We start from the raw sequence: 57671 nt of genomic DNA, 5'->3' as shown, positions 1-57671 counted from the left end.
GATGTGACGTGTGAATGTGTTGCTAGGTTCTTCCCCAATACATTCACTACAGACAAAGAGCTTTTAAATATAAAAAAACACTTATTACAATTACAATCCTTGGGGTTAATAATGAAAAACACATTTAAGCTATCGCTAGCTGCAGTATTGGTTTCTACTGCAATGGCTGCAAACGCGGGTATCAGCATCGTAGATAACGAGCAAGGCAACTTCTCTATCGGTGGTGACGTTGAATTTGACTTCAACTTTGAAGACCGTGAGTCAAACCCAAGTGGTGACAGTGAGTTTAACCAAACTGGTCGTATTCTTCTTGAGTTTGCTGGTGAGCGTATCACAAATACTGGTCACGTATTCCAAGTAAACGTTCAACCTCTAATGGAAAGCAGCGGCAACGTAGCTCTGGATGACGCTTGGTTCGCATTTGGTGCACAAGATGGCTGGAACCTACGTATGGGTCGCTTCGAAGCGTTCGACATGTTCCCTGTAGGTCAAGATACGTTCCTAGAGTATTCTGGTGATACTGCGAATGACTTGTATGTCGATGGCTCTGCATATGTTTACCAAATGAAAGAAGGTCGTGGTCGTGGCTCTGATGGTCAAATTATGTACAGCCAAACTTTCGACAATCTATATGTTGAGCTTGGTACAATGATTGGTGACCGCTCAGGTTTGTTTGCTGCGGACAATGATGGTAAGCGTTTCTACCATGGTGAAGAAATCACAGAAGTTAAAGATTCTCTGTTAGTTCGTCCAGTTGTTGGTTACCAAGCTGGTAACTTTGGTATCGCTGCATCTGTTGAAGCCAACCTAGTTAAAAATGCTCTTGTAACTGAAAATGGCGTGGACGTGTCTGACCGTATTGGTTATGGTCTAACAACTAACTACACGACAGCTGATTGGAACTTGATTGCTAACTTTGCATACATGGATGCTGTCGATGAAAACAACCTGTCTGTTGGTGTGAACGCACTATACAAAGGCTTCGGTCTAGGTTATATCTGGGCTAAAAACGACTACGAAAACAAAGAAATTGCAGGTTGGGCAAATGGTGATGTAGAAGTTGGTACTGCATATGCTTCTTATGAATTTGCTGATGTTCTACAAGTAGAAGACTTCTCTATCTATCTAGGTGCTTACTACACTGATGTGAAGAATAACCTAGACCAACAATCATCAATGCTAGATTTCACGGAAGATGCTGACAAAGGTGTTCGTGTACGCTTTAAGTACTTCTTCTAAGCGCTTAGTCGTATAGAACAACACTGCCAAATACTAAAACGGAGCGAGTACGCTCCGTTTTTTCGTTTCAACCAGATATCAGAAGGTGAAAGCAAGGTTTGCAGATGCGCCAAGCTGATTACTTCCCGCATAGTTACCCGCAATATCCAGACTTACGACATCGAATGGGCTGAGACCAATACCTGCTGTGATAGCACTGTCCGCATTGTCTTGCATGTCGACCTCATATCCAGCGCGCAGTTGTGCCCAGCCCCAAGCATTGCCCTCAACACCGAAACGAACATATTGAGTCTCATCGTTTAGGCTTGCAAAACGTTCTTGTTTGGTAAGCTCAATATCAACCGCCACGGTCACATAATCACCATTATAAGCTGAACCAATAGTCGCCATCGGGTTAAGCTTGTAGGTGTCAATTTTTGTGCCTTCATAGGTCTGTACGTCAATTTCTTGCTGGATAATATCGCGTACTGTTAGACCAAGACGCCAGTTGTTGTAATGCCACGCGGCACCAAGATCGAAGTTGAACGCGCTCTTTTCCACCATGCTGTCTTCGGCGTTATCTGCGTCGAAATCTTGCACACTAGCGATCAGGGCATAGGTACGTAGCTTCTGAAATTTGGGAGTGATGCCGAAAGACACGTCTTGGTCGGCAATCACGAAGTTTTTACCCAAAGCGAGGCCCAGCTCAGCGCTAGCAAATGCTTGCATTTGAACTTTCGACATTTCATAGCGGTCTTTGATGTCTGCTGGGTCGTCACCTTGATTAGGCTCTATCAATGGTGCTGCTATGGCTTCAGCATAACCCCTTGCATATAGATTACTGGAGACAATACTTGAAGGAATTGCAATTGCGAAACCAACATTAGCACTAGCAGTTGTTGGTTTGTTCCCCTCAAGTTGGTCAAGCAACCGGTTGATCTCTATTAGCTTTGCCTGTTCGCCAGATGGATTTTGCTCATACTCATCAATCAATGATTGCAGATCGTCCAACGTAGTGATGCTCTCATCCGTATCACGAGCGCTCGCACCAAATGTTGGTAGCAACAGACCTACATCATCGTTGTCTTTGTATGTAGCGGTTAATGCTGGGTTGTATAAGCCTGCAGTTAAGTAGTCAGCTGACGCGACACCGGTGTTACCCATGGCGGCACCACGTGCTTCGACCATATTGTTTGCTGCATTCGATATAATTGGAGTGGTTGCTGCCAAGACGATGGCGGCCACTTTAGTCATTTTATTCATTATTATGTCCTGCGATTCATTCGCATTGAGTACTCATTATCCGATGAGTCTTATGATTACGCGCCTTCATTGCGAAGGTCACGCCACTGCATTCACGTGAGTTATTCACGTAAGAGCATATGATAATTGATATTTATATAAAGTAAATGAGCTATCATTTTGTTTTATAGGATAAAAAAAGGCTCACCTCTGTGAGGTGAGCCTTTGAAAGAGAAAAATTCTATTGGTGTTTAGAAGATAAGGTGCGCAACACCCGCAATCACAGGCAGTGTGATCAGTGTACGTAGAATGAAGATAACAAACAGTTCTACGATGTTTACTGGAATACGGCTACCAAGGAGTAGTGCACCGACTTCTGACATATAGATAAGCTGTGTTACCGACATCGCCGCGATGACAAAGCGAGTCATCTCATTGTCGATTGAAGCTGCTAGGATTGATGGGATAAACATATCTGCAAAGCCCACTACCATGGTTTTAGAAGCAGCAACGGCTTCAGGTACACCTAGTAACTCTAGGTAAGGGATAAACGGTGTACCTAGGATTTCAAATACTGAAGTGTATTCAGCGATAACGAGAGCGACAGTACCCAAGCCCATAACCACTGGCAGCACGCCGAACACCATATCAACTGCGTTTTTAACGCCTTCGCCAAATACTGACTTAGCAGACGTCACAGTACCAGCACGTTGCAGAGCGAGGTCTAGACCCCAAGAGAACGTTGTATGGCCCTTTGGTGTCACTTCGGCATCTTCTGATGGTTTAGTTCCATCGATGAAGGTGTCTTTCTTGTTACGTAGTGGTGGTAAGCGAGGAATAATGATCGCCGCTACGATACCTGCCAAACAAATCGCACCATAGAAAGGTAGGAACAAGTGCTCGAGCTCAACTTGAGCGATAACCACTAAGCTAAACGTGATAGATACTGCTGAGAACGTGGTACCAATTACTGCGGCCTCACGCATGGTATAGAACTTGTTTTCGTACTGCTTACTGGTTAGCAGAATACCAACACTGCCATCACCTAACCAAGAAGCCATACAGTCGATAGCACCACGACCTGGAAGGTTAAACACTGGGCGCATGATCTTACTTAGCAGAGCACCAAATAGCTCAAGTAGACCAAAGTTCAGTAGCAGCGGCAGCAAAAGACCTGCGAAGATGAACACAGCGAACAGGGTAGGCAGTAGACCTTCTAAAACAAGACCGCCGGTGTTTTCTTCCCAGATAGCCTCAGGACCAACCTGGAAGTAGGTCATCAGCACTGCGATGCCACCAATTACGCGCACAGCCAGCCACATTGGTGTTGGGTTGAATAGACCGTTCAGAAATTCGTTGTCTGTGATGAAAGCAGGCTTAAAAATGCGAGTTAAAATAGACGCCGCTGCCATAACAGCAATGATTGCCGTGACCAAAGGTACAATGAAATCGCCAACAGCGGCTTGCAAAGCTTTAGCAAGAACTGCGACAGGAATCGTTAAGCCGCCATCGTAGCTGATAGGCGCCATAAACAGGAATAGACCGATTAAAGACGGGATGAAGAACATCCAGAAGTTGCCTTTTTTGCCGCTTTTCGGCACAGATTGAGCACTATTTTGCATTTTTCTCTCGTGTTACAACTAGTTAATAATGGCGACGTCCTGCGCCTATTTATTCACTAAACATCCATATTCGTGCATTGGGCGCAAGATTACTCCTTTTTTTGAATGCTGGCAATACTATTCATCATTAAAGGGTAATTATTCACTATATGGTTCTATCGTAACCAATAATACGCAATAGAATGTATGGTGAGTGTTTGTGTGAACATGGCTACATTATAGTGGGGATTGATGCTTTCAGCAGTTTAGAGAACACGCTAAACTGTAGTGAATGAATAAGTTATTGAGAATAATAATAATGCCTAGGAAGAAGCTCCCCATTCCACTTATACTTTTGATCCCTCTGTGTTTACTTGCCGTGGTTATTGTCGCAGGTATCTATCGATTTTCTCTGTCTGATGAAGAGATCCTTGCTAAATTTCCCTCTCAGCAAAATGTGCAAGCCGATCCCGTTGTCGAAGCCATTATAGGTCTAAAGGTTGCGAATCCATGGACTATTCAAGTTCCCGAGACAAGTGCTTTCACACTACTTACCGATATCGATGCGGATAAACAAGTCGCGGCGGGAAGCTATGATGACGGTATGGAGCGAGGTAATGTTTATCTTCTTTATCGCTATCAACAGTCTATTTATGACGACAAGGCGTTATCGGCGGTCGTTATTCCTTTTGCCGTTAGCAATCAAGGTTCTGGCGTTTTTTATTATCTTGGGCTTTTCAAATGGGACAGCGCACGCCAACGCGTGATCCTGTCGGATGCCAAGTTTGCTGGAGACCGAATAGAGATTTCAGCGCTGACAAGAGCCGATGACCGCATGACGCTCTCGTTTAAGAAGCACGGACAGGCGCAGTCAATGAGTGAAGTTCCCGAAGAAAATGACACGTTAGTTTGCGTAGCCAAAGCGTTTAAATGGGTGGATTGTTAGTCATCTTTTTGCACCGAGCGTGATCTCAGCGATAGCTTTCAGAAATAAATGGTTGCGAAATGCACACTTGAGAATGTGACATTAATTACATAACATGGGTTTTTTGATGTTGTTATTTTTAGACAAATGGAGCTTGCGATGATTAATAAGCGCTTTTTTAAAACAAAAGATGAAGTAGAAGTCACCTTTGAGTTAGATGCGACCAATGTGGAGAGTGTGGTTTTAATGGCTGACTTTTTAGACTGGCAGCCAACCCCAATGAAGAAGGTCGCCAAGACCAAATCATTCAAATACAAAACTCGACTACCAAAAGATGCGGAGTTCCAATTCCGTTACCTAGTGAACGAAAGCGAGTGGGTCAACGATGCCCAAGCAGATCAATACGTGCCAAATGGTTTTGGTGCCGATAACTGTATTGTTAAGACTGCACAAGTTTGATTTGACTTAAGTCACTGAGACAAGACTCAACACCACAAGTTAAAAAAAGCCGCTCACTTTTGATAGTGAGCGGCTTTTTTATTCTTCACGATTTGAAGCGAGTCGACGTTGACTCGCTTCTCGGTCGTTATCGAGACTTGCTTGCAACTTCCGGCTGTTCAACCTCAGTCAACATGCCTTTAAGAAGACTCACACAGCCCATTATCAGAATGATAGTAAAAGGCAGCGCGGCAATAATCGTAATGGATTGCAGTGCTTGAATGGAGTCTGTGCCACCAATCCATAGCATTACCATTGCAATAACGGCAGAAATTACCGCCCAAACGACTTTCTGTTTGATTGGTAGCTCGAGTTTACCACCCGCAGTCATGCTATCGACAACGATAGAGCCAGAGTCCAGTGTGGTTACAAAGAACACGATGATCAGAGCAACCGCAATCAGCGAAAGAATATTACCGATAGGGTAGGCATCAAGCATGTAGAACAAACTCAATGAGACATCGGTGATGCCTTGTTCCATACCAAGCAAGCCAACTTTGTCGATGATCTGTTGGATAGCGATGCCACCGAAGAATGACATCCATGCGGTTGTCACTATGGTTGGAATGACGAGAACACAGACAAGGAACTCACGAATGGTACGACCCTTTGAAATACGTGCTACGAACATACCGAAGAATGGCGCGTACGCTACCCACCAAGCCCAGTAGAATACCGTCCAGCCATGCAGCCAGGTGGTGTCTTCACGACCTGATGTCTGACTTAGCGGAATGATGTTTTTCACATAGCCTACGACCGATGTAGTGACGGAATCGAGCACGGTAGTGAAGTTTAAAATACCCATGAAGCCAAGGAAGACAAAGGCAATGATCATGTTCAGGTTACTGAGCACCTTAACGCCACCGTCCATGCCGCGAACGACAGAAACAATAGCTAATCCCATAATGGTCAAGATGATAGCAATCTGCAGCAATAAGCTGTTCTCTAGGCCAAACACGTGGCTGATACCACTTGCTGCTTGTGAGCCACCAAGACCAAGTGATGTTGCAAGACCAAACAAGATAACGAGAACCGCCATCACGTCGATAACGTCACCAACTCTTCCCCAAACTCTATCACCCAATAGTGGGTAGAATACAGAGCGCATTGAAAGTGGTAGACCTTTGTTATAAACAAAGTAAGCCAGCGATAGCGCTGTCATGCCATAGATAGCCCACGCGTGCAGTCCCCAGTGGAATACCGTTGCACCTAGTGCTGCTTCACGGCCCTCTGGGGTAAAAGGTTCTGCATTGAGAGGTGTTCCAAACCAGTTAGTAAAGAATGCAGTTGGCTCTGCAACACCCCAGAAGATAAGGCCAATACCCATGCCCGCGGCAAACAGCATTGAGATCCAGGATAAGGTTGAATAATCCGTCGTGGCGTTATCGCCACCTAAACGAATTTTGCCCAGTGGCGATAGGGCGATAAGTAGTGCGAAGATCAGAAGGATGTTCGCGCCCCACATAAAGACGAAATCGAATTTCGATAGCGCAGCGGCTTTTACCGCGTCGATGGCAGCTTTGGCGTCTGCTGGGGAAAGTACGAGAAGAGTGACGATAAAGAGGATAGATAAGCCCGCTGAAGCGGTGAAAACTGTATTGTGGACATCCATGCCCCACTTAGTGATGTTGTCTTGGCCGACTTGATAGTCAGTTGAATCGATACTGTATTTTTGAGATTTAAAACTCATAATTATGAGGTTTACATATTCGTTCACACGAATATAAAGACCAACTCCATGTTTAATGAATTACTGATTAGAATTCGAAAATCCTTTGTTTAAAGTAATCTTAATCAAAGGGTTATGATGAAATTATCCGTTTTACATCTAATCCTGAATCGGCGATTTTAACATAAAAAGGGCCCTTTGTGGGCGAGATGATGGATGGAAGCTGAAACAGAATGCATCCATATGCACTTAGTTCTGCATTAAAATACGGCGCTGTTATTGGTGAGTTTTCCCAAATATATCGTTTTACGAGAATTCAAATACTTAAGGAAAAAGCGCCAATTTAGAACAATATCTAGGCCGTTTAATTGACGACGAACGTCGCTTTTTTACACTCTCATCACATGTTTTACCTTACTTTTCCCGGCATTTGAGTGCATTTGAAATAGGAAACGATTACTCTAATGGCTCTGTTTAGGACATGCATCGGAACCATTGTGCAATCGAATCAACCAGCAGACGGATTAACAACGGCTAAGAATCCGTCTCGAAAACTCAAAAGAAGCATCGCTTTTGGTCTGCCCTTTATGGCAGCCTTTGCTTTTCTTCACAGCTTACCTGACTCAAACATGCAGGGTACTATTGAGCTCAATCTCAATGACTCACCCGTGGTAGCTGTACTCGCTGAAGAACCAGCGAAAGCCGAACTCCCTCCTAAGTTTGCTTATCTTGTGAAATCTGGTGATAGCCTAAGCCAGATCTTTGATCAGCTGGGTTTTCCATACAGTGACATGATGTCAGTGATGGAAACCGACTTGAACTTCCTTGTTCTTGATACGCTAAGACCCGGTGATCGTCTGCGCTTTTGGCAGGATGAAGCGACAGGTGCACTAAGTAAACTCGAAGTTAGTCGTAATGTCGCTGAAAAAGCGGTTTATGCGCGTCTAGACGATGGAAGCTATGAGTTCGAAGATATCTCTATCCCGGGTGACTGGGAGAGTGTCGCTATGGTGGGCAGTATTAACGGTAGTTTTTCTGCGTCAGCGAACAAGCTTGGACTGAGCCCTCGCGAAATCGATCAGGTAGTCACACTGCTAAAAGACAAACTTAGTTTTACCCGTGACCTTCGAGCAGGTGATCGCTTTGAGGTAGTGAAGAACAGCCAATTTGTTGAAGGAACGCCAACGGGTAACTCTGAGATCCAAGCGATCAAGATCTTTAACCGTGGCGCCATGTACTCGGCTTACTTGCATTCGAACGGTCAGTACTATGACGCGAAAGGGGACAGCTTGCAGCGCGCCTTTATGCGTTATCCCGTGAAGAACCATCGCATTACTTCGGGCTTTAATCCAAATCGCCGTCACCCAGTGACGGGGCGAGTTTCACCGCATAACGGTACCGACTTTGGCGTTCGTACTGGTACTAATGTCTACACCACTGGTGATGGCGTTGTGGCTATGGTGCGTAACCACCCGTATGCGGGTAAATACATCGTTATCGACCACGGCGGTCCATACAAAACGCGTTATCTTCACCTGAGTAAAATCTTGGTGAAGAAAGGGCAGAAAGTGACTCGAGGAACTCGAATCGGTTTGTCTGGTGCAACGGGTCGCGTGACGGGTCCACACCTTCATTACGAGTTGATTTCTCGTGGAAGACCAGTAAATGCTATGCGAGCTAACATTCCTATGGCAGACTCTGTCCCGAAAAACGAGCTCAAGCAGTTTATTGCGCGTCGTGATGAACTCGATGCCATGCTTGAGAAACAAGAGACCAAATTGGCTAGCCTATAATTGGCCAAATAACCATGGTGTAATGAATGCAACAATTAGAATTTCAGCTGCTGGTCATGCAGCTATGTGAGTTGAAAACACTTCCAGATGCGCTGAACAAGCTGAAAAGCTCTGAAAACCCAGAAATCAAAGAGGCAGCAGAGAGCCTAACAGGTCAATTTGCTTTGGCTACGGTTGACGGTGAAGAGCGTATCTATCACGTGTTTAACGATGTTGATGATAACGGTGAAGAGCAAGAGTACGCTGAGCACATCATGAACGAAGGTGATGATGTGATTAAGTTTGTCGCGTGGTTCTTCGATGTTATGTTCGAAATCAAACCAAGCGATACTTACAAAACAGCAGGTAAGACTTACCGTCAGCCTAAACGTTCTTAATCGACATGCTGTCAGAGCATTAAATCTGTTAGTTCGAAAGACAAGCGGCGTTCATTTTTGAGCGCCGTTTGTGATTTTATGGTCAGGCTCTAGGCAATTTGGTGTGGATGTGCAATGCTTTTTGTATGCCCCCTTCAACGAGGTTGCCATGGAAAGTAAAGAGACCGCGCAGACCAGTACTTCACAGTACGTCGTTTCTCAGCGTTTTGGTTTTGGTCCTAGAGTTGGCGATGCCAAACAGGAACCCGCGCTCAATGATCAGCTAAAAGCGACCCCCTACATTCACAAAGCCATTACTGAGTTACCGTCAACCACAGAAATGTTGGCGCATCTTGGTGATTTAAACCGCCGCAGAAAAGAAGCGACAACACCAGAAGAGAAAAAACTTTTCACCAAATCGAGCAATGCTTTCTTCCAAGAAAACTTCCAAACCATAGTTCACGCTAGAAATCTGCAAACCTTAACCACACCGCTTGGATTCCAAGAAAGGTTGATTCAGTTTTGGAGTAACCACTTCGCCATTTCAGCAGACAACAGACGTGTTCGCCCCATAGCTGCTGGTATCGAAAATGAGGTGATTCGCGAACTGTGGAGTATCGATTTCCCCTCTATGCTGCTTGCGGTTTGTCAGCATCCAACCATGCTGATGTATCTCGATAATTACCGCTCTATCGGGCCCAACTCAAAAGCGGGTCAAAAGCGCAATAAAGGCCTTAACGAGAACTTGGCGCGGGAGATTCTTGAACTTCATACCTTGGGCGTCGATGGCGGCTACTCACAAAACGATGTGATTGAACTTGCCCAAGGTTTAACTGGCTGGACAGTGAGTTTTAAAACAGATCGACCGGGGTATCAATTTGTTGATGCTATGCATGAGCCTGGTGCTATCAACGTACTGGGTAAGGTCTATGAGGAAGAGGGAGAGGAGCAAGCGATGTCTTGCCTTCGTGATCTAGCCAATCATGAAAACACTGCGAAGCATTTATGCAGCAAGTTGGTTCAACACTTCTATGGCTCAGGTCATCCTTCGCTGGTGGATGAGCTTACTAAAGTGTGGTTAGAGAATGAAGGGATGCTGATTCCTGTTTACATCACTTTAATTAACTCAACGCTCAAAAATAGCAGTCAACAGCTGAGATTTCGGACGCCTCAAGAGTGGTATTTTGCGGTACTTCGTAGTGCTGACTTTGAGCCCAATGCTCGCCAGATGCAGCAAATGCTACGTCAGCTTGGACAGCCGCCTTTCATGCCGGGATCGCCTGCAGGGTGGTCCGATAAAGACTCTGATTACAACTCCTCATCAGCACTTACCCAGCGTTGGCAAGTTGCGAACCAAATCGCCAAGCTAGTAGTGAGACAGTTGGAGCGCAGCAAACAAAATGTCGATGACAAACTGATTCAAATGACCCAGCGTCTTTACGGTAGTGAGGTGGATGAGCACGTTCTTACCGCCATGGATAAAGCGCAGGATCCCACGTCGAAATTGGTGGTGCTGTGGATGAGTCCACAGTTCCAATACAGGTGAGTACTATGGCAACGAGACGAGACTTTATCAAAGGCATGGGGGCAGCATCTTTAGTCACCATGTTGCCCAACTTGTCATTGGCTTCTACTCAGAGCCCGAATGTGTTGGTGTGGATAACACTGCGCGGCGCAATGGATGGACTAAACGTGGTGGTGCCCAGTTTCGATGAGGATTACTACAACCTCAGACCTAACATCGCAATAAGTAAGGATCAGCTCCAGCCATTAAGTGACGGCTTTGGATTGCATCCAGCTCTCAAGAATGTCTATCAATGGTACCAACAAAAGCAAGCTGGCTTTGTGCACGCCTGTGCAACGGGTTATCGGGAGCGTTCTCACTTTGATGGTCAAAAGGTGCTTGAGAACGGCACTACCGACCCATTTGGTCCGATTGGTTGGATGAACCGATTCTTAGCGACACAACACTCACAACAAGCGATAGCAATAGATTCGGGCATGCCTCTGATAGTGCAAGGGGATGTTAAGGTCAGCAGTTGGTTCCCCCATAAACTCAAAGCAGAAGAGGAACAAAGCCTATTGCTGGCTGAGTTATTCCAAAATGACGAGACCCTATCAGCAAACTTCGAAGAGAGCATGAAGCTTGAATCGATGACCAGCGGAGGCAGTCAGAATAAGCAGTTTAACAATTTGATGCGTCAAGCGGGTAAGTTTATCAGCTCACCACAGGGACCCAATATCGCGGTACTAGAACTGGGCGGATGGGACACCCATTCAGGACAAGGAACGACAAATGGTCGCCTTGCTTCTCAGTTGACTAAGTTAGACAAAGGGCTTGATGCACTCAAACAAGCCTTAGGCGATAAATGGCAATCAACCGTGGTGATCGCAGCTAGTGAATTTGGTCGGACTGCAGCAGAAAACGGCACCAAAGGGACTGATCATGGTACAGGCAATGCCATGTTTATTATGGGTGGGGCACTCAAGGGCTCAGATGTCGTTACCGACTGGCCTGGACTCGCTGAAAGTGAACGATATGAAGGTCGTGACTTGCAACCGACGACCGACATGCGCTCAGTGCTCAAAACCGTGCTTAGCCAACATATGGGGGCTGACGAACAAACCCTACAGCAAGTGTTCCCTGATGCACCTCAACCAGCGGACTTAGGTAAGTTGCTTGGATAATGCGTTAATCTGAATTGCTGGCTCCTCTGTACCACATAACTTTGCGAGCCCAGTAACACTGCTTGTCGATAAGCGTGTTACTTGGGCAAATTCATGTATAATTCCAAGCAACACTTCCCTAGGAGCGCACGCCTACATGAACAACTAACTCAATTTCGAACGTTTTATACAAGTAACTTTTGAAATCGCAGAGTTAGTGGGCGTTGGCTCGTTCTATATTCCTGTCTACCTATCAGGACATTGCTATTTATCGCGACATTGTCGTATGTGATGCCATGCGTCTCATGCTCTGCCAAGGAGGATGTATGACTGCAATTCATGCTATTTCATTATCAAAACAATTTTCTGACGGTCACGATCTGTTTCACGACCTCTCTTTTATCATCCCTGTTGGCGTGAATGCCTTGGTTGGGAAAAATGGCTGCGGCAAAAGCCACTTAGCGTTAATGCTGGCGAAACAATCCCAACCCTCAAGTGGAAGCGTTGAGTGGGGAAACCACATCAAGTCAATTGGTGTTTACCGTCAAGAAGAGTCACAAGATGAACTGGATTGCTCTATCGCTGCTTACCTAGGTGTTGAGAACAAGCTCAAAGCTCTTAAGCAGATTTCACGAGGTTCAACCGACAATCAGTGGTTTGATCTTATTGCCGATTCAGATTGGCAGCTCGAGCAAACATTGACGGAGCTATTGGAGTCACTGCGGCTGCCTACTGACCTAAGTACCAAACTGCGCCATTTAAGTGGAGGACAACGGGCAATCATCAGGCTCTATCGTTTGCTTAACCAAGAGCACGATGGATGGATCCTCGATGAGCCAACCAATCACTTGGATACCGAGCACATAAGTTGGTTAGTGGAAACGCTAAGGCAGCGACAGGTACCTATCCTAGTGATCAGCCATAACATTTCCTTTCTCGAGCAAACTGACCGTATTTTCGAGCTTAGTCGCTTGGGAATTACCTGTTTCGGTGGTGGTTATCAGGGATATATAACCCAAAAAGAGGAGAAGCTTGCGGCGATCAACAAGATGGCAAAAACGTTAGAGAAAGCCCGCAAAGTCAAAGTAGAGAAAGCGCACCGTCGAGATCTTACGATGCAAAGGCTAGCGAGTCGGGGCGAGAAGCAGCGGGCGTCTGGTAGCCAGCCGAAGATATTGATGGATGGCAAGAAACAAGGCGCACAACTCGCCAATTCGGCGGTAAAAGCGCAGAATGAGCGACAAATGGCTGAGCTCGACCAAAAAATACAGGATGTAAAATCGCAACTTGAGCAACTCAAGCCACAAAAATGGTATACCAGCGAGGTTCAGTCGACAGGGAGAGTTAAGGTTCACTTTGAAGGCTTTTATCATGAGCGAATAGAGTCAGAGCCTATTACTGCTCAGATATTTTCTGGTGAGCATGTTTGGCTCAAAGGCGCTAACGGCTCTGGAAAGTCCACCTTGCTGAAGCTACTTTTGAAAGCAGAGCATCACTCAAGTGTCGATGAACGTTTAACAGTTAATGGAGTTTGCTTTTATCTCGACCAGTATTTCTCTTTCTTGGAATCTGATGTCTCCATATTGGACGCAGTGTGTACGCACTGTGAATCCCTAAACATTCCACAGGCACGAACGCTACTTGCTGGTATAGGTTTTCGGCGTGAGTCGGTGCACCAAAAGGTATTGGATCTCAGTGGTGGAGAAAAAATGAAGCTCGCAATGCTTATTGCCTCTCATCAAACCCAAGCCTCAATCTTGTTGTTGGATGAGCCAGATAACCATCTTGATTTGGAAGCTAAACAGCAACTTGTTAAAGCCATCAATGGCTATACAGGGGCTGTCATAGTTGTCAGTCATGATGTTGGGTTTATTAGGCATTTGACGATTCACAAAACAATAGAGCTAGGTTAGCGAGCCAGCACTATACTCATTTCATCTTTTGACGATCGCGGATAGGAGAAGTGATGAAGTTAATAAGATTATGGTTTGGACTCGCTATTGTAATCAGCAGTAGCGTTTTAGCGTCAACCCCGGCTACCGATGATGGGCTAGTCCGAGTTAAAAGTACGCACGATGTGTCGATGACAGCAGATAAACTGATTGGTCTGCTGGAAAGTAAAGGCATGACCATTTTTACCCGCGTTAAGCATTCAGATTCGGCGAAAAAAGTGGGAGTAGAGTTAAGACCTACTGAGCTCATCATCTTTGGTAATCCTAAGGTAGGATCCCCATTGATGGCTTGTAGCCAAAGTGTCGCTATCGACCTTCCGCAAAAGGCGCTGATCATGGAAGACGATCAAGGAGAGGTGTGGCTTGTTTATAACAGCCCAAGCTATCTTGCTGCGCGACATCACATAGAAGGGTGTGACAAAGTGCTTAGCAAAATCGAGGGAGCACTCGCCAATTTTGCTAAAGGTGCAACGCAGTAACGTACCTCTAGAAAATACACGCTTAAAGCAACGCTAAAAAGGGAGCACTTTGTGGTGCTCCCTTTCTGTTATTCGCCTGCCACCAAATGCTTCTTGGTACGGATGCTAGCGATAAACATGTAGATAGCAGTTGCCATCATGGTTGCTAGTAAGTATGCCATAAGCCCTTGCGTGCCATTCATAAACCAGTCAGCAATCATTGGGCCTGCCACTGAACCAATACTGTAGCAAAACAGCATCACCTGCGTAGCGGAGACAATGAAGCTCTCGTCCAGTTTGTCGCAGCCAAGATTAATGGCGATTGGGTAGAGCGCAAAGGTTGCCATGCCTATCAAGAATAGACTGATTGCCAACACACTTAAGTCGTCGCTTAGGATCACCAGCCCCACACCAAACACACCGAGTAGACAGAAAAGACCCATCAACGGCGTACGTCCTGCTACTTTAATCAATGCTGGAACCATGGTTTGCACTGCCATACCACCAAGAATAACCAGTGCCATCAGCGCGCTTAGGTTCGTTTGTGACACCTCACGGTGCGTCAACTCGACTGGCATCAAACCGTAGATTGAACCCAGCGTTAGACCCGAAACGATACAACCAATGATCGCTGCATGGTTAAGCTTTGCAACCTGCTTAAGCGACAAGGTTGTGGAATGCGCACTTTGCGGCTGCTGAGTTGGAACAAACATCAGTACCATAATCGCTGCGCTCAGCATTGAGAGTATCACGACGAACGGTATACTGCCTTCGATACCAATAAAACCAATGCCAAGTTGACCAAGTGCCGAACCGCCATAAAGCGAGCCCATATAGAGCCCCAAGCGTTTTGCGCGGCTTGACTCATCACCGACTAATAGCCAGGACTCGACGATGACAAAGACACCTGCAACCGCAATACCAGCAATAAAGCGAGCAACCAACCATACTCCTGCCACTGGGACTAGAGGTAGAGTGATGATGGTCGCGATAAACAGCGCCAAACAAGCAATAAATGCGACGCGGTGACCGACATGTTTTACCGCAGGTTCAATGACTACCGCACCAACTAGCAGACCCGCATAAAACACACTCGCCAACCAACTTGCGTTGCTCGCGTCTATGCCATACTGATTCAACATCAAAGGGATCAGACTCATGAGATAGCCCGATGCCACGGCATAAAGTGATAGCGCAATAACAGGAACTTTGAAACCAGTTTTTACTGCGAAATCAGTTGTGTTTTCCACTAGCGGAGCCTCCAAATTTAGTCGTGGGAAATCAAGAAAAAGAAAGATTTGATGAAGTTTTCGCCGCGACTATGAGGCTTTAAGAGGGGTGAGTAAAACGAAAAAAAATGATCTTCACGATAAAAGAAATTTATCGATGTTCTTAGAAAGGGGGACAGCGAGTAAGGGGATTAACTGACTGAAACTGAATTATACTGTTTTTGGTGATTAAGTTCATCGGACTGGACAACTTTGTTTCTACCAGAGGCTTTTGCTTGGTAGAGCGCTGAGTCTGATTCGAGAATAAAATCGTGAAGCTCGATTGACTCAGTGGCAGGTTGGAAGCAAGCACCTGCACTGATGGTGACCGATGTATTGTGTTCGGAGAGAGCGAGTCTTTCGGTTTGTTGGCGGACCTGCTCTACTACTTCGATAAACTGCTTTTTAGAGTCGAAAATTCCAATCAGAACGAACTCCTCCCCTCCAAAGCGGCCTGCAAAGACAGTACTAGAGGCGTGCATCTTGATAAGATTGGCTACTTTGACAAGAACCTCATCACCAAATAAGTGGCCATAGGTGTCATTGAATTGCTTGAAATGGTCAACATCAAATAGAGCAACACCGATGGACTGCTGACGGATAAGTGCCGTGTATTTAAGACCGACAAAGCGCTTTTCGTATTCGCGTCTTCGATAAAGTCCCGTTAGATTGTCGAACTTTGCGTGTCGCGTCAGCTGCTTTTCTGCCTGTGTAAGCTTAGCGATAAGTTGGGTGTGCTCGAAGTGTTCATATAGCCTCGAGGTCGCGATGTCTGACTGATGAGTATTGAAAAACACAAAGTGAAACATGCCAAAGATAAAGACCAGCCCAATAAGATACCAACCCTCACTAAACGCATAGACCGTTGGCAAGCTAAACACAGCAATAAAATAGCCGATGTAACTGGTCTTGCTGTAAGAGAGATAAGAGTAGCCATGAAACGCAACGGACGCAGCAACAAGCAGTGAAGCAATGGTGACTTGAAAGTTGTTTTGCGAGAAAGCAAGCCATATCCCAATACTCCAAACAAAGCCGTTCAGTATTGGTGAGGCTGCAAAAATAAGATCAAAACGACGGCTGGTAGCCGTTAGAGAGTCGAGCTTTTTAATGGCCGATTGAATAGAAAGATGACGAAGCCATATGACACAACACATGCAAGCATACCAAGCGAAAAGCTCACTGCTCAGGTCTGTAGTTAAGAACAGAAGTACAGCGAACAGCGCGCCCATGATGGCATGGTTTTTTACCGCATGACGAAACAGCGCTGCCGTTCGAAGATAGCGTTCTTTGTATACACGTAGTTGGATTGAGTCCATGGGCCATTAGCTTCCTGTGCTTTATCACTTTTGATAGCACTGTGCTAATAAAGTTATCACTTATATTGGAACGCGCATATTATATTTGCTGCAAGATGTGAAGGCTTTCGGCATATCATGTGCTTACGCGCACGGTTTTATAGAATAGTGGGGAAAAATCCTACTTATAGAGTTGGCAAGCTAGGTTGGAGTTTGTAGCTCAACATCGATTTAATGGACTCAACTTAGTAAAGCTCGCCGCGACTTGGCGGCAAGATTCATGATCACGATGCTTGGATGCAATAGAAGGCGTTATATCTTGAAGAAGTTAGTCGCGAACTTATAGTTCTCCCAACGGTGCTTCACATTGGAGTACTCAAAAATCTCACCATCATCAAGGTACACTACCTGCTCTACATTGACGAGCGGCTCACCTTCAGCGATCCCAAACTGCTCGGCGTAAAACGCACTCGCTTTAACGACTGAAATTTCCATCGTCGAACTGTGTATTTTTAGACCAAGTTTATCGGTAATAAAGCTGTAGATGGAGTCCTCGGCATGCTCTCTTTTTAAACCTAAGATGATACTGATCGGCATATAGGTTTCTTCCAGTGAGGATGCGATGCCGTCAATGATGCGCAGCCTGGTGGTGTTATAGAGCATATCTTCTACGTCGCAGTTAAGACGCTTGGCAACATGTTCGTCGGCGGGTACGACCTGAAACTCGAGCACCTTAGTTTCTACGGATTGACCGTTAGCAATAACATTAGCTTTGGTCCCATGCAGGTGAGCATAGCCAGCATTACCTAATGGTCTTTTTACAAAAGAGCCAGAGCCACGTTTGCGCACGACCAAGCCTTCCGTTACCAAGATATCCAGTGCTTTTTTGATGGTCAGTTCACTACAACCGAACTCTTCAGCAAACTCGCTGCCGCCAGGGAGCTTTTCGGTGGTGCTGTATTCCCCAGACAGAATGCGCTGCTTGATTGCTTGATAGATATCAGAGTATTTCGCTTTGGTGGTCGCCATGCTTTGGAGTTTGCTCATAAGTAAATGATTTTGGTCATAGTATGACAAAACCGAGATGAGTAAAAACAATAGCGTGCTTTTGTTGATAATTGTTTGCAATTTGTACGGTGATTCACAGCTTAGGTATAAGCCATAACAAAGAAGCGGCGTGAAAGGGCTCTTTCTTGCGCTATGACAATAAAATCGCAACTGACTATGAAAACGATATTGATTCCCATTTAAGACTGGGTGATAATGAGTTTGTCTAATATAACCATAAAATATATAAGGAAATGGGAATGAGTCAGTCCTTTGGTTTCGTCAAGCGTTTGGCGTTAACAGCAGTCGCAAGCCTAGCGTTGGTTGCTCAAGCAGGCGCTGTTACTATTCAGCACTTTAAAGGAACGAGTGAATTTGACGGTACGCCGAAGCGTGTTGTTGTTCTGGGTAATGGTAGTTTGGATGTGCTGGACCGTATCGGTGTCAAACCTGTAGGTGCTCCTCATTCACTTCTCCCCGAATATCTAGCTGATTACAAACAAACGACGGGGAATACTGGCTCTGTTGGTGAACCCGATTTTGAAGCCATTTTTACGTTGAAGCCAGATGTCATTATCGCTGAAAACCGCATGCTTCGTGTTTATGATGACCTAAACCAGATCGCTCCAACGGTGATGTTCTATGTCGACAACGGTCAATATTGGCAAGATGCACAAAAGAACTGGCGTATGCTAGGTAAGTTGTTCGATAAAAAAGATGAAGTGGAAGCGCTAATCGCTGAAACTCAGCAGCAACTTGACGATGCTTCATCAAAAGTAGCAGAAGAGAAATTGAACGCCTTGATGTTGATGAATAACGGTAGCAATGTTGCCATGTTCAATAAGGGAAGCCGTTTTTCTATCGTTTTTGATGACTTTGGTTTTGCTGAATCGAGCAGTAAAAATGTCGCTCCAATTGAAGGCGCTCACGGAAACCTCATTTCATTCGAGTATGTTGCAGATGCTCAGCCGGAAGTCATTTTTATTCTGGATCGCGAGCAAGCCATAGGTCGAAGTGCTGGTAAGGCACAAGAGCTGTTCAACAACCCATTAGTTAACTCCACGCCTGCTGCGAAAAACAACAAGGTTGTCTACATCGATCCAAACGCTTGGTATATCTCTGGCGGCGGTGTGACTGCTACGCAAACCATGATCAGCGATATCGATAAAGCGCTGAACTAATCAGATAAGTTAATGAAAGTCTCTGCTGGCATCTGGCGGAGGCTTTTCCTGTTTAGAATTCCTTTTAAGCCCATCTTTGTAATGACCATTCAAAAATACATTCTGGCAAGTGCGCTGCTCATTGGATTGGCAGTCTGCTCTCTTATTCTTGGCGCGGCTTCTGTTTCACTCGTGGATCTATTTCGTGGTGATGAGCATGCCTATTCCATCTATGTTGTCAGTCGTGTACCTAGACTGCTTGCCATTATCCTCGCAGGTGCCGGTTTAAGTGTTGCGGGTCTGATTATGCAGCAGATCGTGCAAAACCGATTTGCGTCTCCATCGACCACGGGCACTATCGACTGTGCGCTATTAGGCTATGTGGTTGGGCTTATTTTCCTTGGCGGAGCAAGCCAATGGTTACATCTCGGAGCCATCTTTTTCTTTGCCGTTGCGGGTACACTGATTTTTGTACGCTTTTTACAAAGACTGCAATTTAAGAATGCGGTGCTAGTTCCGCTCATAGGCATCATGTATGGCAACGTAGTTTCCGCGTTGACCACATTTATTGCTTACAAGTATGACTTAGTTCAGACCATGTCCTCGTGGACGGTGGCGAATTTCGCCAGCGTGTTGCAGGGCAATTACGAGATTCTCTATCTCGCCGTTCCGGCCTGTCTTTTGGCGTATTTTTACGCGCGCCAATTTAGTGCTGCGAGTGTGGGTGAAAGCTTTGCAAAGAACATCGGTTTGGATTACCAAAAGATTGTGTTCATTGGCGTTATCTTGGTGGCAGTAAGTTCGTCTACCGTGGTGATGATCGTCGGTGTTATCCCATTCCTTGGTCTCATCGTTCCTAATATTGTGTCGTTGTTTATGGGCGACAACATGAAGCGGATATTGCCTTGGACAGCCTACTGGGGTGTTATCTTGGTGCTTGCTTGCGACATCCTAGGTCGTCTCATTATTTTCCCTTACGAAATGCCTATCTCGATGATCATCAGTATTTTTGGTGGTGCGGTGTTTATTTATCTGGTGTTAAGGGAGAAGCGCAATGCGTGATTCGTTAAAAGTCTCTTTGCTCATAGCAGGTTGTTTGGCCATTATTGCGTGGTTTATCGGTCAAGGACTGACGGCGGATAATTATCAGTTTTTCCTATCGCGCCGTATTCCAAAAGTGTTGGCGATTGTGCTAGCCGCAGTAGCAATCTCGGCTTCTTCTTTGGTGTTTCAAACCATCACTAACAACCGTATTTTGACGCCTTCTATATTGGGCTTTGATAGCTTGTACCTTATGGTGCAAGTACTTATGGTGGTTATTCTTGGCAGCACCAGTTTTTGGGTCATACACGCAATGAGTAACTTTTTGCTTTCGACTTGTGTGATGATTGGCTTCTCACTGCTGCTGTTTCATTTCTACTTTAAACGCAAAGACAGCAATGTGTTTACTTTGCTGCTGATTGGTATTGTTTGCGGAAGTCTATTTAGCAGCGTGACAGGGTTCTTGACCATGCTGGTGGATCCGAATGAGTTTGCCAGTATTCAAAACTCCATGTTCGCGAGTTTCAATAATGTGAATGCCAAGCTGGTGTATTGGAGCCTTATCCCGCTATTGCTCTGCTTAGCTATCTTGTTCTATTACGCCCCTAAGCTTGACGTGCTTTGGTTGGGTACGGATAACGCGACCAGTTTGGGTGTGAATACTCAGCAGCTAACCCAACGGGTGATGATTCTGATCACCATTATGATCGCTATCTCGACTGCGTTGGTTGGTCCTGTTCTTTTCTTTGGACTCATAACAGTGAGCTTAACCCGTGAAATGTTTAGCCATTACCAGCATCGATTCCTAATCATAGCGAGCAGTTTATTAGCGGTATTTTTACTCGTAACGGGTCAGTGGTTTGTCGAAAAAGTCCTGGCATTTGAAACGACGATCAGCGTCATTATCAATCTCGTTGGTGGGTCCTACTTCCTGCTCTTATTACTAAGAAACAGAATTAATTAAGAGGTATAACAGTGATTAAGTTAACAGGTCTAAGTAAAAAATACGGCAAAACCTTCGTGGTTCAAGATGCCGATGCGCTGTTTCCGAAGGGAGAGGTCACGTCGATCATTGGTCCTAATGGTGCGGGTAAAAGTACACTACTGTCGATGGCAAGTCGCTTGACCGAGAGTGACGCTGGTGAAGTGGTCATTGGTGATAAGCTGCTTGCACAGTGGGATACCAAGGAGCTTGCCAAGCATCTGGCTGTCCTTCGCCAATCGAACAACATTAACATGCGATTTACTATCCGCGAGCTGGTCTCTTTTGGTCGTTTCCCTCACTCTGGTGGGCGTTTGACCTCGGAAGATAACGAGATCATTGACCAAGCACTCGGGCATTTAGGAATCGAAGAGATTCAACACAAATACCTTGATCAACTGAGTGGTGGTCAGCGACAAATGGCGTTTATTGCGATGGTCGTTGCTCAGGATACCGATTACGTGTTTCTTGATGAGCCATTAAACAATCTCGATATCAAACACTCAGTGGAAATCATGCACACGCTCCGTCGTTTGGCGCATGACTTCAACAAAGCGGTGGTGATTGTTATCCATGACATTAATTTTGCCTCATGCTACTCGGACAACATCGTCGCGATGAAGAAGGGTAAGGTCATCAAATCTGGTAGTGTCGAGGAAGTTGTTCAGCAAGAGACAATGGAAGCCATCTACGAGATCCCATTCGATATTCGCGAAGTGGATGGGCGTCGCGTGTGTCTCTATTTCAATAGCTAACTCCCTTTTTCAGTGTCTTTTGAAGGAGCCGACGTGGCTCCTTTTTTATTTGGCATGTCAATGTCCTTATTTTGATGTTTTCTGTATTTATGTTGTTAATGGGTAAGTAAGTTCTTACTCCATAATGCGTCCCATGTTAGAGATTAATGAGGACACAATATGAAAACGAAACCGTCGTTATGGCTGATGGTGGTCATGCTGATGTTTCCACAGATAGTGGAAACCATTTATAGCCCAGTATTGGGTTCAATCGCACAATCATTTGCTGTTAGTTACGCACAAGCTGCACAAACTCTATCAATATACTTTTCGGCTTTCGCAGTTGGCGTTGTTGTTTGGGGAGTATTAGCAGATAAGTGGGGGCGACGCCCGACAATGCTATTGGGTTTGTTTATCTATGGCGGAGCAGCACTTGTTGCTATGAAAGCCGATAACTTCACCACTGTGATGTTAGCGAGGACTGTCAGTGCATTCGGTATTGCGGTCGGCTCTGTGGTAACTCAAACCATGCTGCGTGATGTTTTTCGTGGCGAAGAGCTAGCAAAAGTATTTAGCCTAATGGGGATGGGTATTTCCATCAGTCCCGTACTTGGAATGTTGTTGGGTGGTCACCTATCGCAAGCAGGTGGGTATCAGTACGTGTTCCTTGCCTTGTTTGTGATGGCTCTAGGACTCTTCGTTTATAACCTAGTTAAGCTGCCAGAAACACAGCAACAAAAACAGCCGCTACAACTCTGTAGTTTGAGTGGTCGTATGATTAAGGATGTAAAAATTTGGCAATCTGCCATTTTGGTTGCACTGTATAACGTGGCTCTATTTTCCTACTACCAGCTAGGTGCATTTCGCTTTGCAGAGCTTGGTTTTAACGCTCAGCAGTTTGGTTATAGTGGCATTGTTTTAGGCTTAGGTACGCTTGTGGGAAGCCACGTAAACAAAGCGATGCTATCGAGAAGCTTTTCTCAGCGAACGTTATTAGGTGTGGCAACCCTGCTTCTTGCTGTGGGCTCGATTGGCGTATTTGCTATGCTCGACTCAATCTGGTTTGTTGCGCCTATGATGTTCGTCGTCATGTCATTCGGAATTGCGATTCCAAACGTGCTTAGTGTTGCGTTGACCGATTACAAACAGCAAGCGGGCAGTGCCGGTGCCGTGTTTGGTTTGATGTACTACCTAATGATTGGTGGAGGTTTAGGCTTAGCAGGAATAATACAAGATCTAGGTACTGTTCTGCTCGGCTGTAGTGTACTGGCGATGGTTGTCACAATGAGCGGTAAAAAGCACTAAGGCAAAGGTAAGGCGACTAAGAAGCTCTCTGCGTGGCGGAGAGCTTTTTTACTTTTAGTCCTCGGTTTGTAAATAGTGGTATTTCGTCCATAACTCGATAATATTATTGATCGAATTAGACTAAAACGAGCGAGGTAATTCGTGGCTATCATTGATGAAACCACTCGGTTTGATGCTGACAGTATTGAGAATCCGGTTGTGGGTATTGCTGCTACCGTCGGGACTCATGACTCTGGTATGCACCATCATCGAAAGCATCAATTACTATTCGCTGCCTCAGGTTGTATGTCGATATCTCTTGATGGTGCAAAGTGTATATTGCCACCAACACGTGCTGCTTGGATCCCAGCAGGGGTTGAACATTATGCGAAAATGAGCCATGTGGTGGCGTATCGTTCCCTCTACTTTGATTCTGAGCTTTGTGTTGATGTTCCTGATATGGTCACCGTGTTCTCTGTTAACCCTCTACTTAGAGCGCTTATTGAACGCATGGCGTTTTGGGAGTGGGAAAAACCACAAAGCGAGCAAGTGAACATGACGGCGTTGTTTTTCGAAGAACTGAGTGCTGCACCCAAAGAGAACATGGCACTGCCGCTGCCGAGTGACAGACGGTTGCAGCGATGGTTAGATGGAGTGGTAGGAGAGCACTATCTGCCACAGCCGCTTAGCCAGGTTGCCACTAAGGTCGGTGCTAGCGCTAAGACAGTCACGCGTATCTTTACTAAAGAAACGGGAATGCCTTATCAATCTTGGCGTCAGCAATGGCGATTATTGATGGCGGTTCAACATCTTTCAGAAGGGAAGAGTGTGGCAGATACCGCCAGTGAGCTCGACTTCTCTAGTGACAGTGCGTTTGTCTCTTTTTTTCGGCAGCAAACGGGTGAAACACCGGGCAAATACACGGGACAAGGACAGTAAAGTTGGAATGCATTGTTGAGATGATAAACTATTGAGATGCACTCATTTGTTCAAAATCAGTATGTCCAATACAGACTCTAAGCCGTTCACCGAGCAGCACCTTCAAAACACACTAGAAAAAATAGTGTCTCATCCGCTGTTCTATTCGTCCCCCAAGCTAGTTGCGTTCTTGCGGTATATTGTGGAGAAGGCAGAGGCTGGATTAGGTGACGAGCTGACACAGTATGGTATTGCCACCGAATTGTTTGGAAAGCCCACTAGTTTCGATCCATCTAGTGATCCTATGGTGCGAATGCTTGCAACCAAGTTAAGAAAATCTCTCGCGGTCTTCTTTGAGGATAACCTTAACTGCGAGGTGAAGATAGACCTGCCAAAGCGAAGCTACACGCCAATATTGTCTTTAAATGGCAGCTACTTACCAGAGCCAACACTACCTGATACTCATTACCCAACCATCGCGGTTTTACCTTTCTCTCTTACAAGCCAAGACGAATTATGCGTGGATCTGACAAACTCACTGCAAGAAGAGTTGAACCACGCTTTGAGTCGCTTTGATCAATTGGCGGTACTCTCTCCGCTTCGGATTCAAGAAGTATCAGAAGGATCAATATCGCTTAGCGAACTGCGTCGTTTGCTCGGGGCTAGGTACGTGATTTCAGGCTCGGTGAGACGAAATAGCATGTCTACTCGCATAACCATTGCGTTGAGTGAGACCGATCAGGGGATCCAAATATGGAGCGAACGTTTTGAGTTGATGGGTGAACTTGGTTCGCTTGGGGAACAAGAGCGCATAGTACAAAAGATGGCAACCAAGATTGGTTCCTCATATGGCGTTATCTCGATGCATGAGTTTCAAGCCATAAAGCACCACAACAAGACGGTGTTGAATGACTATCAAGCCAGGCTTTTTTATCTTGAGTATCTCACGAAAATGAGCCAAGAAAGTTTGCAGGACATGATTGCGCTATACGAGGAATTGACCTTAGAGCGCTATGCCAATGATGCACGAATGTTGGCGACGTTGGCACAGTTATATTGTGACGCTTTGTTGTTTGGCATTATGGACCAACAGCAAGTGATTGAGCGTTGTGAAAAGCTGGTAGCAAAAGCTCTGGATTTCTCCCCACATGATAGTGAAGTGATTTTGGCTCAAGCTTGGTGGGCGCTACTGACGAACAACGAACAAAAAGTAAAGAGTTGCGCAGAGCGTATTATTCAACTTAACCCAAATTCACACTACACCATAGGTGCTGCAGGTTGGCTGGTTTGTCTGTCGGGTAATTTTGACTACGGCATTCGAATTCTGACTGATCTGTTGGGTAAAGATGAGTACTTCCCAAACTGGCTCAAACTGAGCCAAGCGCTGAATGCGATTCGACAGCAGGATATGGATGCGGCTTTGCAAAGCATCGAGTTGTTTTACGTGGAAGGCAATGTACTGCAAACCATTCTATTGGCGTTAATTTATCAAGTGACAGGGCACTACGCGTTTGCTGAGCAGCATTGGAGTGAGGCGAATGGCATGGTATCAGAGCTTCCGAGGATCTCTGAACAATTATTGAAAGTGATGATTCTGGATGAATCACTGTGCGAAACACTTGAGAAAGCACGGCAAATACTCGTGCGATAGTGACGGGAACTGTATTAACAACGTATTGAATAGTCTCGTTTTTTATTTTAACGTAAGCTGCTTAATTTACGTATTTTACTAAAGTAAAGTGTACCCCTTGTTACTGTTGAGCCATGAATTGTTACGTTAGTATTGCCATATCAACCAAGTAGAGAGGCAATATCATGTCTAACATCAAAAAGTGGCCTGCAATCGACCCAGAAAAAGTAGCAAAGTATAAGCACATTTGGGAAAACGTATCTGCAGCAGATAACCTAGATCCAGAAGTCGCGGCTTATCTAGCTCGCGTTAAAGAGCAAGGTGGCGGTAAAGGCATCGAACAGATGAGCTTTATCAACAAAGACTACCTAGGTTTCTACCAAGCGCCATTCTCTCAAGATCTAGATAACACTGATGTTGTTATCTACGGTATGGGCATTGAGAAGTGTTCTCCTACTGGTTCTTCACACAAATTCGCACCACAACGCCTTCGCCACCTAAGTAAAATGGGTATGGGTACGGTTGGTGACAATGGTGAGATCCCATTCGAATGGTGTCGTGTTTCAGATTACGGTAACTGGGACAGCCTAGGCCAGTTTGAGCTGAAAGCAGAAGTTGAGCAGCTCACTGAGCTTCTTCACCACATGGTTGTTGAAAAAGATTGTACGCCACTTATCTTCGGTGGTGACCACACAATCCCGTACCCAACAATGCGTGCACTAGGTGAGAAGTACGGTCCACTTCGCGTTATCCACTTCGATGCGCACTACGACCTATCAACGCGTGCTGACTTTGATTACCCATACACATCAGGTCACTGGCTACCAAAACTGTACTCTGAAGGTCTAGCGGATCCAGAGCGCACGGTTCAGATTGGTATGCGTGGTCGTCAAACGGCGCTGGTGAAAGGTAACCACATCGCATTTGGTACCACTGGCTTCACGACTAACGAAGTTTACGAGCAAGGCGTGGATGCAGTAGCAGACAAGATCATTGAACTTTGTGGCGATGGTGGTCCGGTTTACTTCACGTTTGACCTAGATGCACTTGATACTGCGTTCTGTCGTTCAAACTCGAGCCCAGATCCATTCGGTCTGACTCACCTTCAGGTTTACGACATCATCCGTAAAGTGAAGGCTTCAGGTAAAGTACGCCTTGTGGGTGCTGATATTGCAGAATACACGCCAGACACAGATCCAACAGATAAAGACGGCATCATCGCAGCTGGCTTTGGTTGGGAACTACTTTGCTGGCTAGCAGAAGAGCGTAAGAAAGAAAACGGCGGCGAAAACCGTCACACAGTATGGCACCAAGCATTTGGTTCTGTATCGCTTTAATTACGTTTACTGATAACGTTTGATTTAAAGCCCCAATCGCTATGCGGTTGGGGCTTTTGTTTTTGCTAGTAGCGGTAGGATAGGGTGACAAAGTGGACCCGGTTTGAATCATACTGCCCGTTGGGTCTGAAGAATTGGTAGTCGCTTGAGGTGATTTCCCCTTGTCCTAGATTTTGATATTGATAGGCAACGCCAACTTTTGAACCTGAGCTCAACTGCTTTTCTGCACCTAAACCAATGCGCCATTGCTCATCAAGTGGGACGAGCGTATCTCGTTGGTGTGCCTCGACAGGGCTCGAGTCATAGCTTACGCCTGAATAGTAGAGCCAAGCGTCTCGAGTATATCGGATGGCAACGCCGGTACTGAATGTATCTTGATAGCCGTCATCATAATTACTCCACGACTGCCAACCGACGTTCGCTTGCAATGTGACGTTCTCGCTCAACGCTTTACTGATCCCCAAATCGAGGCTCGCGGGCCAGTTGATGGCGGCGTCACCGATCAAGTTGTGGTCGGTACTCACGCTGTGCTGGGTGCTATGAATGTAATTAACTCCGAGATTAATGGTATCGGTGGCTTGATAAAAAGCCGATAGACCAAAGGTGGGGCTAATACTATCCCCTTTGATATCACCGCCCTTGGTGACCATCTGAAGTGAGGCGTACTGTGCAATCACACTTGCGCCAAGTGCAAGACGCTCAGTCACTTGATGACTTGCAGCGGCCGTTAGATTGACGACAGAGATCTTATTACTTTCGAGAAGATTCAGTGGGTTTGCCGATACACCATTGGAGTAATCGACGCCCAATCCACCGGGTGAATGAAGCGATAAACCAACGACGCTATCTTCGTTTAGTCGAAGCGCATAGGAAAGGCTCGGAACCCACAACGCGCCACGGCTTTCAGTCGAGAGCTCACTATGCTGACGAGCAAACTCACTTTGTACGTTAACGTACTGGATCCCCACAACAGCACTACTGGTGTCAATTCCCGACAGCGCCGCTGGGTTGGTGATGGTGGCGGAGGCATCGCTATGGTTGGTCACGCCTGCAACACCTGCGCTGCCAACACTCTCTACTGTGGCTATTTGCGACGTCGCAAGACCCGCAGAGTGCGCGTTGAAAGAAAGTAGCCCTAGAGCAGCAAAGGCGGATAGTGGAACGGTCTTAATCATCATTGTTGAGTTGTGTTTGAATTGGTGAAAAAAAGGAGCAACCAATTGCGGTTACTCCATTGGCAGGGCTATGGAAGAACCCTAAGTCAGGTTATTGAATACGCTGAACTTGTGGCAGCATATATTGATTGTCGAGGATGGCTTGTGTTGGCTCGTAGAGTCTCATATGGAGGTAGAACTCTTCTTTAGGCGCGGGCAACCAGTTACAGTCTTCATCCTTTGGTTTGTCGCTCTGTATGCACACGGTAAGTGATCCGTCAGAGTTGTATTTCAGCTCTTCAGAATGGTTGGTAGAAATGGAGTAGCGGTCGATGCTGTTCTCTACCATAAACAGGTTTTTTGCATCGTACATCGTCAGTGACCAAAACGCGTCTGCAGGGGGATTGGCCGGCATCGTCATTCGATAGGCGTGGTTTCCGGAGAGCTTTTGACCCTTAGCATCAGTATATCGATTAGGGTATAGCGCTCTCTCAGGCACGTTGAGCCCAGCGGCGCGCAGATTGATGCTGGCTCGGCTCAGGTAGTCATGACCATAGCGTCCACCTTCATACATCATTGACCAACCGTTGTTTGTCGTACCGACACTTCGACCAGCGTATTGAATCACTTGTTTTGAGGTTTCAATCGCTCTTAATAGGCCACGTTTTTGTGCCTCGGATAGCTTGGTTGCATCAAATGGAGTGTCATTACCAATGCCTATGTAAGAGAACTGATCAACTACGGCTTTGTCTTCAGAGACAGGGTTTTTTCTAAGTTCTTTATCAATCAAGGCATACCAATCTAAGCCTTGAGGCAGTGTCATTGGTGGGATTCGATTACTCGATTTGGTCAGCGTGACTGGCTGGTGCGGCTTGCCAAATTCAGTGAGAGGATAGCTAATAAACCCATCGTGTACTTTGAGTGCGCTTTGTAGATCGGACTCACCAGAAACACCAGTGCGCTGGATTAGCCAAACCATAGGCGTGCGCGACTCGATCACACCATCGATACCCTCAGGTACTTGTCCACTCCAACCTCTGTTGACCAGAAGATACTTTGAGCCGTCAGTGCCGGCGTTTTCGCGATACAAATCGGTAATAGAATCTGAGTAAGCATCAAGCAACTGCACGATGAAGTAACGATCATCTGTTTTTGGGATCTCTATAACCATCGGGCCTGCGATATCAAGGTCGTAGTGTGCTTGTGAGTACAGGGTGTCGTTGTTCACAGTTGGCACTATCTGATCTTGTGGGCCCGATAAAACGCGTGTCTTGCCCATTTTGTTGAGAGGAGCCATTGCGTTATCCATGGGTGCGTCCACGGAGGTGGTTGTTTCTCTCACGGCGGCGACTGTTAGCGGCCCTGCACCATAAATGAACGCCTGAACCCCTAGGTTGTAGGCAAGCTCTTCTTCGGGGTCGATTGGCGCGTCCGCCCAAGCGATGTGAGGCACGGATGCCATGGCAAGCATCAGTGTGAATGTGTTGAGAGTGTTTCGTTTCATATCTATCCCATCGTTCTCTGGCTCACTGTTTTGTCACAGCATCGCGCCAAGGTCTGAAGAGAGTAACGTGAAGCGAAATTGGTTTGTGTGATAGTGATTATTTGGATTTCAAATTAAGGGTTACCCGAAAAAGGACTATTGGAAAACGTAATAGTCGCTATCGCCCTTTTTCTATCGAGGTTTCATTAACATCAACCGCATCCTACAGCGGAGACACTTAATGAAAAACACAACAAAGTTTGCGAAAAATGCGATTACTGCCTCTTTGGTGGTTGGCGCTTCGTTAGCGAGCGCATCTGTGCTGGCTAAAAGCCCTAATATTGTTGCCATCATGGTTGATGATGTTGCACCTATGGATCTGTCTGCTTATCACCGTGGCTTAGGCGCGATTAAAACGCCTCATATCGATAGCATTGCCCAGCGCGGCGTGATGATCAGCGATTACTATGCCCAAAGCAGTTCTACCGCCGGACGATCCGCTTTTATCACCGGTCAGTATCCGATTCGAACCGGTTTGACTGGCGTTGGGCAACCGGGCTCAAAGTTGGGGATTAAAAAAGAGAGTCCGACCCTTGCGGAGCTACTTAAGCAAAAAGGCTACGCGACGGTTCACGTTGGTAAATCCCATCTTGGTGACAATAACAGTCACCTCCCTACTGTACACGGCTTCGACGAATACTATGGTTTTCTCTATCACCTCAATGTGATGGAAATGCCAGAACAACCAGAATTCCCGAAAGATCCTAATTTCACCGGCGTTCCGCGTAATGTACTTCACTCTGTAGCGACGGATAAGTTTGATAAGTCCGAAGACCCTAGATTTGGCGTGGTAGGCAAACAGAAGATCACCGACAAGGGAACGCTTGGCAAAGAGCGAATGAAGACCATCGATGAAGAGTTTTTGAACTTTGCAACCGAGTGGATTGATGAGCACGAAGCCCAGAGCGACGACCAGCCATATTTCATGTGGTACAACCCTTCGAGAATGCACACCATTACTCATGTGAGAAAGGAGTATGAGGGAGTTAGTCAGACGTCGACCTATTACGATGCATTGAAAGAACTCGATGATCAGGTTGGAGTCTTGATTGAAAAGCTTCGCCAGACCGGTGAGCTCGATAACACCATCATCATGTTTACCTCTGACAACGGCGTGAACCTAGATCACTGGCCAGATGGAGGCGCAGCGTCATTCCGAGGTCAAAAAGGTACAACTTGGGATGGCGGGTTCCGGGTTCCAATGCTGGTGAGTTGGCCTGAAAAGCTACCTCAAGGCACTTATGTCGACGGCATGATGTCAGCGGAAGACTGGTTGCCAACGCTCATGGCCGCAGCAGGGGATACCACCATCAAGCAAGAGCTCCTTAAGGGCAAAGAAATCGAAGGCACTAAGCGTGTTGCTCATCTGGACGGTTATAACCAGCTAGACATGCTCGCGAACAATGGGGAGAGCAAACGTCGAGAGTTCTTTTTCTATAACGAAACGGACCTCAACGCAATTCGTGTTGATCAATGGAAGGTTCACCTTCGCACTAAAACAACGTGGACCGAGCCTGCAAAACAGTGGCCATTCGGCGTACTCGTCAACATCAAGGCCGATCCGTATGAGCGCTCGCCAGACACTACAGGTTGGTATCACTGGATGAAGCAAAAGTCTTGGGTGTTGCCAGAGTTCTATCAAGCGATTGGCAAGTATCAAAAATCGCTTCAAGACTACCCACCAGTTCAGAAAGGAACGGGAGTCGGTATGGGTAACAACACTATCGAATAACTGATCCACCGCATGCAGGCTATCGCAGGCTGCATGTGGATTTAGGTTTATCTCACTTTCTCTTTTAAAGGTTCTTTTATGTTCAAGAAAACGCTATTAGCAAGCGTGCTTGTTGTGTCGAGCTCATTGTTTGTCTTGCCTGCCATCGCAGCCGTTCCAACACAGCCGATGACAGCTGAGCAGGCGATGCAAAATGAAAGCTATGTATTGGGCGTTAACGCCTACGTGTGGGGCTCGACTCTAGTCCGAATGGAGCAGATTGCTCGTCAGTATACAGACATGACACAGCCAATATCTGATACCAGCTATCGAGCACCTCTCAACGAGTTCGGCCATGCGAGACGTTTGAGTACGCCTCATGATTTGGATATGCCGTCTGCAAACCGCGATACCCTCTATTCAAGTGCAGTATTGGATTTGAGTCAGGGGCCAATGGTGCTATCGGTTCCTGAGGTGAATGACCGCTATTACGTGATCAACATGTTCGATATGTGGCACAACTTGTTCCAATATGTGGGCACTCGCGAAACCGGACAATTGGCCAAGCAACTCCTACTGGTACCGCCCGGTTGGGAGCCTAACGTTGACGTTCCACGAGAGCTTCAAGTTGTGGAAGCGCCAACAAGTAAAGTTTGGCTTTGGGGACGCACGCAGGTCTTTGAAGGCAGTGATGATGTGTTTGCTCATCGCATTCAGGATCAGTACACCCTGACTCCGCTGCAAGAGTATCTTGATGGCGAAAAAGTCGCAGTCACACCTCTACCGCCACGCGCAGGAGAAGAAGGCGACCCACTTCGATTTTATGAAGAACTCGGCGCGTACCTGAAAGACAACCCTGTCGACGAAAGACAGCAAGCGATGCTAGGTCAACTGGCGAAGATAGGTATTACAGAGCAAGGCTTTGATCGCAGTAACCTGAGTGTGGCAACCATCGAAGCGATGATCAAAGCGGTTCAAGACGGACAGTCAATCGTTATGGCTCAGCAGAAAAACCCTGCGGCGCTTGAGATTAAAGATGGCTGGGTTTATGCCTTTAATCTAGACGGTTTTGGTGATGACAACGCCATGCGTTCTCTGATTGCTCACCCTTATTTAGGTGGACAAGGAGCGAAAGAAGCTATCTACCCGATGGCAGCAATGGATGCGAAAGGTCAGCCACTCTCTGGCAAAAATAATTACGTGATGAAGTTTGATCAAGAACCTCCTGTTGGCGCGTTCTGGTCGGTCACTGTTTATGATGCCAAAACCAAGATGCTGGTGGAGAACCCAATCAACCGCTACAGCATTAACAACTCAATGCCACTCAAGCGCGGTGACGATGGCTCATTTGAGATTCATCTGTCTAATCAGGCGCTTTCTGATAACCAGAACTGGTTGCCAATACCTGAAGGTGAGTTTTACCTCCTGACTCGTTTGTATGTCCCTTCTCAAGAGGTATTACGAATGGAGTGGACGGTGCCTGGACTTGAGAAAATCCAATAGAAAGACGCGGGGTAGATTGAGTATGCAAAGACTCCAAATCTTGCTGCTTTGTGCGTGCAGTTCTCAACTTGTTTGGGCAGAAGACACCGAAGACGTGCAGGATATGTCTGATCCTTTGGCTGTGTACACACAGGTTGGTATGGGGGTGACAGATAAAGGCCTTAATCTCAAAGTCGGTCGCTCATATGACACTGGGAATCCTAGCACTGCAGCGATGAACATTTTTGAGGTTAAAGGTTTCTTGGGAAAAGAGATCGGCTGGAATGATGGGAGGGATAATAGTATCGATAGCTTTCGATTTAGAAACTTTCATGCCAACTACAAGAATGGCAGGGGTCGTCAAATAGATGTCCAGTATGACGTGAAAAATGAGATAGGGAATGCATCTTATAGTTTCATTCAGGCAATACCAAAGATAGGCCCTGTTAGCTTGTTCCCCTTGTTGGGAGCAGGTTTGAACTTTCGCAATGCGGTAGATGACACGGGTGAGCACGTCGGTGGCTATGAGGTCCCGGGGACGTTTGCTGTTGTTGGTTCATACGGACAAGTGAGTTTTACGGATAAGCTTTGGTTTAACTATAACCCAATGTGGTTCACGACACTTTCTGGCAGTGATGAGTACACAAGGGAGGGCATCGAAGGAGGGAGCTCGCTGCTGACCCATGAAGTCGCACTGTCTTATCAGGCTTCTCCACGGCTAAGTGTTCGTTTTTTTTCTAACTGGTCACAAAACACAGACTTCAAGGATGGGTCACATCGTTTAGAGTTCAACTACCAAATATAAGGCATTAAAAAATGCAATTGCCCTTTAGTTTGTTTATTAAACCCGTTGGCAGCCGCTGTAATCTAGATTGCAGTTATTGCTACTACCTTAATCAGGACAAGCCAAACAAAATGGATGTTGAGGCGATGAGAACTGTGGTCTCAGAGCACATATCAGCGCAGCCCTCCCATACGCCGGTAGTCGATTTTATCTGGCATGGGGGAGAGCCGATGATGAGGGGCTTGAGCTTCTATGAAACCGTGGTTGCAGAGCAAAGTCGATACCCAACGAGTAAGCGGATTGTGAATACGTTGCAGACCAATGGCACCCTGATCACTGAAAAATGGGCGCGTTTTTTTGCCAAACACAATTTCATGCTGGGTGTGAGTATTGATGGGCCGGAACTGCTGCACAATATTGGGCGAATAGACAAACGAGGGGGCTCTAGTTTCGAACAGACATTGCAAGGAATGGCGCTACTTCGCCAGCACAAGGTTGAGTTCAACACCTTGACTGTAATAAGCAATCGAACCTTTCACAGAGGCAAGGAGATCTATCAGTTTCTGACGAAAAATGGCAGTGACTATCTGCAGTTTCAGCCTTGTGTTGACCATGATCTTGCTCGCCGCTCAGATTATGATTGGTCATTGAGTGGCGAGCAATGGGGGCGTTTTCTGTGTGATGTCTTTGATGAGTGGTGTGACGGGGATATCGGGCAAGTGAATGTTCAGTTTTTTGAAAACTGTTTGGCCATTCTTATGGATTACCCGAGTCAAATGTGTCATCACGCCCCAACTTGTGGCCAGCAACTGATGGCCGAGGCTGATGGGGAGGTATTTAGCTGCGACCACTATGGGTATGAGCAATACTCATTGGGACAGTGTAAGGACGCTGCTCAAAACGACTATCGCCCGCTACGGGAAATGGTCAACAGCACAGAGCAGCGTCAATTTGGGGAGAGCAAATGGGAAAGCTTGTGCAGACAGTGTCACGAGTGCGATTTCTTGCCCCTCTGTCATGGTGGCTGCCCTAAAAATCGAACTTTGTTGAATCAAGATTCAGAGCCGATGAACCTGCTCTGCTCAGGCTATAAAACGTTTTTTGCCTATGCATTGCCGCGAATGTTGAGAATGGTTGATGCGATGAAAAACGGATACTCACCAAAGTATTACCAACTGTTTTGATTTAGACTTCGGTTATGATTAGAGCTAGATGAGTCGTTATGGATAAAGATTACAACCTGCTTCGCCTTTTAATCGTCCTGTTTCAAACCCGGCAAACGGTCGCGGCAGCACGTAAGCTGAACATTAGCCAGCCGACTGTCAGCACGATGCTTAGAAAGCTCAGGCATCAGTTCAATGACGATCTTTTTGTTCGTAACAAGAACAAGTTAGAGCCAACGCCGAAATGCCAACAATTGATGGAACGCCTTCCCGCTTTAGTTGAGGAAATGGAGGCGTTGTATCAAGATGACAAAGGCTGGCATATATCTCAGATGAAAGGGGATATGACCTTAGTGTTCCCGGCTACTTTAATGGCTCCGATTGCCTCGAAGCTGATCACTGCGCTCTGTGAGCACGCTCCGAACCTCACGATCAACTGTGAACCTTGGAATGCTGGCACGCTGTCAATGCTAGAACAAGACCCAAGCTACTGGGGAGTGGGCTATCTGCCACTAGAAACCAACAAAAACGTGATGCAAAAGGCGCTGCCTGATGACAAGTTTGTATTGGTTAAGCGTAAAGATCATCCCATTCAATCTGAAGCGCTAGAGGAAGTACTCCAGTACCCACTGTGTTTGAGTATTATCCCTGGTTATATCGAAGCTTCTAAAGTGGAAATGCTCATCAAGAAGTACAAACTCGATAAGTCGATCAGTGTACGCTCTGCAGACCTTGCGTTGTTGTTTGAGTTTATTAAAAGCAGCGACGCGTTAGGTGTGGTGTCAAAACGCATCGAAGGCATGCTGGATTCGGAGATAGTGACACAAGCGTTGCCGCCAGAGCTCAAAAGTGACACATTCCGCAGAGAAACTGCTCTGTTCTTTCATGCATCTAATCGTCATGCGGACTTTACACTCTGGCTGCACAAAGAACTCGCTAAACTGATGTCATGATTTTTTGTGTTGGCTGGCAGTGATCGATTGAGTGGATATTTTTGTCTAGACGATAAAAAACCTGATTAGTCCCAAGCCTTCACTTTTGCTTCAATAGCGCCCGAAAGATTGCTGTTAATCTTATTTTCCAATTAAGGGTTTAAAATGTTTGCTATTGATGATGTTGTAGTTGCAACTAAAGGTATCGATCTAGGTAAAATGGTCGTGACTGGTTTGAGCAGTGGCGGCTTCTACGTTCGTGTAGAAGTAGACGGCATGTCTCTAACTTACCCAGCAAAAGACCTACAAAAAGCGTAATCTTTACTGCTTAGTTCTTCTTTTTAAATGGCGACCCAATGGTCGCCATTTTCATTTAATTTTTAATACTATCAGTATACTGCACTCTCTTGGTGCATTGCCCCTCTTTAAACCGTGCCTGCATCGTAGGTGTGCAATCTTCGAATGTACTACAAGCGCTAATACTATTGAGTCTCAGCACTATTTCACCCTATTCGCGTCGACTGGAATGAATGTTGCACTTCAATCATAGACATAAAGAGAGCGAGTCTTTAGCCAGGGAGGGGAGAGATGATACTTATCTTACGTGCAACATCGTTGAACAGCGTCAATCTATTGCTGACATTCGCTTTGATTTCATCGGTAGCACTACTTGCTTTTGAGGCCAATCAACTTGGTATGGTGCTGCTATTCATAACGGCAGCATTATCAACACTTTTACTGTTTTCCTTAAGCCGAGAAGTTCGTGTACTTAATGAGTATATGGTGCAGATGAAGGGTGGCGAAGAGCCGACACTTCCAAGCTCAATAGCGTTACTTTATTCAAGTTTTCATGCCATTGATGACGTTGTTCAAATGATGTCTAGAAAGCTAAGAAAGGCAGAAGCTATGCGCTCAGAGATGGCATTTTGCGCGCAGGAGCTTGCCAGTAATGCCGTGGATGCCGCCAGGGACAGTGACAAACAAGCGGACTCGACGTTGTCATCAGCGTCGGCAGCCACCGAAATCTCGCAAAGTATTGAGGATGTGTCGAGTCGTATTGAGCAAACACTGAAGGCGATTGAGCAAGGCAATGCTTTGTGTGGACAAGGAAATCAAGCGTTAGTGAGCGTTCAAGCAAGCGTTGAGAAAGTTGAAGAGCAAGTTGGATTTACCGCGAGTAGCATAGTGACGCTAGAGAGCCACTTATCCACCGTATCTGAAATGTCACAGTTCATCCGTGATATTGCTGAGCAAACTAACCTCCTCGCTCTGAACGCTGCAATAGAAGCGGCGAGAGCAGGCGAGCATGGTCGCGGATTTAGCGTTGTGGCGGAAGAAGTTGGGCGGTTGGCCAAGCGAAGTCATGAATCTGCGAATGCGATTACCTCTCATGTTGACCAGGTGACCAGTAGCATGAGTGATGTGACCGCAATGGTTGAGAAAGTGAGAGAGGGTAATAGCCGTTGCACCAATCAAACGCTGGTGGCACAAGAGACGTTAGAGAAGATGAAAATCTCTATGGCATCGATCACTGACCAGGTCGCAGGAGTATCGGCTGCCTCAGAACAACAAGCGATCGCGATTCAGGAGATCTCCAGCAACATGGAGCAGGTTGCCGTTACCGCAAAGCATAATGCGGAAACAGCGGCAGACAATGCCCAAGTTGCCGAACATCTCGAAAAGCTAACTGCGTAAGGAGTCAATGAATATGGATACGATACTGACAAACCTGCCTATTATCGCGGGTGTTTCTTTAGTCCTGCTTATTCTTGGGTCGATAGTTTGGAAGCGAGCGAGTACTTACAATAGTATTCAAATTTCCAGACAGGGTGGTTTACAGCATCTCACGACGCTTCGACAGTTGCTCGCGACCATTCAGCAACACCGAGGCATCACCAACGGAGTGCTTTGTGGGGACGATAAACTTCAATCCCGCTTGCCATCGCTTCAAAGCGACATCAATCGTCACCTGCAAACGTTAGCCACGCTCGATGAGCCGATTCGGGGTACGAGCAGCTGGCGTCATGTCGAAGATAAATGGCCTGCAGTTCAATCTCATTATAGGCAGTGGTCAGCGGAACAAAATCTCGCTACTCACAATCAGTTACTCGCAGCGGTTCTGGAGTCTGTAGAGGAGTGTGCGCAGCATTATCGGTTAGCTGAGTTGCCCCAAAAAGACGGGGAGTCCATAGCGGCGCTTTGGAAGGACCTACTGAAAGTGGCCGAATGTGTCGGTCAGGCTCGTGCGTTGGGGACGGGTGTGGCTGCGAAGTCAAAATGTTCGAGTGTCGAGAGAATTCGTTTGAAGTATCTACATGAGTCGATTCATAACTTTGTGTCTGCGCAAAAACACTCCGACTATCCGACGGTGAAAAAACTTCTTAGCACGATAGAAAACAAGGTACTCATCATGATCCCAAGCGTCGCTGCATTAGAGTATTTTGATGATGCGACGGCAGCGTTGGATGAGGTATTTAGTGTTTTTGATGAGCGAGTGAGTAAACTTAGTGAGAATCTTTAGACTGGATTGTCCAGCGACTTCGACCTCTGAGGCGTAAAAACCTCAGAGGCAATGAATGTTAGCAGAGGTTTATAGTTGTTCCTCTATCGGCAATATACCGCTAAACCAGGCGCCCATTCTGCGCCAGATACTTGCTTCTGGTTCAGATGTCAGTGTTTCTCCGGTGGTATGATCAAACCAAACCAGATCGCCATCTTCCATCTTCATTTCATAAGCGGTTTTTGGGATTTCATCAATAAGGTTACGATAAACCTTCTGAGCGTACTCTGGTTGTTCAATCACCACGCCCATTTCTGTGTTGAGATGTGCAGAGCGCGGGTCGAGGTTCATCGAACCAACAAAAACTTTTTGCTTATCAATGATCATCGCTTTGGTGTGCAAACTGGAGCGGCTACTGCCTGTTAAACTCCAGTTTTTCTTAATCTCTGCATTGGATTTAACCTCCCAAAGCTGAACGCCTCCCTCGACTAAGTCTTCGCGATATTTTGCGTACCAACCATGTACGGCGAATACATCATTTGATGCTAGAGAGTTGGTGATGATAATCACTTCGAGTCCTTGTTGTACTGCAGCGACGAGCTCCTTTGTTCCTTGTTCTGTGGGTACAAAATAAGGAGATATAAACACTAACGAGGTTTCAGAATCCTCGAGAACAGAGTTGAGGCTATCAATAAGGGTACTTTGCTTGCTATCGGGTTTGTCGGGAAGATCATAAAGCAGCTCACCGATACCCCAGTAGAGCTTTACCGTTCCATTGATGAGCTCGTTGTACAACGGCAACTTGGCAAAATCGTAAGTGCCTCCAGAAAACTTAGCTTCCAAATCGAGCTCTTGTACCCATTTATCGACATCGGCATCAGTGTAGTGTTCTTCGATAGGTGTTATCCATTCGATGGGAATGCTGTAGTCACTGTTCCAATAGAGATCGAATTGACGATTAACCTGACGGACAGACTTACCGACCATGAGTAAATCAAGATCGGCAAACTCGACGTTGGATTCGATGGAATAGTATTCATTCCCTACGTTACGTCCGCCGATAATGGAGACAATGCCATCTACCGTAAGCGACTTATTGTGCATGCGGTGATTGAGGCGTTCAAAGTCACTCAACATCGAAATGCTACGAGCAGAGCGCAGGTGATGCGGATTAAACATGCGTACTTCGATGTTTGGATGACTGCTGAACCTCACCAAATCTTGGTCATCGTACTTTTGCATATCATCGAGAAGTAAACGTACTCTGACGCCCCGTTCTGCAGCTTCAAATAAACGCCAACCAATGAGGTTACCCGCTTCATCATCACGGAAAATATAGTATTGAACATCAATGCTCGACTGAGCAGTTTCGATGATAGCGAGCCTAGCGAGCAGCGCATCGTGCCCTTTGTCTAATGGATAAAACCCGGTTTCTTCGGTAAGAGAATGCGAGGAGACCTCACGTTTGAATAGTTCATCAAGTCGAGTCGGCTCGGCATTGATGATGGTGTAAGAGCTCTCTTTTTCGTATCGGCTCGGATCAATGCTGGACGAGACGCAGCCACTTAACGCGATGATAAGAGATAAAACGAAGAATTTTTTGATAGACAAAATATTGGGCATAGTTAAAGTGCTGGTATTTAATAGAGTTCTAAAAATGCAGCGAGAGTGTAACGACTCAAGCGCTAATTTGCACTGAATCGTTCGCCTTTTTACTGACATATTTCATAGCAAATAAGTATAGCCTAATCGAAAGCGACAAGGTTGCATAACAATTACTTATAACGGATTAAGCCAGATTTAGTGAGCTGGATATTAGGAGTATAGATGGCCGGGTTGGGAAGTAATAAATACACGCTCTTTGGTGTGATGGCGATATTAATGTGGAGCTGCGTTATGGCGCTAACACGAGATATCGCAGAACTTTTTGGACCCATTGGCGGCGCGGCTTTGATGTACAGCGTGAGTACGCTTGCACTTGCTTTGGTCATGGGCGTTCCAAGGTTAAGTGACTTTAATACACGTTACTTGCTATTTGGTGGTGCTTTGTTTGTCGCCTATGAAATTTTATTGGCATTAGCGCTGGGAATGGCGAATGACCGTCAGCAGGCGATGGAAATGGCAGTCATTAATTACTTGTGGCCGGCTCTTACTGTGTTGTTTGCTGTTCTTACTAGCGGTCGCAAAGTGAATATTCTTGTCTATCCGAGCGTGGTACTCGCCTTTATTGGGGTAGTGTGGTGTATCTCGGGTGACTCGACGTTGTCGATAGAAAGCATTAAAAGCAACATCGCAACGAATCCGATTACCTACAGTATGGCGTTTTCGGCGGCCTTTATTTGGGCGCTTTACTGCAACATAACCCCGTCTATGAGCGGTGGCAAGAATGCGATTGTGGTGTTTTTCGCCATGACAGCCATAACGCTCTGGGTTCATTATGCGTTTAGCAATGAGCGTGAAATGGCATTCAACCTATCGTCGGTATTTACCTTGCTGCTGGCTGGGATAGTGATGGGTGCGGGCTATGCGCTTTGGAATCAGGCGATCATCGGCGGTAACATGGTTTTGATTGCGACTTTCTCGTACTTTACGCCTGTGTTTTCCACCTTGTTTTCTTCGTTTTATTTATCTGTCGCGTTGACTCAATCTTTTTGGCAGGGCGTTGCGCTGGTGACTTTGGGATCGTTAATGTGCGCATGGGCAACGAGAGAGAAACCTGAGCGCGAAGAGGCGTCGGTTCTATAAGCACAGCAATCTTATCTGGTTCTACTATCGTAAGAGGGGTAAGACGATAAAAAAATAGGACAGGGGTAAATGGAGTGTGTTCAGCAGAGACACCATGGTTGGTTGAGGTATTGTCAGCACCGATTTTTTGTTAAAGCAATTGGGTTGGCCGTTCTAGGTGTTGGAATAAGTTTTTACAGCGTTACCTCATTTGCAGCACCAAGCGGAAAGCCTTGGCTCGTCAGCTATAACCAAGATGCGGTGACGCTTTATAAGCGCGAACACAAAGATGGTCTAATTGAGATTCGCGTTCATGCGGATATGACAACGACCTTTGCCGCGTTTCTGCGACTCTTTGAGGATACAAAAAACGTTCCTCGATGGCTTCATAATGTAGATCAAACCAAGGTGTTGGCCCAGCTCTCTGCCAATGAAAATGTGGTCTACACGACCTTCGCCGCCCCTTGGCCTGCCAAAAATCGTGATATGGTCACCTATTCGCGCTATTACCAATCTGGTCGTCGATTTGTACTAGAGATCAGCGATGCCACTGAGTATTTAGCTCAGCAACCTGATTACATACGAATTACCCAAGTGCGAGCGCGTTGGGAGCTTACTAAGTTATCTGATGGAGACGTCTTTGTGGTGTATACGGCGTTTGCCGATGTGGGCGGGGCTTTGCCAGATTGGCTGGCAAATCAGCTGACTGTAGAAGGCGCCATTGAGACCTTCAGAGGATTGAAGAGAGAGATTGCTGGATACCAACATCTCTCTCATCCGAATGTTAGAGACTAAAGCCTACTAAGCGTCAGTCTCAATCAAGCATTAAGAATTACGTGCGTAGTTGACATCGTCAGCTTGAGATAGAGACTTACACGCATCGATCAACATAAACGCTGGCACTTTAATAAAGTATGCCGAAATCAAAATCATCATCACTGGATCCGCATAAACGCTCAGGTGCGACCATGGTGACTGTTCTAGTCCCCAAGCGGTGATGAAGCCCGCCATTACTGCAAAACTTAATAGTGTATCCATCTGCCACTGTTTCGTTTCAGCTTCGATCAGGTTTGCACACAGTACTTTGTTTTGCTTAGAGATATACCACCAAGCGTACGAACAGCCTAATACGTTAAACAAACCAAAAATGGTGGCGACGGTAGTATCCACCGGACGACCACCGGTGAACATCGAGCTTATCGCTGAGTATAGAGACGCCAAGACGATCACTAATATAACGAAACCTTTGATGGCAATAACAACCGACTCTACGGTTTGGCGACCATATTTAGCCGCTTGACTCTTTGGTTTCTTCAATTGGTGTGCTGCCGCCAGCGACAATAAAGTTAACAGCAAGCTTACTAATGAGTAAACACCGTCAAAGGCGATGACGAGCGAGCCCATAAGCACACCCACGACAAGTCCTGCGACAGCAAAGCCAGTTGCGATAATGGCTGAAACTCTCAGTACGGAAGACTCGTTGTGTTGCTTTTGCGAAAACATGGGATTTACCTTTTGTTTGAATTGAGTCTATTGTTTCGCCGCAGTGATTAACTTTCAAACTTTAACTGTCGATGGAAGAGCTGTATTGGAGTGAAGGAAGTGCTCTTGTTTAAATATATCAATGAGTTAAATAGCTATTTTTGCTGTCAAAAATCATGACACTCACTGATGTGGTTATTTAAAATATGTGATATTGACCATCAGGCCGAGTATTTAAAGTGCAGTGCGACTTGGCGATAGAACTAGAAAGTGAAGAGGTAATCGCTGATTTGATCAGCAAGCCAAGTCATGGCAGGGTGTTCAGACATCCCTGAAGGGGCAATCATACTGAAGTCTTCTTGAGTTAGACCATAGGTGTGCTTGATCACCGATAGTGTCTGTTCGCGTAGTAGCTGACGAATCAGTGGTTCTGGCAATACCCCCCAGGCACCTTCGGAAATGATGGTCTTGAGCATAAATTCAAAACTCGAGAAGCCGATGTATTTCAATGAGAAAGGCAATAACTCCGGGTTATCACGTAGGTTTAGATAGGCAAGAGACACTTGCATTTCATCCCGAAGTACTTCGTCAGAGACCCGAGGTAAGGTCGATAGTTTGTGGTCGGCGCGACATACCGACATCATTCGAATCTTACCAAGTGGTTGGTAGGTGAGCCTTGGGTCACCTTGTCTCTCAAAATCGACACCAAAGGCAAAGTCGACTTGTTTCTTTTCGACAATATCAGCGAGATCGCCAGAAGAAGCGAGAACAATATTGAGTGAAATAGCAGGGTAACGTTGGTTAAGCTCTATGGTGAGATCCTGCCAAACTTTATCAGGTAGGCTGTCATCGTGAGCAATGCGAAGCTCGGTTGCAAATTCGCCTGACACTTGTGCGCACGTTTGTCGAATTCGTGCCGCAGTGACCAGTAGGTTGTCGCAGTCTTTGAAGATGGCCTTCCCTGTTTCTGACAAAGTGACATTGTTGCCAGTACGAACAAATAGTTCAGTATCGAGATCTTTCTCAAGTGCTTTGATCGCCATGCTGAGCTTAGTACGGTTACAGTTCAGCATTCGCGCTGCTTCAGACACAGAGCCTGAGTTAACAACGGCACAAAAGGCTTCAATTTGGGAAAGATTAATCGACATTGCCACTCAAACACCCGAAAACAAAGGAATAAAAATCATAGCACGAGTCCCAAAGAATACGAAGATAACACTAGGAATTGCTTGGCGTTCTGGTTTAATCTATGCGTAGTCATTAAGGATTAAAATGTAGTGCTTATATTGTGTTCAGCACTTGCAAATGAATGGAGTAAACTATGTCTAACGAGTGGGATGAGTACGCTGCGACATGGGAGAAAGACAAAGCAACGGCTACCTTTGCACAGTCTTGTTTTGAAGAACTCACCGCGCAGACCTCATTAACGCGCAAAACTGTGTTGGACTTTGGCTGTGGTACAGGCCTTTTAAGTCAGTTGATGTCACCTGCAACAAAAGAAATTGTCGCGCTTGACGGCTCTGAGGCCATGATCGAAGAGCTTGATAAAAAGGGACTGGAAAACGTTGAACCAGTCGTCGACTTATTGACTCGCGGCTTGGTCGCTCAGCATCCAGCATTTCGTAATCAGTTTGATTTGGTTGTAGCGTCGTCGGTGTGTGGGTTCCTTGATAACCTTCAAGAGACTGTAAACATTATCTATACCCTTCTTGATGAGTATGGCTTGTTTATTCACTGGGATTGGGCGGTGGATAGCGATGACCTGGGATATGGTTTAACTGAGCAGCGTGCAAAAGAGATTTTACTCAATGCTGGCTTCGAGAAAGTTGAAGTGACCGTACCGTTTGAAATTGACGCTTGCAAAGGACCCAAAAAAGTTCTCATGGGCGTTGGTCGCAAATAGCATAAATCGCAATAGTTTTTATCTGAATCACGAATAGGTGAAGCCTTTGGCTTCACCTTTTTTTGTTATGCTGCTGGCGTATTAATTTTAAGCAGGTTAACTATGTTTCTGGGAGAAAAGTTTCTGAGACCAAAGCTTCTGAGATCAAAACGATTGAGCAGCCAACTACTCGCTATTTTGTTAGCTATAACGAGCGTGTTGTTTGCCAGTTCCGTGTGTGCAAGTGACGAAAAAAGCAGGGAGCAAGCACAACAACTCATCGAAAAGGCTTCTGAAAAAATCGACATGTTTGATTCGACGGACCATTGGGAGTCTGTGAAAAATCTTACCGGCGTGGCAAAGGCTATTGTGGTGTTCCCGTCGGGTGGTCAGGCGGGCTTTCTCATTGGCGCCCAATGGGGAAGAGGGATATTACTGACACGTGAGGATCATCGTTGGAGCGAGCCTGTGTTTGTTAAGTTCCACAGCGCGATGATCGGACTTTTAGCGGGAGCTCAACATATAAGTGGTGTCGGCGTAGTTCTGTCAGACGATGTACTAGACGATCTCAAAGCGAGTCCAACTAAAGTGGGGGGCACGGCAGACCTCACAGTGGGGAAAGGTGTCAGTGGCAAGGTTATTGGTGGCACTGGGGGCGTCAGCGCTATGATGGTGTCTGAAAATAAAGGGCTGTACTTCGGTGGAAGTATCGATACCTTTACACTATCGCTAGACAACGACCTCAACCAAGCTCTATATGGTGACGATTTTTCAGCAGAGAAGGTGCTTTCAAATTATGATACCCATCAGGGGGAAGCCCAGAACTTGCGTAATAGGCTAGAGGGTGTTGCTTACCGAGCGGTTTACCAATAAATGCCATTCTGCTGAGTAAAATTTGAACTTGTTGTTTTTTAGTGCATTATTGTGTTTAGACCTTAGGTTAAATTACGCTTTGGGACATTGCCAATGAACAAACTGCTCTCTTCATTACTTTTTGCCAGCATCGCTTTGGTCGGGTGTACGACGTCTACCACAACGAACTCACCACTTAACTTTTCCTATGGGGTTGCAAAAACGGGTGATTTTAGTTTTTTGCCTCAATCTGGAGTTGTTACCTACTCTTGGCGCAGTGATTCTCCAGTCGCACATGTTTCGAAAGAGTATGATGCGGACTATTACCTCAATGTTATCAAGGCTCAAATCGACCAGGTTTTAGCGTCTAAAGGTTATATCGCCGTCAGTGATGGTCATGCGGCAACAATGCACCTTGATTTTGGCATAGCGACAGAGAATGCCATGAACGATGAACAGATTTTTGAAAGCACGCAGATTGCAACGGGTATACAGGGCGATAGTCAAAAAGGTGAGAAGGGCAGCATCTATATCGCCGTCTTTGACTCGGCTGGTGCCTTCCCAAGATGGAGAGCGCTTGCTCAAGGGCCAACCAATCAGAGCGTAAAAGATTCAGCAGAGCGAGAAGAGCTCAAAAACCTAATAGGCTCCATGTTAGATGACCTGCCTCCAAGATAAAGAAAACCGAAGCGTCAAGCTTCGGATTTCTTTATAGGGTAACGTGTTGCGTTACTTCGGCATGATGACAGCATCAATGACGTGAATGACGCCGTTTTTGGCCTTAACGTCTGTCGCGACAACCGTTGCGTTGTCGACCATAACCATACCGTCTTTCTTGGTGATCATAATCTCTTGGCCTTGGACTGTCTTCGCTTTGTCCAGCCCCATCACATCTGCAGCCATCACCTTACCCGGTACCACATGGTAGGTTAGGATAGCGACCAGTTTGTCTTTGTTCTCTGGTTGTAACAGAGATTCGACAGTACCTTCAGGTAGCTTGGCGAACGCTTCGTCAGTCGGAGCGAACACCGTGAAGGGGCCTTCCCCTTTTAATGTATCAACCAACCCCGCAGCCTGAACTGCAGCGACAAGTGTCGTGAACGAGCCATTTTCTGCCGCAACATCAACGATGTCCTTTTTCATTCCGTGGTGGTCTGCGAAAGCCGAGATTGAAAGAAGAAGTGCTGCCATTGCTGCAAACGAACGTGTTAATAGTGTTTTCATATCTGCGATCCTTTTTTATTCCTATTCGCAGTCGTCTGTTACGCGGCGAATAACTCATCGATCACCAAGATCAGCTAACAAAATGTATTCAGTTCAAAACAGATTGCTTAGCAGGTTTGATTTCGGGCAGCTAAACTACTCACATTAAATAACGCAAAGTGACTGAACATGTTGGATTATTTTGTTGAAAAAAGAATTGATATCGCGACTCAAGCAGAGAGCGCAATAAACTTTTTGGCGGATTATCGGAACTGGCCTCAGTGGTCTCCGTGGTTGATCATGGAGCCCGAATGCAAGCTTGATTATCGGGGTGAGCAAGGCAATATCGGCGATGGGTATCAATGGGACGGTGACCTTGTTGGCGCTGGAGAAATGACCTTGATGAAGCGCAGTGCCACGCAGCTCGACATGCATTTAAGCTTTCAAAGGCCGTTTAAATCTGAGGCCAAGGTGAGCCTTCAAGCGGTACAAATGGGCAATAATACCGAAGTACGTTGGAGCATGAAGAGCAAGGTGCCATGGTATCTGTTTTTTCTCAAAGGCTTGTTTCAAACCATGATAGGGATGGATTATGAGCGCGGGTTAAAGATGCTCAAGTCTGCGTTGGAAACAGGCGAAGTTCACTCACGTCTCAAACTCATTGGGGAACGAACTCAAGACGAGATCCATTATGTGGGGGTACGCGGTAGTGGCACGATTGCTGAACTGGGACCGCAAATGCAAGCGCACTTTTCTGAACTTAACCAGCTCATAGAAACGAAAGGGCTTGAGATAGCCGGGCCACCCTTTGCGTTATATCACTCTATGAAAATGAAGCAGCAGTTCTTTGAGTTTACGACCTGCTTCCCTGTGCGACAAAAGGTCGAGGCAGCGAAGCCATTTGAAACGGGTACGCTGGCTAGCTGTGAGACCTATGTTGTTGAACACACAGGCGAATACCCTTTCATGGGCAATGCTTGGTCGATGGCAATGAATGCATCACGCCACCACAAGGTGAAAGTCAAGCGTTGTCCTTTGGGAATCGAAAGATACCTCAATGACCCACGTGAAAATGAAGCGAAAGACTTGGTCACTGAGGTGGTGTTGTTTAAGAAGTAAGCTTTGGCTAGAAAACCAGACCAGGCAGTAGCACAGGTTTAGGTGGCCATCGGTAACCGTTCAAAGGCTTGACCATCGCCGATACGGGTGTTGGTTGAGCTAGCGGATCCTCTTGCAGGATATTTAAATTGGTAACTCGAATATACCCGCTAGACCCATAGACTTCATCTCGACCAAACAGAACCGAGAAATGCATTCCTTGCTGCTCCATCCATTGGTGAACCTCAGTTAGCATCGCTTTGACCAAGCCCTTTTTGCGATAGTCGGGGTGAACACATACCTCAGCTACGCCGCCTATAGGATAGGAGCGACCTCTAATTTCAACAGTTTTCTCGTGTACCGCAACATGTGCGACAACATGGTGTTTGTTGTCGCTCGTGACGTACCAGCGGTGTTGCGGCATCTCATTGTAAAAACGCTGAGTTTTGAACCTTGCATCACTTGGCTTGGTAAAACAGGCGCTGAGTAGGGCGATCAGTGCTTGATTAAGCTGCTCATCCACTGAGCTATCATTGATATATTGAACTTTCATAATGCTACTGGTTATCAACACATCGCTCGGTTACGATGCTATGCGTACCTTTGTCTGATCCTTTGGCTATGGTGAGTTGGCTCACGATACTGTAGCAAGTTGTGCTACCTTTTTGCTCCGCAGACTGGATTTTTACGGTACCTGAATTACCACTGGTGGTATTTTTCCAGGGAACAGATTTTCCAGACTTCGGACTTCTCATTAATTTCTCAACCGCGTCTTTATGTAGCGATTTATCTTTGTCTGAGTAACTCTCATCATTCACTCCAAAGGTTTGAGAGGTGAGCGAATCAACAAGTTGGAATGGTGAACTAAGGATGCCGCCAATGACCCCTGTGACCGCGCCCTTACTGGCTTCACGACCGGCTTTCTCGGCCTGTTGGACCAAGTCTTCAGCCTGACTAATTATCTCGGGCATAGCTTTACGCACCGCTTCACTTTCAGCCAAAATGGCCGGGATCTGTTTTGATGTCGCGGCTATTTGCTTGTTGGTCTGCTCAATTGTCTGATTGGTTTCATCTATTTGTTTGAGAATGCTTGGTAAGGAGCGGTGCCAGTTTTGTGTCTCTTCAAGAATAGGGGGAATGGCGTTTCTCACGTTCTCAACTTCGGCAATGATAGTGGGTATTTGCTTATTGATGTCGTCAACTCTCGCCAACACTTCAGGTATCGCTTTTTGATACTCAGCACTTTGTTCAAGAATACTTGGAATAATCGCTTGTATCTTTTGAACTTCTTCTATGACAGGAGTGATGCGTTGTGCAGTCTGATCTATTTGCGTCAACAAGCTGGGCAGCTCAATGCGAACTTGTTTTGCCTCCATGGTGAAACTGTAGATCGACCATGCTAATGCCATGATGGCGAAGGCGAAAAGTACTCTGGTTCCTGCTAGTATTTTTTCCATTTCACAACTCACTGTAGTGTCGGTAATCCAAAAGAGTGCTTGAGCACGCTAAAACCACCTTAGTTTTTTCTAACATAACCAAACTAAACAAGAGAGTAAACGGTGGGCTCCTCGGCCAACGAGCTAAGTTGGCAGGAATTGCGAGATTGTACAAAAAGACAGCAGTTGAGCGTAATTACTTAGTAAGTCACTAAAATGTAAAGCCAATTCAGCTAAACTGAAACTAAGAAGGGAAAAAGTAGGAGCTGGTAATGGCGATTCAAAGATTAGAAGCCAATAAGCTATACCACGCCGCAGAACTAAAAAAGCTGCCTTGTAAATCGACCAAAGAGCTAGACCCAATTGATGAGATCGTCGGACAAGAACGAGCTCAGAAAGCCGTCGAGTTTGCTATGTCCATCAAGGAAAAGGGTTATAACATCTACGCAATTGGTCAAAACGGTCTCGGTAAACGGACCATGATCTTGCGTTATCTCAGCCGTCATCCACACGATAGTGAAGCACTTTTCGATTGGTGTTACGTGGCTAATTTTGCAGATACACGAACACCGCAAGTGCTCAAACTTCCTTGTGGAATGGGCGAGAAGCTGAAAAAGGATGTTGAAAAACTTATCTCAAAACTCGTTAAAGCCATACCTATGGCGTTTGATAATGAACTCTATTTTGGTCGCGCAGATAAGCTAAAAAACGATCTGGCACGCAAGCAGCAAGTTGAGCTTCAAAAACTCAGCGAAGAAGCCAAAGAAAAAGGCATTAGTCTCACTATTACCTCTCAAGGTGATTATCAGTTTGTCGCGTTAAATGGCGAAGACCTCCACACAGATGAAACCTTTGCAGAGCTGTCTGAAGATGAACAAGAACGTTTCGGCCTTACTATCGATGAGCTGGAAGTCAGCCTGCGCGGTATGGCACGCGAGCTGACAGATTGGGAAGAAACCTTTACAGATAATATTCAGAAGCTCAACGAGGAAGTGACGTTAGGAGTTATTAGCCATCTGATCAAGAAACTGAAAAAAGAGTACAACGGCTACACTGAAATCAAGAAATATCTGAGCGCACTGCAAAAAGACATCTGTGAAAATGTCGACATCTTCCTTGAAGAAGGTAATGAGCAGGGTGAGATTGCTACGGCATCCTTGGATAAAAAATTTCCAAGACGCTACAAAGTAAACTTGATTGTGAAGCAGTCGTGTTCTGATTTCCCGATCATCGTTGAAGAGAACCCCAATTATCATTCGCTGTTTGGTTCTATCGAAACAGCGACTTACAAGGGAACGGTATTTACCGATTTCTCATTGATTCGTGCAGGCAGTTTGCACCGTGCTAACGGTGGTGTTCTGTTAATGGATGCGATAAAAGTTCTAGAGCAGCCTTATGTGTGGGACGGACTTAAGCGTGCGCTTCGTGCTCGTCAGCTGAGCTTCACTTCACTTGAGAAGGAACTAACGCTGTCAGGTACTGTGTCACTTGATCCACAACCTATCCCTTTGGATGTGAAGATCATTCTCTTTGGTGACTATAGAACCTATCAGTTACTGCAACATTATGACCCGGAGTTTGGTGAGTTATTTAAAGTCACCGCAGATTTTGAAGACGAGATGCCTCGTACAGCAGAATCTGAACTCCATTATGCTCGGTTCATTTCTAGTATTGTTCATGACAACAGTATGCTGCATTGCGACCGAAAAGCGATTGCTAGGATCATCGAACATAGCTCGCGTTTATCGGGTGATCAGAATAAGCTTTCTCTACATTCTGCTCACATCGCTAACCTGTTGCGTGAGTCCAATTATGTCGCTCGTAATGCGAAATCAAACCTGATTCGTTTAGGGCATGTCGATCAAGCGTTGGAATACCAACAAATGCGCGTCAATCGTCTTCAAGACAGCGTGATGGAAGGGTTCGTTAATGGCACAACGCTCATTCGCACCGAAGGCTCTGCGATTGGACAAGTGAACGCATTGTCTGTGTTGACGACAAGTGATCATATGTTTGGTGCCCCTAACCGTATTACTGCAACGACGTCTTATGGTGATGGTGAAGTCATCGATATCGAGCGCAGTGTTGATCTTGGTGGCAGCATTCACTCCAAAGGTGTGATGATCTTAAGTGCATACCTCTCTTCGGTATTTGGTAAAACGGCAAAAGTGCCCCTGACGACCACGATTACCTTTGAGCAATCTTACGGTGGGGTTGATGGTGATAGCGCCAGTATGGCTGAGTTCTGTGCTGTCGTGTCGGCGTTCTCTGGTCAGCCAAATCGACAAGATATCGCGATAACTGGCTCAATGAACCAGTTTGGCGAGTCACAACCGATTGGCGGTGTGAACGAAAAAATTGAAGGCTTCTTTGACGTTTGTACCATCAAAGGACGCAATTCGGAGCAGGGGGTGATTATTCCTCGTTCAAACGCTCATAACTTAATGTTGCGCGCTGATATCGTTAAAGCGGTCGAGAAAGGTGACTTCCATATCTGGGCGATAGACCATGTTACCGAGGCAATTGAGTTGTTTACGGGTAAAGAAGCAGGTACAGCGACGCTGGAGGGCAGTTATCCGATTGATACCATTTTTGGTATTGCGCAAGCTAGGTTGAATGCATTACGTAAGTAGTGATATTTGACTCACCGACTGTGACACTAAAAAAGCCAAGCGATCGCTTGGCTTTCTTTATGCGCGCAGTTTTAGTTTGGTGCCGTCAAACTTAAGGTGTGAGAGCAACTCTTTGGCGTTGTCTTCTCCTACTTCATCGAACTTGATACCGTAAGCAGTGTAATGGCTGGACTTTTGTTGGTTGCAAATCAAACCAGATAGCGGAGGAAAATAACGCCCTTTCTGAGTGCCGGCAGCCACCATCAAAGAGACTTCCTGTCCTACGACCAAGCTCTTACCAAGTGCCGGGAGGATAAAGCGACAGCCGCTCTTTGACATGTCTCTCAACTCACATCGCGTCTGACGTTCGCCAGATTTTAGCACGGCATCGAGGTTTACCTCATATCTAGGCTCTTTTCTGAGGTTGGTGACCTGCATTGATTGGGGGATCGAAAGGACCAAAATCGGCAGAGGCTCTTCAACAATGTTCAGTAGCTGCGCGCGATATTGCACCACACCGCCTTCCCCGCGCTGTGAAATCGCTCTTACGATCAGCCAAAACCCTTCTTGGAAGAAATACTTAAGGTCGCTTTCATCAATCTTGGGAATTTCCAATAGAATTCGATGATCAGAGTGCGCGCCGATAAACTTGGTAGCACAGCGAAATGACGTCCCGACAGGTGTGTTCACTGTGAGCGTAACATCGCCACCGTGCTCAATCATCGCAAGGGCATCGGTGCTGTTTAGTGTTTGAGTCGTCCGTTGTGGTGGATTAGATTTTTGTTGATTTTGTTGCGTCACTGCTTGATGGTTCCTGACGTTTTCTGTCCTACACTCAAGGCCTTAAGCCGAACATTTTATATGAAATTCCTTGAGTCACACTTATTATATTTTTGAACGGTGTTCACAAAATTCTAGGGTTTCGATAGTCAAAGTGCAATCAAAAACAGGGTCTCAAGAGTCAAAATATTGACTTAGATGTCAATATTGAGTGCAACCGCACAACTTCCGTTTTTCTCTTTGAGCTCAATTTATCTCAGCTGCCTAGCATTGTTTTTCTCCATAAATATCTGTTTTACCGCTCATTGTCATTTCTGTGTGTATTTTAATTATTCATCATTGTTGATTATATTTGAGCTTGGTTATATTATAACCAAAATCAAAAGTGAGGTTTAATATGAATGAAAGTGTCAAAAATGAGTTGGGTAGATTGTTGGTGAATCAAGAAGCGTTGTTGGAGGTGCTTTCTAAGAGCCACTCTTCGCTCACTGACTACCCAGAGCTTCAAGACTATTTGGCGCGTAAGAACCCTAATGTTACTAAGTACAATCGAGCGTTGCGCGAAGGACAGTTCACCAGACAAGAGTTTCTTGATGAGATAGGAGAGCGCCTAAACTGGCTAGCTTATGAACTCCAGCCACAGATCGATATGGACTTTTTGGTTGAACGAGTCGCAACGCTTGTTGGCCATGATATTGAGAAAATCAAATCGCTAACCATCGAAGAGATAGGAGCAGATCTGCTCTCGAAACTGATCAACTTGTATGGCACCGCTATTTATTCTACTCAACAAACGAAGCCTAGCTACCCTTTCTTGGCAACCAAAGGGCAGGTGGATCATGAGTTCTGGAAGCAATCTCATATAGCTTATGACGCGTGGGTAGAGGGTTACCAAAGTCACTATAAGTTGACTAACTACTGCCAAGACAAATTAGACTGCAAAGCCCCACAAAGTTCGGTGCGCTTTTTCCGTCAGTTTGGTGACCCAAGAGATATTCCTGAATGGCGTGAGTATGCGGGGTATCAGCTGACTTGATGCTTACTCTAGAATCAAAATACAGTGCAAAGGAATTGCACTTCCTTCTTGCTTTCTTAAGGCTTTGCATCGACTCCTTAATCCCCCCGAAAGGTTGTTCTCCACTTAGATGGTGAAATATTAAAACTATGACTGAAGTGTTTTCTAAATGCGCTTTCCGAACCAAACCCTGATAGGTCCGCCACAGTCGAAATATTGTAACTTGTGGATTCCAATAACTGCTGGCTAAGTGCCAACCTCCTGTTAAGTAACCACTCCCCAAACGTACACCCATAGGCGGCTTTAAACTGACGCGTAAAGGTACGTCTGCTCATAGCACATTTTGCCGCAACAGAGTCGAGGTCGTAACTTTGTGTCAAGTTCTGCTCAATCTCGCTGATGACATGACCAAAGCTGGTAGCTTTATCAGGTTGCTTGGCGATGGGGTTGGGAATGTACTGCTGCTGACCACCACTTCGAAATGGCGCCGTGACCATCATGCGAGCTATCTGTGAGGCGACCTCACTCCCGCATAAGGAACGCACGATATGTAAACAGCAGTCGAGAGAGGCCGCTGTGCCCGCTGAGGTAATGATCTGGTGCTCGTCAATAAAGAGTGGATCGCAGTCAACAATGACATTAGGAAACTCGGCCTGAAAGGCGTCTTGGAAACCCCAGTGCGTGGTCGCGCGCTTGCCATCTAGCAGCCCTGCTTTTGCTAATGCGTAGGCGCCAAGGCATAGCCCGACAATGGTTGCGCCTTTTTGGTGAGCAGCTCGCAGTTTAGTTAGCAATAGCTCACTAGGTTCTGGTAGCGTATTTGGCCAACTCGGAACGATAACGATATCAGCATTGTCAACGGCTTCAAGACCATGGGTCACAGAGGCTTGGAAGCCGGTACTGAGCGATACTGCACTCGCATTCTCGTTACAGATGGTTAGATGAAAAGCGGGCGTTTGGTCGACAAACACATCCTGAAAAACCAAGCATGGTACTGACAGGTGAAAGGCACTGATGTTGTCCAGCGCGATGAGCGCGATTTGATACTGTTTCATGGAATGGCCCAATATGAGCGATTAATGTCTCTTGGGACAGTATTGCACACCTCGGCGAACTTGCATAATGGTCACCATGACGAAACGGGAGGTAACCATGAAAATCCATCACTTGAGAAGCGCAACCTTTGTTATTGAATCTGGCCAACACTTTATTTTGATTGACCCAATGTTGGGTGAAAAAGGGTCCATGCCTCCGTTTTCTGTATTCAGATTTAAGGCTGAGAAAAACCCCACAGTTGACCTTCCTGTGAATGCTGAAGGGGTTCTTAGCAAAGTCAACCAAGCCTTGGTCACACATAGCCAGACATTCGGCTTTAAGCCGCTCCAGCACGGTGACCACCTGGATCCTGCGGGAGAGAAATTCTTGGTTGAGAAAGGTATTCCAGTAACCACACCAGCGAGGGATAAAGCCTACCTTGAAAAGTATGGTATGACGGTTGCTAATGGTCTGGAAGCGTGGACACCGACGCCATACCTTGGCGGCGAAATTACCGCTGTACCTGCTCAGCACGGTCACGGTTGGATTCACAAAGTGATGGCAAATGGCTGTGGCTTCTTTTTGCAGCTGCCTAATGAGCCAAGTATCTACATCAGTGGCGATACGGTGTTAACAGACGATGTGAAACGCGCACTGACTGAACTAAAGCCAGAGATCACTGTGGTTGCTGCCGGACAAGCACAAATGGATGTGGGTCAACCTTTATTGATGCCAACTGATGAAGTGATGGAGTTCATCCAGCTATCACCGGGTAAGGTTATTGCCAACCACATGGAGGCACTTAACCACTGTCCGGTTGATAGAGAAACTCTGTCTAACTCAATACAACAGCTTGGTCTTGAGCAAAAAGTGTTGATCCCAGCCGATGGTGAAACCCTAGAGTTTTAAGTACATGATATGGAGGTAAAGGTATTCACCTTTACCTCTGATGTAGCTTAATCTTTGTCAAAAGTTTCGAAACGCTCATAGAGCACGCCCGCCACTCCGCCTAGCTGACTAAGCCGCTGTGCGGGGTCACCGTAGACTGTCTCTAACTCTGCGCCTTGTGTGATAGCTTCAATGATTAAAGGGTTGCACTTTTCTGTATCAAAAGGGTAGGGAAGGACCACTTTTTTCACTCTTCCATCGAGCAATGCGCCAAAGGTGCTATCTAGACCAAAGACGCTGACATTACTGCCTAGCATAGAAAGCTCGTTTAATAATGTCATATCTTTGAGTCTCTGTTGATTAGCTGCAATTTGCTGAACAGATTGGCATAAATCTTCATCATCGATATCAAATGCCAAGGGCTCCAATGTCACTAAATGCTCAGCAATAGCGTTGTGGAGAGAGTATTTTACCCCCTGTGCGATTCGAATATTGCCCCCAAAGATCATCTGGCGATAATCAGGGATCGAAAAAAAGTGTTCATTGATATCCACGGCCGCTGACTCTCCCTCGGAGGCTTCGCTAATCGCGTCATTGTCAGTCGTTACTGGTACGGGTTCACTGTTTATTTCACTCTCGATGATGGTCGAGTTTTCGGTGGAGGAATGATTAATGACGATTATTCGGTGGCCCATCTCAGAGAATAAAATAACGCAGTATTTGTCATAGCCTTCGGTATAACTCAGGAGCTTTCCAAGTTGGGGTATTCCGATGTCAACTTCGGTTTCAACCAAAGATGGCAAAGGTACAACTAAATCTCTGACACCACAGCTAAAGATAGCAATGGAAGGTGTACTCAGGTGGTTGCCCTCAACCAAGCTCAAAACGTGCGCCTCAACTTCCGTCCAGCTCTTCATATTCTCCGGCAGCGCCGCAATATCGCTGCAGGAAAGGTCGAACAAAGCGTTGTTGAGTTCTTGAGACCAACGAGGCAGCTGCTTGCTATTTTGTGGGTCGCGCTGATCGATGCCGATAAAGGCCGAAACGACCTCGCGTCCGGCTTTCACGCTACCGGCGAAGTGGTCATGAACGCTTTCGAGGGTATGTTTGGTTGATAGCTTCATTTTCAAAGATCTTATTTTTAGATGAGCACTACACAGAGCGTCAGATACACCGCTATAAATATGGCAACGAACACCATGGCATCAGATTTCATTAGAACGCATTCCAGTATCTACAGCTGACGGATATACGAAGGCAATGCACCGCCTTGCTTGGTTAAGACTAATTGCCAAACATTTAATGTTCTTGCTCTGAAAGCACCAGCGCTCGCAAGCAAGTAATAACGCCACATGCGGTAAAAGCGGTCGCCATACTTTGATTCAAGTAAGAACCAGTGCTCACTAAAGTTGTGATACCAAGCAGTAAGTGTTTTGTCGTAACAAGGGCCGAAGTTATGTAAATCTTCAACGTTAAATAGCGTCTCGATGGCCGAGCTAAGTTGCGATAGCGATGGAATAACGCCATTTGGGAAGATATAGCGATCAAACCAAGGGTCGGCTTTGGTCTTGGAAGTTACTCCGCCAATGGTATGCAGTAGGAACACGCCATCATTTCTCAAAAAACGATGAATGTTGCCAAAATACTCGGCGTAGTTCATTGGGCCGACGTGTTCTATCATGCCGACTGAGACAACCGCATCATAAGGCTCTGTTGGTTGAAACTCTCGGTAGTCGAGGAGGATAAAGTTCACTGGCAGATCTTGCTTGTCTGCTATCTTCTGACCCAGCTTAGCTTGTTCAACAGAGAGAGTAAGACCATCACACTCAACGCCGTATTTCTCGGCAGCGTAATGCATCAAGCTTCCCCAACCACAGCCAATATCAAGGATGCGCATTCCTGGTTTGAGGTTTAGCTTACGGCAGATGAGATCAAGTTTATCTTCTTGTGCTTGCTCAAGGCAGTCGGTATAACGCCAGTAGCCACAAGTATAAGTCAGGCGCTTATCCAGCATCGATGTGTAGAGATCATTACCGATATCATAGTGATGACGGACACTGTCTCTGGACTGAGTAATGTTTTGTGGGTTAAACAGATTCATGAACTTCTGCTTGCCAACAGCAGCCCCGAGTCGAACTGCCATCATTGCATCGAACTTGTCTGCGATATTGGCCCGTAACAGTCGATTGATGAGTTCAGCGAGGTCATCGCAATCCCAAAGTCCATCCATGTAGGCCTCGCCAAAGCCTAACGAACCGTCAAGCAGGATTCGCTCAAAGGTTTCAGTGCTATTAATTTGAATATCCCAGGGATTTGAACC

The 57671-nt window shown here is 46.1% G+C and carries 52 protein-coding genes (1 of these 52 running past the window's edge); 34 read left to right on the top strand and 18 right to left on the bottom strand.

Annotation, left to right across the window (positions count from 1 at the left end):
* Positions 1-111: 111 nt before the first annotated feature.
* Positions 112-1239 (top strand): carbohydrate porin, encoded by a 1128-nt coding sequence (locus AC6I8U_RS19745; RefSeq protein ID WP_498019409.1) that lies wholly within the window; start codon positions 112-114, stop codon positions 1237-1239.
* A gap of 78 nt (positions 1240-1317) precedes the next feature.
* Here the strand turns inward: AC6I8U_RS19745 and AC6I8U_RS19740 are convergent, their stop codons facing one another.
* Positions 1318-2481 (bottom strand): conjugal transfer protein TraF, encoded by a 1164-nt coding sequence (locus AC6I8U_RS19740; protein WP_498019408.1) that lies wholly within the window; start codon positions 2479-2481, stop codon positions 1318-1320.
* 230 nt (positions 2482-2711) lie between these two features.
* Positions 2712-4082 (bottom strand): YjiH family protein, encoded by a 1371-nt coding sequence (locus AC6I8U_RS19735; protein ID WP_498019407.1) that lies wholly within the window; start codon positions 4080-4082, stop codon positions 2712-2714.
* Positions 4083-4380: 298 nt separating this feature from the next.
* On the opposite strand from AC6I8U_RS19735, the gene AC6I8U_RS19730 reads away from it, so the two are divergent.
* Positions 4381-5007: a hypothetical protein gene (locus AC6I8U_RS19730; RefSeq protein ID WP_498019406.1), complete on the top strand. Its 627-nt coding sequence runs from the start codon at positions 4381-4383 to the stop codon at positions 5005-5007.
* A 138-nt stretch (positions 5008-5145) separates the two neighbouring features.
* On the top strand, positions 5146-5445 hold the full coding sequence (locus AC6I8U_RS19725) for an isoamylase early set domain-containing protein (protein ID WP_252015615.1): 300 nt from the start codon (positions 5146-5148) through the stop codon (positions 5443-5445).
* Positions 5446-5572: 127 nt separating this feature from the next.
* Here AC6I8U_RS19725 and AC6I8U_RS19720 read toward each other — a convergent pair whose 3' ends face one another.
* Positions 5573-7174: a BCCT family transporter gene (locus AC6I8U_RS19720; protein WP_498019405.1), complete on the bottom strand. Its 1602-nt coding sequence runs from the start codon at positions 7172-7174 to the stop codon at positions 5573-5575.
* Between the two features lie 566 nt (positions 7175-7740).
* Here AC6I8U_RS19720 and AC6I8U_RS19715 point away from each other — a divergent pair.
* The 6 genes from AC6I8U_RS19715 to AC6I8U_RS19690 all read left to right on the top strand — a co-directional run bounded on the left by AC6I8U_RS19715 (position 7741) and on the right by AC6I8U_RS19690 (position 14400).
* Positions 7741-8946, top strand: coding sequence for a peptidoglycan DD-metalloendopeptidase family protein (locus AC6I8U_RS19715; RefSeq protein WP_394150445.1), 1206 nt, complete (start codon positions 7741-7743; stop codon positions 8944-8946).
* Positions 8947-8972: 26 nt separating this feature from the next.
* Positions 8973-9323 carry a hypothetical protein gene (locus tag AC6I8U_RS19710; protein ID WP_128648927.1) on the top strand — a complete coding sequence of 117 codons (351 nt, stop codon included), beginning with the start codon at positions 8973-8975 and terminating at the stop codon, positions 9321-9323.
* Positions 9324-9471: 148 nt separating this feature from the next.
* Entirely contained in the window at positions 9472-10848 is a 1377-nt protein-coding gene (locus AC6I8U_RS19705; protein ID WP_498019404.1) for a DUF1800 domain-containing protein, read from the top strand.
* A gap of 5 nt (positions 10849-10853) precedes the next feature.
* Positions 10854-11990: a DUF1501 domain-containing protein gene (locus tag AC6I8U_RS19700; RefSeq protein ID WP_498019403.1), complete on the top strand. Its 1137-nt coding sequence runs from the start codon at positions 10854-10856 to the stop codon at positions 11988-11990.
* A 305-nt stretch (positions 11991-12295) separates the two neighbouring features.
* Positions 12296-13882, top strand: coding sequence for an ATP-binding cassette domain-containing protein (locus AC6I8U_RS19695; protein WP_498019402.1), 1587 nt, complete (start codon positions 12296-12298; stop codon positions 13880-13882).
* Between the two features lie 53 nt (positions 13883-13935).
* Entirely contained in the window at positions 13936-14400 is a 465-nt protein-coding gene (locus tag AC6I8U_RS19690; protein WP_498019401.1) for a DUF302 domain-containing protein, read from the top strand.
* 68 nt (positions 14401-14468) lie between these two features.
* Here AC6I8U_RS19690 and AC6I8U_RS19685 read toward each other — a convergent pair whose 3' ends face one another.
* The 3 genes from AC6I8U_RS19685 to AC6I8U_RS19675 all read right to left on the bottom strand — a co-directional run bounded on the left by AC6I8U_RS19685 (position 14469) and on the right by AC6I8U_RS19675 (position 17989).
* Complete coding sequence (locus AC6I8U_RS19685; protein WP_498019400.1) at positions 14469-15629, bottom strand: MFS transporter; 1161 nt, start codon at positions 15627-15629, stop codon at positions 14469-14471.
* A 170-nt stretch (positions 15630-15799) separates the two neighbouring features.
* Entirely contained in the window at positions 15800-16963 is a 1164-nt protein-coding gene (locus AC6I8U_RS19680) for a GGDEF domain-containing protein (RefSeq protein WP_498019399.1), read from the bottom strand.
* A 291-nt stretch (positions 16964-17254) separates the two neighbouring features.
* Positions 17255-17989, bottom strand: coding sequence for a GntR family transcriptional regulator (locus AC6I8U_RS19675; RefSeq protein ID WP_252015599.1), 735 nt, complete (start codon positions 17987-17989; stop codon positions 17255-17257).
* 260 nt (positions 17990-18249) lie between these two features.
* Here AC6I8U_RS19675 and AC6I8U_RS19670 point away from each other — a divergent pair, with 260 nt between their 5' ends.
* The 8 genes from AC6I8U_RS19670 to AC6I8U_RS19635 all read left to right on the top strand — a co-directional run bounded on the left by AC6I8U_RS19670 (position 18250) and on the right by AC6I8U_RS19635 (position 27075).
* Entirely contained in the window at positions 18250-19170 is a 921-nt protein-coding gene (locus tag AC6I8U_RS19670) for a siderophore ABC transporter substrate-binding protein (RefSeq protein ID WP_498019398.1), read from the top strand.
* 81 nt (positions 19171-19251) lie between these two features.
* Positions 19252-20211 (top strand): ABC transporter permease, encoded by a 960-nt coding sequence (locus AC6I8U_RS19665; RefSeq protein ID WP_498019607.1) that lies wholly within the window; start codon positions 19252-19254, stop codon positions 20209-20211.
* Positions 20204-21154 (top strand): iron chelate uptake ABC transporter family permease subunit, encoded by a 951-nt coding sequence (locus AC6I8U_RS19660; protein WP_498019397.1) that lies wholly within the window; start codon positions 20204-20206, stop codon positions 21152-21154. The genes AC6I8U_RS19665 and AC6I8U_RS19660 overlap by 8 nt, the downstream gene beginning before the upstream one ends.
* Before the next feature lie 11 nt (positions 21155-21165).
* Positions 21166-21927 carry an iron ABC transporter ATP-binding protein gene (locus AC6I8U_RS19655; protein ID WP_498019396.1) on the top strand — a complete coding sequence of 254 codons (762 nt, stop codon included), beginning with the start codon at positions 21166-21168 and terminating at the stop codon, positions 21925-21927.
* Positions 21928-22086: 159 nt separating this feature from the next.
* Complete coding sequence (locus tag AC6I8U_RS19650; protein WP_498019395.1) at positions 22087-23211, top strand: multidrug effflux MFS transporter; 1125 nt, start codon at positions 22087-22089, stop codon at positions 23209-23211.
* A gap of 141 nt (positions 23212-23352) precedes the next feature.
* Positions 23353-24129: an AraC family transcriptional regulator gene (locus tag AC6I8U_RS19645; protein ID WP_498019394.1), complete on the top strand. Its 777-nt coding sequence runs from the start codon at positions 23353-23355 to the stop codon at positions 24127-24129.
* A 61-nt stretch (positions 24130-24190) separates the two neighbouring features.
* Positions 24191-25759 (top strand): hypothetical protein, encoded by a 1569-nt coding sequence (locus tag AC6I8U_RS19640; protein ID WP_498019393.1) that lies wholly within the window; start codon positions 24191-24193, stop codon positions 25757-25759.
* Positions 25760-25923: 164 nt separating this feature from the next.
* The gene (locus AC6I8U_RS19635) at positions 25924-27075 is read left to right on the top strand and encodes an arginase family protein (protein ID WP_394149370.1); all 1152 of its coding nucleotides are present in this window, start codon (positions 25924-25926) and stop codon (positions 27073-27075) included.
* 65 nt (positions 27076-27140) lie between these two features.
* Here the strand turns inward: AC6I8U_RS19635 and AC6I8U_RS19630 are convergent, their stop codons facing one another.
* Positions 27141-28253: an OmpP1/FadL family transporter gene (locus AC6I8U_RS19630; RefSeq protein ID WP_498019392.1), complete on the bottom strand. Its 1113-nt coding sequence runs from the start codon at positions 28251-28253 to the stop codon at positions 27141-27143.
* 88 nt (positions 28254-28341) lie between these two features.
* Positions 28342-29700, bottom strand: coding sequence for a DUF1254 domain-containing protein (locus AC6I8U_RS19625; protein WP_498019606.1), 1359 nt, complete (start codon positions 29698-29700; stop codon positions 28342-28344).
* Between the two features lie 253 nt (positions 29701-29953).
* On the opposite strand from AC6I8U_RS19625, the gene AC6I8U_RS19620 reads away from it, so the two are divergent.
* The 8 genes from AC6I8U_RS19620 to AC6I8U_RS19585 all read left to right on the top strand — a co-directional run bounded on the left by AC6I8U_RS19620 (position 29954) and on the right by AC6I8U_RS19585 (position 38365).
* The gene (locus tag AC6I8U_RS19620; protein WP_498019391.1) at positions 29954-31504 is read left to right on the top strand and encodes a sulfatase-like hydrolase/transferase; all 1551 of its coding nucleotides are present in this window, start codon (positions 29954-29956) and stop codon (positions 31502-31504) included.
* 78 nt (positions 31505-31582) lie between these two features.
* On the top strand, positions 31583-32986 hold the full coding sequence (locus tag AC6I8U_RS19615; RefSeq protein WP_498019390.1) for a DUF1254 domain-containing protein: 1404 nt from the start codon (positions 31583-31585) through the stop codon (positions 32984-32986).
* Positions 32987-33002: 16 nt separating this feature from the next.
* Positions 33003-33770 (top strand): hypothetical protein, encoded by a 768-nt coding sequence (locus AC6I8U_RS19610; protein WP_394149363.1) that lies wholly within the window; start codon positions 33003-33005, stop codon positions 33768-33770.
* An 11-nt stretch (positions 33771-33781) separates the two neighbouring features.
* The gene (locus AC6I8U_RS19605; protein ID WP_498019389.1) at positions 33782-34933 is read left to right on the top strand and encodes an anaerobic sulfatase maturase; all 1152 of its coding nucleotides are present in this window, start codon (positions 33782-33784) and stop codon (positions 34931-34933) included.
* Positions 34934-34971: 38 nt separating this feature from the next.
* Positions 34972-35865 carry a LysR family transcriptional regulator gene (locus AC6I8U_RS19600; protein WP_498019388.1) on the top strand — a complete coding sequence of 298 codons (894 nt, stop codon included), beginning with the start codon at positions 34972-34974 and terminating at the stop codon, positions 35863-35865.
* Positions 35866-36009: 144 nt separating this feature from the next.
* Positions 36010-36162 carry a hypothetical protein gene (locus AC6I8U_RS19595; protein WP_128650681.1) on the top strand — a complete coding sequence of 51 codons (153 nt, stop codon included), beginning with the start codon at positions 36010-36012 and terminating at the stop codon, positions 36160-36162.
* A gap of 270 nt (positions 36163-36432) precedes the next feature.
* Complete coding sequence (locus tag AC6I8U_RS19590) at positions 36433-37539, top strand: methyl-accepting chemotaxis protein (protein WP_498019387.1); 1107 nt, start codon at positions 36433-36435, stop codon at positions 37537-37539.
* Between the two features lie 13 nt (positions 37540-37552).
* Positions 37553-38365, top strand: a complete 813-nt coding sequence (locus tag AC6I8U_RS19585) for a hypothetical protein (protein ID WP_498019386.1) — start codon at positions 37553-37555, stop codon at positions 38363-38365.
* 69 nt (positions 38366-38434) lie between these two features.
* On the opposite strand, the gene AC6I8U_RS19580 is transcribed toward AC6I8U_RS19585, so the two are convergent.
* Positions 38435-39967, bottom strand: a complete 1533-nt coding sequence (locus AC6I8U_RS19580; RefSeq protein WP_498019385.1) for a phospholipase D family protein — start codon at positions 39965-39967, stop codon at positions 38435-38437.
* A 204-nt stretch (positions 39968-40171) separates the two neighbouring features.
* Here AC6I8U_RS19580 and yddG point away from each other — a divergent pair, with 204 nt between their 5' ends.
* Positions 40172-41089, top strand: coding sequence for an aromatic amino acid DMT transporter YddG (yddG, locus tag AC6I8U_RS19575; protein ID WP_498019384.1), 918 nt, complete (start codon positions 40172-40174; stop codon positions 41087-41089).
* 69 nt (positions 41090-41158) lie between these two features.
* On the top strand, positions 41159-41863 hold the full coding sequence (locus tag AC6I8U_RS19570) for an START domain-containing protein (protein ID WP_498019383.1): 705 nt from the start codon (positions 41159-41161) through the stop codon (positions 41861-41863).
* Between the two features lie 30 nt (positions 41864-41893).
* Here the strand turns inward: AC6I8U_RS19570 and AC6I8U_RS19565 are convergent, their stop codons facing one another.
* Together AC6I8U_RS19565 and AC6I8U_RS19560 are read right to left on the bottom strand one after the other, a co-directional pair.
* Entirely contained in the window at positions 41894-42571 is a 678-nt protein-coding gene (locus AC6I8U_RS19565) for a cation efflux transmembrane domain-containing protein (protein ID WP_498019382.1), read from the bottom strand.
* A gap of 242 nt (positions 42572-42813) precedes the next feature.
* The gene (locus AC6I8U_RS19560; RefSeq protein ID WP_498019605.1) at positions 42814-43692 is read right to left on the bottom strand and encodes a LysR family transcriptional regulator; all 879 of its coding nucleotides are present in this window, start codon (positions 43690-43692) and stop codon (positions 42814-42816) included.
* Positions 43693-43871: 179 nt separating this feature from the next.
* On the opposite strand from AC6I8U_RS19560, the gene AC6I8U_RS19555 reads away from it, so the two are divergent.
* The 3 genes from AC6I8U_RS19555 (at position 43872) to AC6I8U_RS19545 (ending at position 45962) form a co-directional block, all read left to right on the top strand.
* Entirely contained in the window at positions 43872-44453 is a 582-nt protein-coding gene (locus tag AC6I8U_RS19555; protein ID WP_498019381.1) for a class I SAM-dependent DNA methyltransferase, read from the top strand.
* Between the two features lie 153 nt (positions 44454-44606).
* A complete protein-coding gene (locus AC6I8U_RS19550) occupies positions 44607-45305 on the top strand; it encodes a lipid-binding SYLF domain-containing protein (RefSeq protein ID WP_498019380.1) in 699 nt (232 codons plus the stop codon).
* Positions 45306-45398: 93 nt separating this feature from the next.
* Complete coding sequence (locus AC6I8U_RS19545; RefSeq protein WP_498019379.1) at positions 45399-45962, top strand: DUF4136 domain-containing protein; 564 nt, start codon at positions 45399-45401, stop codon at positions 45960-45962.
* Positions 45963-46013: 51 nt separating this feature from the next.
* Here the strand turns inward: AC6I8U_RS19545 and AC6I8U_RS19540 are convergent, their stop codons facing one another.
* Positions 46014-46475, bottom strand: coding sequence for a fasciclin domain-containing protein (locus AC6I8U_RS19540; RefSeq protein ID WP_234497811.1), 462 nt, complete (start codon positions 46473-46475; stop codon positions 46014-46016).
* Between the two features lie 201 nt (positions 46476-46676).
* Between AC6I8U_RS19540 and AC6I8U_RS19535 the strand changes: the two genes are divergently transcribed.
* Positions 46677-47606 (top strand): SRPBCC family protein, encoded by a 930-nt coding sequence (locus AC6I8U_RS19535; protein WP_498019378.1) that lies wholly within the window; start codon positions 46677-46679, stop codon positions 47604-47606.
* A gap of 7 nt (positions 47607-47613) precedes the next feature.
* On the opposite strand, the gene AC6I8U_RS19530 is transcribed toward AC6I8U_RS19535, so the two are convergent.
* Positions 47614-48138, bottom strand: a complete 525-nt coding sequence (locus tag AC6I8U_RS19530) for a GNAT family N-acetyltransferase (protein WP_498019377.1) — start codon at positions 48136-48138, stop codon at positions 47614-47616.
* A gap of 4 nt (positions 48139-48142) precedes the next feature.
* Positions 48143-49042: a hypothetical protein gene (locus AC6I8U_RS19525; protein ID WP_498019376.1), complete on the bottom strand. Its 900-nt coding sequence runs from the start codon at positions 49040-49042 to the stop codon at positions 48143-48145.
* Between the two features lie 251 nt (positions 49043-49293).
* Between AC6I8U_RS19525 and AC6I8U_RS19520 the strand changes: the two genes are divergently transcribed.
* On the top strand, positions 49294-51654 hold the full coding sequence (locus AC6I8U_RS19520) for a Lon protease family protein (protein WP_498019375.1): 2361 nt from the start codon (positions 49294-49296) through the stop codon (positions 51652-51654).
* 57 nt (positions 51655-51711) lie between these two features.
* On the opposite strand, the gene AC6I8U_RS19515 is transcribed toward AC6I8U_RS19520, so the two are convergent.
* A complete protein-coding gene (locus tag AC6I8U_RS19515; protein ID WP_498019604.1) occupies positions 51712-52356 on the bottom strand; it encodes a flagellar brake protein in 645 nt (214 codons plus the stop codon).
* 454 nt (positions 52357-52810) lie between these two features.
* Between AC6I8U_RS19515 and AC6I8U_RS19510 the strand changes: the two genes are divergently transcribed.
* On the top strand, positions 52811-53449 hold the full coding sequence (locus AC6I8U_RS19510; RefSeq protein WP_498019374.1) for a hypothetical protein: 639 nt from the start codon (positions 52811-52813) through the stop codon (positions 53447-53449).
* A gap of 77 nt (positions 53450-53526) precedes the next feature.
* Here the strand turns inward: AC6I8U_RS19510 and AC6I8U_RS19505 are convergent, their stop codons facing one another.
* Positions 53527-54483 (bottom strand): GlxA family transcriptional regulator, encoded by a 957-nt coding sequence (locus tag AC6I8U_RS19505; protein WP_498019373.1) that lies wholly within the window; start codon positions 54481-54483, stop codon positions 53527-53529.
* Positions 54484-54580: 97 nt separating this feature from the next.
* Between AC6I8U_RS19505 and AC6I8U_RS19500 the strand changes: the two genes are divergently transcribed.
* Positions 54581-55372: an MBL fold metallo-hydrolase gene (locus AC6I8U_RS19500; RefSeq protein ID WP_498019372.1), complete on the top strand. Its 792-nt coding sequence runs from the start codon at positions 54581-54583 to the stop codon at positions 55370-55372.
* Between the two features lie 47 nt (positions 55373-55419).
* Here AC6I8U_RS19500 and AC6I8U_RS19495 read toward each other — a convergent pair whose 3' ends face one another.
* Positions 55420-56475, bottom strand: coding sequence for a hypothetical protein (locus tag AC6I8U_RS19495; RefSeq protein ID WP_498019371.1), 1056 nt, complete (start codon positions 56473-56475; stop codon positions 55420-55422).
* Positions 56476-56585: 110 nt separating this feature from the next.
* Positions 56586-57671 carry the 3' portion of a cyclopropane fatty acyl phospholipid synthase gene (cfa, locus tag AC6I8U_RS19490; protein ID WP_498019370.1) on the bottom strand. The gene runs 57 nt beyond the window's last position, so the window shows 1086 of its 1143 coding nt (coding positions 58-1143); the start codon falls outside the window, past its right edge; it ends in the stop codon at positions 56586-56588.

The organism is Vibrio sp. KUL80 (assembly GCF_059725495.1).
Note: the sequence above shows the minus strand (reverse complement) of the source record. Positions and strands in the feature narration are given on the sequence as shown.

Bases quoted from the DNA above. Each gene is read 5' to 3' on its own strand.
- AC6I8U_RS19745 (WP_498019409.1), top strand. From the start codon at position 112: ATGAAAAACACATTTAAGCTATCGCTAGCTGCAGTATTGGTTTCTACT.
- AC6I8U_RS19740 (WP_498019408.1), bottom strand. From the start codon at position 2,481: ATGAATAAAATGACTAAAGTGGCCGCCATCGTCTTGGCAGCAACCACT.
- AC6I8U_RS19735 (WP_498019407.1), bottom strand. From the start codon at position 4,082: ATGCAAAATAGTGCTCAATCTGTGCCGAAAAGCGGCAAAAAAGGCAAC.
- AC6I8U_RS19730 (WP_498019406.1), top strand. From the start codon at position 4,381: ATGCCTAGGAAGAAGCTCCCCATTCCACTTATACTTTTGATCCCTCTG.
- AC6I8U_RS19725 (WP_252015615.1), top strand. From the start codon at position 5,146: ATGATTAATAAGCGCTTTTTTAAAACAAAAGATGAAGTAGAAGTCACC.
- AC6I8U_RS19720 (WP_498019405.1), bottom strand. From the start codon at position 7,174: ATGAGTTTTAAATCTCAAAAATACAGTATCGATTCAACTGACTATCAA.
- AC6I8U_RS19715 (WP_394150445.1), top strand. From the start codon at position 7,741: ATGGCAGCCTTTGCTTTTCTTCACAGCTTACCTGACTCAAACATGCAG.
- AC6I8U_RS19710 (WP_128648927.1), top strand. From the start codon at position 8,973: ATGCAACAATTAGAATTTCAGCTGCTGGTCATGCAGCTATGTGAGTTG.
- AC6I8U_RS19705 (WP_498019404.1), top strand. From the start codon at position 9,472: ATGGAAAGTAAAGAGACCGCGCAGACCAGTACTTCACAGTACGTCGTT.
- AC6I8U_RS19700 (WP_498019403.1), top strand. From the start codon at position 10,854: ATGGCAACGAGACGAGACTTTATCAAAGGCATGGGGGCAGCATCTTTA.
- AC6I8U_RS19695 (WP_498019402.1), top strand. From the start codon at position 12,296: ATGACTGCAATTCATGCTATTTCATTATCAAAACAATTTTCTGACGGT.
- AC6I8U_RS19690 (WP_498019401.1), top strand. From the start codon at position 13,936: ATGAAGTTAATAAGATTATGGTTTGGACTCGCTATTGTAATCAGCAGT.
- AC6I8U_RS19680 (WP_498019399.1), bottom strand. From the start codon at position 16,963: ATGGACTCAATCCAACTACGTGTATACAAAGAACGCTATCTTCGAACG.
- AC6I8U_RS19675 (WP_252015599.1), bottom strand. From the start codon at position 17,989: ATGAGCAAACTCCAAAGCATGGCGACCACCAAAGCGAAATACTCTGAT.
- AC6I8U_RS19670 (WP_498019398.1), top strand. From the start codon at position 18,250: ATGAGTCAGTCCTTTGGTTTCGTCAAGCGTTTGGCGTTAACAGCAGTC.
- AC6I8U_RS19665 (WP_498019607.1), top strand. From the start codon at position 19,252: ATGACCATTCAAAAATACATTCTGGCAAGTGCGCTGCTCATTGGATTG.
- AC6I8U_RS19660 (WP_498019397.1), top strand. From the start codon at position 20,204: ATGCGTGATTCGTTAAAAGTCTCTTTGCTCATAGCAGGTTGTTTGGCC.
- AC6I8U_RS19650 (WP_498019395.1), top strand. From the start codon at position 22,087: ATGAAAACGAAACCGTCGTTATGGCTGATGGTGGTCATGCTGATGTTT.
- AC6I8U_RS19640 (WP_498019393.1), top strand. From the start codon at position 24,191: ATGTCCAATACAGACTCTAAGCCGTTCACCGAGCAGCACCTTCAAAAC.
- AC6I8U_RS19635 (WP_394149370.1), top strand. From the start codon at position 25,924: ATGTCTAACATCAAAAAGTGGCCTGCAATCGACCCAGAAAAAGTAGCA.
- AC6I8U_RS19630 (WP_498019392.1), bottom strand. From the start codon at position 28,253: ATGATGATTAAGACCGTTCCACTATCCGCCTTTGCTGCTCTAGGGCTA.
- AC6I8U_RS19625 (WP_498019606.1), bottom strand. From the start codon at position 29,700: ATGCTTGCCATGGCATCCGTGCCTCACATCGCTTGGGCGGACGCGCCA.
- AC6I8U_RS19620 (WP_498019391.1), top strand. From the start codon at position 29,954: ATGAAAAACACAACAAAGTTTGCGAAAAATGCGATTACTGCCTCTTTG.
- AC6I8U_RS19615 (WP_498019390.1), top strand. From the start codon at position 31,583: ATGTTCAAGAAAACGCTATTAGCAAGCGTGCTTGTTGTGTCGAGCTCA.
- AC6I8U_RS19605 (WP_498019389.1), top strand. From the start codon at position 33,782: ATGCAATTGCCCTTTAGTTTGTTTATTAAACCCGTTGGCAGCCGCTGT.
- AC6I8U_RS19600 (WP_498019388.1), top strand. From the start codon at position 34,972: ATGGATAAAGATTACAACCTGCTTCGCCTTTTAATCGTCCTGTTTCAA.
- AC6I8U_RS19595 (WP_128650681.1), top strand. From the start codon at position 36,010: ATGTTTGCTATTGATGATGTTGTAGTTGCAACTAAAGGTATCGATCTA.
- AC6I8U_RS19590 (WP_498019387.1), top strand. From the start codon at position 36,433: ATGATACTTATCTTACGTGCAACATCGTTGAACAGCGTCAATCTATTG.
- AC6I8U_RS19585 (WP_498019386.1), top strand. From the start codon at position 37,553: ATGGATACGATACTGACAAACCTGCCTATTATCGCGGGTGTTTCTTTA.
- AC6I8U_RS19580 (WP_498019385.1), bottom strand. From the start codon at position 39,967: ATGCCCAATATTTTGTCTATCAAAAAATTCTTCGTTTTATCTCTTATC.
- yddG (WP_498019384.1), top strand. From the start codon at position 40,172: ATGGCCGGGTTGGGAAGTAATAAATACACGCTCTTTGGTGTGATGGCG.
- AC6I8U_RS19570 (WP_498019383.1), top strand. From the start codon at position 41,159: ATGGAGTGTGTTCAGCAGAGACACCATGGTTGGTTGAGGTATTGTCAG.
- AC6I8U_RS19565 (WP_498019382.1), bottom strand. From the start codon at position 42,571: ATGTTTTCGCAAAAGCAACACAACGAGTCTTCCGTACTGAGAGTTTCA.
- AC6I8U_RS19555 (WP_498019381.1), top strand. From the start codon at position 43,872: ATGTCTAACGAGTGGGATGAGTACGCTGCGACATGGGAGAAAGACAAA.
- AC6I8U_RS19545 (WP_498019379.1), top strand. From the start codon at position 45,399: ATGAACAAACTGCTCTCTTCATTACTTTTTGCCAGCATCGCTTTGGTC.
- AC6I8U_RS19540 (WP_234497811.1), bottom strand. From the start codon at position 46,475: ATGGCAGCACTTCTTCTTTCAATCTCGGCTTTCGCAGACCACCACGGA.
- AC6I8U_RS19535 (WP_498019378.1), top strand. From the start codon at position 46,677: ATGTTGGATTATTTTGTTGAAAAAAGAATTGATATCGCGACTCAAGCA.
- AC6I8U_RS19530 (WP_498019377.1), bottom strand. From the start codon at position 48,138: ATGAAAGTTCAATATATCAATGATAGCTCAGTGGATGAGCAGCTTAAT.
- AC6I8U_RS19525 (WP_498019376.1), bottom strand. From the start codon at position 49,042: ATGGAAAAAATACTAGCAGGAACCAGAGTACTTTTCGCCTTCGCCATC.
- AC6I8U_RS19520 (WP_498019375.1), top strand. From the start codon at position 49,294: ATGGCGATTCAAAGATTAGAAGCCAATAAGCTATACCACGCCGCAGAA.
- AC6I8U_RS19515 (WP_498019604.1), bottom strand. From the start codon at position 52,356: ATGATTGAGCACGGTGGCGATGTTACGCTCACAGTGAACACACCTGTC.
- AC6I8U_RS19510 (WP_498019374.1), top strand. From the start codon at position 52,811: ATGAATGAAAGTGTCAAAAATGAGTTGGGTAGATTGTTGGTGAATCAA.
- AC6I8U_RS19505 (WP_498019373.1), bottom strand. From the start codon at position 54,483: ATGAAACAGTATCAAATCGCGCTCATCGCGCTGGACAACATCAGTGCC.
- AC6I8U_RS19500 (WP_498019372.1), top strand. From the start codon at position 54,581: ATGAAAATCCATCACTTGAGAAGCGCAACCTTTGTTATTGAATCTGGC.
- AC6I8U_RS19495 (WP_498019371.1), bottom strand. From the start codon at position 56,475: ATGAAGCTATCAACCAAACATACCCTCGAAAGCGTTCATGACCACTTC.